Source organism: Citrobacter sp. A316 (assembly GCF_002042945.1).
GTDB lineage: Bacteria > Pseudomonadota > Gammaproteobacteria > Enterobacterales > Enterobacteriaceae > Citrobacter > Citrobacter portucalensis.
The window spans coordinates 115,344-160,626 of sequence record NZ_MVFZ01000014.1; the positions used below are offsets into that span (position 1 = coordinate 115,344).

At 52.9% G+C, this 45,283-nt stretch carries 42 protein-coding genes and 1 rRNA gene (1 of these 43 running past the window's edge); 11 read left to right on the plus strand and 32 right to left on the minus strand.

Going from position 1 to position 45,283, the window contains the following annotated elements:
• A protein-coding gene (locus BZK41_RS17500) for a ribose ABC transporter permease (RefSeq protein WP_079938991.1) crosses the window boundary here: on the minus strand, window positions 1-445 show its beginning. 551 nt of this gene lie to the left of the window's left edge; the window shows 445 of its 996 coding nt (coding positions 1-445); its start codon is at window positions 443-445; its stop codon lies beyond the left edge, outside the window.
• Window positions 438-1,961 carry a sugar ABC transporter ATP-binding protein gene (locus tag BZK41_RS17505; RefSeq protein WP_003844755.1) on the minus strand — a complete coding sequence of 508 codons (1,524 nt, stop codon included), beginning with the start codon at window positions 1,959-1,961 and terminating at the stop codon, window positions 438-440. The genes BZK41_RS17500 and BZK41_RS17505 overlap by 8 nt, the downstream gene beginning before the upstream one ends.
• 114 nt (window positions 1,962-2,075) lie before the next feature.
• Between BZK41_RS17505 and BZK41_RS17515 the strand changes: the two genes are divergently transcribed.
• From BZK41_RS17515 to yjdP, 3 genes are all read left to right on the plus strand, one after another.
• Window positions 2,076-4,349, plus strand: a complete 2,274-nt coding sequence (locus BZK41_RS17515) for a hybrid sensor histidine kinase/response regulator (RefSeq protein WP_079938992.1) — start codon at window positions 2,076-2,078, stop codon at window positions 4,347-4,349.
• A 175-nt stretch (window positions 4,350-4,524) separates the two neighbouring features.
• On the plus strand, window positions 4,525-5,157 hold the full coding sequence (locus BZK41_RS17520) for a GNAT family N-acetyltransferase (RefSeq protein ID WP_079938993.1): 633 nt from the start codon (window positions 4,525-4,527) through the stop codon (window positions 5,155-5,157).
• 68 nt (window positions 5,158-5,225) lie between these two features.
• Window positions 5,226-5,555 carry a DDRRRQL repeat protein YjdP gene (gene yjdP / locus BZK41_RS17525; protein ID WP_003826698.1) on the plus strand — a complete coding sequence of 110 codons (330 nt, stop codon included), beginning with the start codon at window positions 5,226-5,228 and terminating at the stop codon, window positions 5,553-5,555.
• A gap of 3 nt (window positions 5,556-5,558) precedes the next feature.
• On the opposite strand, the gene phnP is transcribed toward yjdP, so the two are convergent.
• The 16 genes from phnP to BZK41_RS17605 all read right to left on the minus strand — a co-directional run bounded on the left by phnP (window position 5,559) and on the right by BZK41_RS17605 (window position 17,495).
• Window positions 5,559-6,317, minus strand: coding sequence for a phosphonate metabolism protein PhnP (gene phnP / locus BZK41_RS17530; protein WP_079938994.1), 759 nt, complete (start codon window positions 6,315-6,317; stop codon window positions 5,559-5,561).
• A gap of 8 nt (window positions 6,318-6,325) precedes the next feature.
• The gene (gene phnO / locus BZK41_RS17535; RefSeq protein WP_079938995.1) at window positions 6,326-6,760 is read right to left on the minus strand and encodes an aminoalkylphosphonate N-acetyltransferase; all 435 of its coding nucleotides are present in this window, start codon (window positions 6,758-6,760) and stop codon (window positions 6,326-6,328) included.
• Entirely contained in the window at window positions 6,747-7,301 is a 555-nt protein-coding gene (phnN, locus tag BZK41_RS17540; RefSeq protein ID WP_079938996.1) for a ribose 1,5-bisphosphokinase, read from the minus strand. Before phnN ends, phnO begins: the two co-directional genes overlap by 14 nt.
• Before the next feature lie 2 nt (window positions 7,302-7,303).
• Complete coding sequence (phnM, locus tag BZK41_RS17545; RefSeq protein WP_079938997.1) at window positions 7,304-8,440, minus strand: alpha-D-ribose 1-methylphosphonate 5-triphosphate diphosphatase; 1,137 nt, start codon at window positions 8,438-8,440, stop codon at window positions 7,304-7,306.
• Window positions 8,437-9,123, minus strand: a complete 687-nt coding sequence (gene phnL / locus BZK41_RS17550) for a phosphonate C-P lyase system protein PhnL (RefSeq protein ID WP_003826708.1) — start codon at window positions 9,121-9,123, stop codon at window positions 8,437-8,439. Before phnL ends, phnM begins: the two co-directional genes overlap by 4 nt.
• Window positions 9,124-9,244: 121 nt before the next feature.
• The gene (phnK, locus tag BZK41_RS17555; protein WP_079938998.1) at window positions 9,245-10,003 is read right to left on the minus strand and encodes a phosphonate C-P lyase system protein PhnK; all 759 of its coding nucleotides are present in this window, start codon (window positions 10,001-10,003) and stop codon (window positions 9,245-9,247) included.
• A complete protein-coding gene (phnJ, locus tag BZK41_RS17560) occupies window positions 10,000-10,791 on the minus strand; it encodes an alpha-D-ribose 1-methylphosphonate 5-phosphate C-P-lyase PhnJ (protein ID WP_049259807.1) in 792 nt (263 codons plus the stop codon). Before phnJ ends, phnK begins: the two co-directional genes overlap by 4 nt.
• A gap of 46 nt (window positions 10,792-10,837) precedes the next feature.
• The gene (locus tag BZK41_RS17565; RefSeq protein WP_079938999.1) at window positions 10,838-11,905 is read right to left on the minus strand and encodes a carbon-phosphorus lyase complex subunit PhnI; all 1,068 of its coding nucleotides are present in this window, start codon (window positions 11,903-11,905) and stop codon (window positions 10,838-10,840) included.
• Window positions 11,905-12,501: a phosphonate C-P lyase system protein PhnH gene (phnH, locus tag BZK41_RS17570; RefSeq protein ID WP_079939000.1), complete on the minus strand. Its 597-nt coding sequence runs from the start codon at window positions 12,499-12,501 to the stop codon at window positions 11,905-11,907. The genes BZK41_RS17565 and phnH overlap by 1 nt, the downstream gene beginning before the upstream one ends.
• Window positions 12,498-12,950: a phosphonate C-P lyase system protein PhnG gene (phnG, locus tag BZK41_RS17575; protein ID WP_079939001.1), complete on the minus strand. Its 453-nt coding sequence runs from the start codon at window positions 12,948-12,950 to the stop codon at window positions 12,498-12,500. Before phnG ends, phnH begins: the two co-directional genes overlap by 4 nt.
• Window positions 12,951-13,676: a phosphonate metabolism transcriptional regulator PhnF gene (phnF, locus tag BZK41_RS17580; protein WP_003826721.1), complete on the minus strand. Its 726-nt coding sequence runs from the start codon at window positions 13,674-13,676 to the stop codon at window positions 12,951-12,953.
• 20 nt (window positions 13,677-13,696) lie between these two features.
• Window positions 13,697-14,476 carry a phosphonate ABC transporter, permease protein PhnE gene (gene phnE, locus BZK41_RS17585; RefSeq protein WP_016155398.1) on the minus strand — a complete coding sequence of 260 codons (780 nt, stop codon included), beginning with the start codon at window positions 14,474-14,476 and terminating at the stop codon, window positions 13,697-13,699.
• A gap of 133 nt (window positions 14,477-14,609) precedes the next feature.
• Window positions 14,610-15,626 carry a phosphonate ABC transporter substrate-binding protein gene (gene phnD / locus BZK41_RS17590; protein ID WP_079939002.1) on the minus strand — a complete coding sequence of 339 codons (1,017 nt, stop codon included), beginning with the start codon at window positions 15,624-15,626 and terminating at the stop codon, window positions 14,610-14,612.
• Between the two features lie 23 nt (window positions 15,627-15,649).
• Window positions 15,650-16,438, minus strand: coding sequence for a phosphonate ABC transporter ATP-binding protein (phnC, locus tag BZK41_RS17595; protein WP_079939003.1), 789 nt, complete (start codon window positions 16,436-16,438; stop codon window positions 15,650-15,652).
• A 132-nt stretch (window positions 16,439-16,570) separates the two neighbouring features.
• Window positions 16,571-17,020, minus strand: a complete 450-nt coding sequence (gene yjdN, locus BZK41_RS17600) for a VOC family metalloprotein YjdN (RefSeq protein ID WP_079939004.1) — start codon at window positions 17,018-17,020, stop codon at window positions 16,571-16,573.
• Window positions 17,021-17,159: 139 nt separating this feature from the next.
• A complete protein-coding gene (locus BZK41_RS17605; RefSeq protein ID WP_003031835.1) occupies window positions 17,160-17,495 on the minus strand; it encodes a zinc ribbon domain-containing protein YjdM in 336 nt (111 codons plus the stop codon).
• A 542-nt stretch (window positions 17,496-18,037) separates the two neighbouring features.
• Here BZK41_RS17605 and crfC point away from each other — a divergent pair.
• Together crfC and BZK41_RS17615 are read left to right on the plus strand one after the other, a co-directional pair.
• Entirely contained in the window at window positions 18,038-20,395 is a 2,358-nt protein-coding gene (crfC, locus tag BZK41_RS17610) for a clamp-binding protein CrfC (RefSeq protein WP_079939005.1), read from the plus strand.
• Window positions 20,392-21,285, plus strand: a complete 894-nt coding sequence (locus tag BZK41_RS17615; protein ID WP_079939006.1) for a diguanylate cyclase regulator RdcB family protein — start codon at window positions 20,392-20,394, stop codon at window positions 21,283-21,285. The genes crfC and BZK41_RS17615 overlap by 4 nt, the downstream gene beginning before the upstream one ends.
• A 30-nt stretch (window positions 21,286-21,315) precedes the next feature.
• Here BZK41_RS17615 and kdgT read toward each other — a convergent pair whose 3' ends face one another.
• A complete protein-coding gene (gene kdgT / locus BZK41_RS17620; RefSeq protein WP_079939007.1) occupies window positions 21,316-22,314 on the minus strand; it encodes a 2-keto-3-deoxygluconate transporter in 999 nt (332 codons plus the stop codon).
• Window positions 22,315-23,014: 700 nt separating this feature from the next.
• On the opposite strand from kdgT, the gene proP reads away from it, so the two are divergent.
• Both proP and pmrR read left to right on the plus strand, forming a co-directional pair.
• Window positions 23,015-24,517 (plus strand): glycine betaine/L-proline transporter ProP, encoded by a 1,503-nt coding sequence (gene proP, locus BZK41_RS17625; RefSeq protein ID WP_079939008.1) that lies wholly within the window; start codon window positions 23,015-23,017, stop codon window positions 24,515-24,517.
• 149 nt (window positions 24,518-24,666) lie between these two features.
• Entirely contained in the window at window positions 24,667-24,756 is a 90-nt protein-coding gene (gene pmrR / locus BZK41_RS17630; protein ID WP_003826741.1) for an LpxT activity modulator PmrR, read from the plus strand.
• On the opposite strand, the gene pmrB is transcribed toward pmrR, so the two are convergent.
• The 7 genes from pmrB to melR form a co-directional block, all read right to left on the minus strand.
• Window positions 24,750-25,823 carry a two-component system sensor histidine kinase PmrB gene (gene pmrB, locus BZK41_RS17635; protein WP_139762622.1) on the minus strand — a complete coding sequence of 358 codons (1,074 nt, stop codon included), beginning with the start codon at window positions 25,821-25,823 and terminating at the stop codon, window positions 24,750-24,752. The two genes, pmrR and pmrB, sit on opposite strands and share 7 nt — an antisense overlap.
• A gap of 9 nt (window positions 25,824-25,832) precedes the next feature.
• Window positions 25,833-26,501, minus strand: a complete 669-nt coding sequence (gene pmrA / locus BZK41_RS17640) for a two-component system response regulator PmrA (RefSeq protein WP_079939010.1) — start codon at window positions 26,499-26,501, stop codon at window positions 25,833-25,835.
• A gap of 4 nt (window positions 26,502-26,505) precedes the next feature.
• Window positions 26,506-28,143, minus strand: coding sequence for a phosphoethanolamine transferase EptA (gene eptA / locus BZK41_RS17645; RefSeq protein ID WP_079939011.1), 1,638 nt, complete (start codon window positions 28,141-28,143; stop codon window positions 26,506-26,508).
• 146 nt (window positions 28,144-28,289) lie between these two features.
• Complete coding sequence (gene adiC, locus BZK41_RS17650; RefSeq protein ID WP_003031853.1) at window positions 28,290-29,627, minus strand: arginine/agmatine antiporter; 1,338 nt, start codon at window positions 29,625-29,627, stop codon at window positions 28,290-28,292.
• Between the two features lie 127 nt (window positions 29,628-29,754).
• Window positions 29,755-30,516, minus strand: coding sequence for an AraC family transcriptional regulator (locus tag BZK41_RS17655; protein WP_079939012.1), 762 nt, complete (start codon window positions 30,514-30,516; stop codon window positions 29,755-29,757).
• Window positions 30,517-30,829: 313 nt separating this feature from the next.
• The gene (gene adiA, locus BZK41_RS17660) at window positions 30,830-33,097 is read right to left on the minus strand and encodes an arginine decarboxylase (RefSeq protein ID WP_123269153.1); all 2,268 of its coding nucleotides are present in this window, start codon (window positions 33,095-33,097) and stop codon (window positions 30,830-30,832) included.
• Between the two features lie 237 nt (window positions 33,098-33,334).
• Window positions 33,335-34,267, minus strand: a complete 933-nt coding sequence (gene melR / locus BZK41_RS17665) for a transcriptional regulator MelR (RefSeq protein WP_003826756.1) — start codon at window positions 34,265-34,267, stop codon at window positions 33,335-33,337.
• Between the two features lie 269 nt (window positions 34,268-34,536).
• Here melR and melA point away from each other — a divergent pair, with 269 nt between their 5' ends.
• From melA to BZK41_RS17680, 3 genes are all read left to right on the plus strand, one after another.
• Window positions 34,537-35,892, plus strand: a complete 1,356-nt coding sequence (gene melA / locus BZK41_RS17670; RefSeq protein ID WP_139762620.1) for an alpha-galactosidase — start codon at window positions 34,537-34,539, stop codon at window positions 35,890-35,892.
• Between the two features lie 92 nt (window positions 35,893-35,984).
• The gene (gene melB, locus BZK41_RS17675; protein ID WP_079939015.1) at window positions 35,985-37,415 is read left to right on the plus strand and encodes a melibiose:sodium transporter MelB; all 1,431 of its coding nucleotides are present in this window, start codon (window positions 35,985-35,987) and stop codon (window positions 37,413-37,415) included.
• 2 nt (window positions 37,416-37,417) lie between these two features.
• On the plus strand, window positions 37,418-37,672 hold the full coding sequence (locus tag BZK41_RS17680) for a SemiSWEET transporter (RefSeq protein ID WP_079939016.1): 255 nt from the start codon (window positions 37,418-37,420) through the stop codon (window positions 37,670-37,672).
• A gap of 20 nt (window positions 37,673-37,692) precedes the next feature.
• On the opposite strand, the gene BZK41_RS17685 is transcribed toward BZK41_RS17680, so the two are convergent.
• The 6 genes from BZK41_RS17685 to BZK41_RS17705 form a co-directional block, all read right to left on the minus strand.
• Window positions 37,693-38,316, minus strand: coding sequence for a DUF2238 domain-containing protein (locus BZK41_RS17685; protein ID WP_079939017.1), 624 nt, complete (start codon window positions 38,314-38,316; stop codon window positions 37,693-37,695).
• Window positions 38,317-38,463: 147 nt separating this feature from the next.
• The gene (fumA, locus tag BZK41_RS17690; RefSeq protein WP_008786974.1) at window positions 38,464-40,110 is read right to left on the minus strand and encodes a class I fumarate hydratase FumA; all 1,647 of its coding nucleotides are present in this window, start codon (window positions 40,108-40,110) and stop codon (window positions 38,464-38,466) included.
• 96 nt (window positions 40,111-40,206) lie between these two features.
• A complete protein-coding gene (dcuB, locus tag BZK41_RS17695; protein ID WP_003031873.1) occupies window positions 40,207-41,547 on the minus strand; it encodes an anaerobic C4-dicarboxylate transporter DcuB in 1,341 nt (446 codons plus the stop codon).
• A 90-nt stretch (window positions 41,548-41,637) separates the two neighbouring features.
• The gene (locus BZK41_RS26990) at window positions 41,638-41,955 is read right to left on the minus strand and encodes a hypothetical protein (RefSeq protein ID WP_139762621.1); all 318 of its coding nucleotides are present in this window, start codon (window positions 41,953-41,955) and stop codon (window positions 41,638-41,640) included.
• Between the two features lie 308 nt (window positions 41,956-42,263).
• Complete coding sequence (dcuR, locus tag BZK41_RS17700) at window positions 42,264-42,983, minus strand: two-component system response regulator DcuR (protein WP_079939018.1); 720 nt, start codon at window positions 42,981-42,983, stop codon at window positions 42,264-42,266.
• Entirely contained in the window at window positions 42,980-44,611 is a 1,632-nt protein-coding gene (locus tag BZK41_RS17705) for a sensor histidine kinase (RefSeq protein WP_079939019.1), read from the minus strand. The genes dcuR and BZK41_RS17705 overlap by 4 nt, the downstream gene beginning before the upstream one ends.
• A gap of 597 nt (window positions 44,612-45,208) precedes the next feature.
• On the opposite strand from BZK41_RS17705, the gene BZK41_RS17715 reads away from it, so the two are divergent.
• Window positions 45,209-45,283 (plus strand): 16S ribosomal RNA (locus tag BZK41_RS17715); the annotation flags it as partial.

Consider the following 45,283-nt stretch of genomic DNA (forward strand, 5'->3'; position numbering starts at 1 on the left):
CCGCGCCGCGCAGCGCCGTATAGGTTCCAAGCGTGACGATAAACGGCGGTAGTCCGGCAAAAGCGACCAGCGCGCCGTTAAACAATCCCAGCACCAGGCCAAGCATCAGCGCCGCCGGAATCGACAGCATGGCAAACTCAGGAATAAGAGAAACGACCATGGCTGCGACGGCAGTGGTACCGAGAATAGAACCCACTGAGAGGTCGATCCCGCCAGTCAGAATGATGAAGGTCATGCCAGCCGCCAGCACGATGTTGATCGAGGCCTGACGGGTAATATTCAGCAGGTTGCTTTCGGTAAAAAAGTTAGGCGCGATAAAGCCAAATACCGCCACAATCAGGATGAGAATCGGTAAGATGCCGACCGTTTGCATCAGATCGCTCATCAGCATTCTTTTCGCGGAGGCGGATTTCGCCACCTGCTGGGGAGTGGTTGGATTATTCATGGGGCACCGCCTGATGGTGGGAGTCGTTCACGCCGGTTGCCAGCGTCATAATATTTTCCTGGGTAATACTTTGTCCGTTCAGCTCGCCGGCAATACTGCCTTCCCGCATGACGTAAACGCGATCGCTCATACCAACGACTTCCGGCAGTTCGCTGGAGATCATCAGGATCGCCACGCCTTTGCGCGCCATATCGTTCATGATCCGGTAGATCTCGCTTTTGGCACCAACGTCTACGCCGCGCGTGGGTTCATCGAGGATCAAAATACGTGGACCGATCGCGACCCAGCGTGAAATCAGCAGTTTTTGCTGATTTCCGCCGGACAACCCGCCCGCGCGTACCTGTGCGTGCGGAACGCGGATGTTGAGCAGCTTGATGGCGTCATCGGAAATAGCCTGCGCCTTTTTGCGATCGAGCATGCCCCAGTTGGCGTCACGTTCCAGCGTCGCCATGGTGATGTTTTCTGCCGCTGCCAGCTCTAAAAATAATCCCTGCTCTTTGCGGTTTTCCGTCAGAAAGCCAATGCCGTGGTCAATCGCCTCGCGCGGGGAGTGGATCACTACCGGTTCACCGTCTACTTCAATCATGCCGCCGATGGCTTTACGCACGCCAAAAATCAGCTGAGCCAGTTCAGAACGCCCGGCGCCGACTAACCCGGCCAGGCCGACGATCTCCCCGGAGCGTACCAGCAAGCTGCACGGCTGGACTTTATGGCCGTCGGTCAGGTGATGAACATTGAGGCGTGCTTTACCTAAGGGAATGTCGCGCTCTTTGTTGAACAGATCGCTTAACGGACGGCCCACCATCATGCGCACCAGCTCCGAGGCGTTGAGCTTGTCGCGGGTCAGGCTGCCAACATATTGTCCGTCGCGCAGGACGCTGACGCGGTCCGAGAGTTCGTACACTTCCGCCATGCGGTGGCTGATGTAGATAATCGCCATTCCCTCATCGCGCAGGCGCATGATCAGTTCAAACAGGCGATGGGTTTCACGTGAGGAGAGGGCGGCGGTGGGTTCATCCATCACCAGAATGCGGCTGTTACGGTGCAGGGCGCGGGCAATTTCCACCTGCTGCTGTTCGGCGATGGTCAACGTCATCACACGATCGCTGGCCTTAAACTGGGCACCGAGTCGGTCGATGACTTTCTGTGACTGCATGACCATCTCTTTACGCTGGACCAGACCGCCGCGCGACAGCTCGCTGCCAAGAAAGATATTTTCCGCTACCGTCAGGTTCGGCGCGAGCTGCATCTCCTGATAAATCAGCGTGATGCCTGCACTAAGCGCATCTTTAGGACCGCGAATGTGGAACGGCTGACCGTCAATCAGGATCTCACCGCTGGTGGCGGTATAGGCCCCCGCGAGGATCTTCATCAGGGTGCTTTTCCCAGCGCCGTTCTCGCCCATCAGGGCATGAATTTCACCTGGCCAGACCGTTAAATCGACCCCTTTCAGCGCATAAAATTTGCCAAACGCTTTAGCAATGTTGCGCATCTCCAGAACCGGTGTCCTGCTCATGGCGGATCTCCTGTGGGGTGGCCGATATCAGCAGTCCATCACAGGAATGTAAATGCAAAATGTCAGAAGCCGTTCATATTTGTCATATTGCGATTTTTCTTCACGGAGCGTGATATGCCGCAACCGGGACGTCACTTTTTCGCCAGTGCGCGCGGACGATTGCTGTTCTTCAATCTGCTGGTGGTGGCTGTCACGCTGATGGTGAGCGGCGTGGCGGTGCTGGGTTTTCAGCACGCAAGCCAGATTCAGGAGCAGGTACAGCAGCAAACCGTTGACGACATGACCGGCAGCATGAACCTGGCGCGGGATACGGCGAACGTGGCGACGGCGGCGGTGCGGCTGTCGCAGGTGGTCGGGGCGCTGGAATACAAAGGGGAAGCGGAGCGGCTGCAGGAGACGCAACGGGCGCTGAAGCAGTCGCTGGAACAACTGGCTACCGCGCCGCTGGCGCAGCAGGAGCCGGTGCTGGTCGAGCGTATTATCCAGCGCAGTAATGAACTACAAAGCAGTGTAGAAGGGATGTTGCAGCGCGGGCAGCGGCGACATCTGGAGCGTAACGCGTTGCTCAGTTCGCTGTATCAAAATCAAAGCTATTTACGTCATCTGCAAAAGCTCACCGGCGCGCAGGACGATGTGCTGCTGGGGCAGATGGACCGCTTAATTGTTGCCGCCATCGATACGCCCACGCCGCGTTCGGTGGTGAAACAACTGGATGCGGTGATGCCTGCGCTTCCCTTGCGTCATGCCAATCCGCTGATTGGCGGTATCCTCAACGACTTCAATCAGGAGCTGCATAAGCTGGAGCCGCTCTCTTCCGCGCTGGAGCAGAGCGATTTGGCGATCAACTGGTATATGTTTCATATCAAAGCGCTGGTGGCGATCCTCAACAGCGATATCAATCAGTATGCCTCGCAGGTGGCGCTGATCTCAGAGCAGCGGGTAGCGCAAAGCCATCAGGAACTGCAATCTGGCGCGTTGTTTATTTTAGTGTTTGCGTTGCTGGCGGTGGTGATCACCGGTTTTGCCGGGTGGTATATCTACCGTAATCTCGGTTCCAACCTGACGGCCATTTCGCGGGCGATGACCCGGCTGGCGCACGGTGAATCAGATGTCAGCGTCCCGGCCCTGCAGCGGCGTGATGAGTTAGGCGAGCTGGCCCGCGCCTTTAGCGTCTTTGCCCGGAATACGGCGTCGCTGGAGCACACCACCCGACTGCTAAAAGAAAAAACCAGCCAGATGGAAATCGATCGCACCGAGCGTCAGGGACTGGAAGAAGCGCTGTTGCACAGCCAAAAGCTGAAGGCTGTGGGGCAACTGACGGGGGGATTAGCACATGATTTCAATAACCTGCTGGCGGTTATTATTGGCAGTCTGGATCTGGTGAATCCGGAGTCACCCGACGCGCCACGGGTCAATCGGGCGCTAAAAGCCGCCGAGCGCGGGGCGCTGCTTACCCAACGCCTGCTGGCCTTTTCGCGCAAACAGTCGTTGCATCCCCATGCGGTGGAGCTGAAAACGCTGCTGGAAAATCTGGGCGAACTGATGCGCCACTCTCTTCCGGCCACGTTGACGCTGGAGATTGAAGCCCAGTCTCCCGCCTGGCCCGCGTGGATTGACGTCAGCCAACTGGAAAACGCCATTATCAATCTGGTGATGAACGCCCGTGACGCCATGGACGGGCAGGCGGGTACGATTAAAATCCGTACATGGAATCAGCGGGTCACGCGCAGCGATGGGCGCAAGCAGGATATGGTAATGCTGGAGGTTGCCGACCAGGGCAGTGGGATGTCGCAAGAGGTGAAAGCCCAGGTCTTCGAGCCGTTTTTCACCACCAAACAGACCGGTAGCGGCAGCGGACTGGGGCTGTCGATGGTTTACGGTTTTGTGCGCCAGTCCGGTGGCCGGGTGGAAATTGAAAGCGCTCCAGGGCAGGGAACGACGGTCAGGTTGCAACTGCCTCGCGCCGTTGTTCCGGTACAGGCTCAAGTGGAAGCGGTAGCGCAACACACAACGACCAACGATGAAAAACTGGTGTTGGTGCTTGAGGATGAGGACGATGTACGCCAGACGTTGTGCGAGCAACTGCACCTGCTGGGTTATCTGACGTTAGAAGCCGCCAACGGCGAGCAGGCAATGCATCTGCTCGCCGCGTCTTCAGAGATTGATATTCTGATCAGCGACCTCATGCTGCCCGGTGGATTAAGCGGCGTGGATGTGGTTAACCATGCCCAGGCACATTATCCGCAGTTGTCCATCCTGCTGATAAGCGGTCAGGATTTACGTCCGGCGCATAACCCGGCGCTGCCGGATGTGGCGCTATTGCGTAAGCCTTTTACCCGGGGAGAGCTGGCGCAGGCGCTGCGGAAAAGTGAACAGTCATACCGCTAAGACATTGTCCTCTTTGCATACTATTTTGCGAGCTTCCTTCGGAAAACTAAACCTGCCCAAGAGATTAGGAATTCATCAAGACCAGGGAGCAAACGGGTGATGCTAATCTGAGCAAACACAGCCCGATTAGGATATAAAAGGAATTATGCCAGTACTAACAAGAGGTGATTCGCAGATGATTGTGATGCCGACAACGTATAGCCCGATGGCCGTCGCCCGCTCGTTTAAGGTGGTGGATACGTTTGAGCTTTCCGGGCGTATTCTGCTGGTTATTTATGACAGGCAAACTCCACGCGCAGCAATCATTGAAGCTGATATTGAGATTTTTAATGGTGTGCCTCGCCATCGGGTTCTTGCTGCACTAGATTTGCAGCGTAAACCCTACCTGGACAACGATATTCTAACGGTGGAACGATGTTGGGAAGAGGCGTCTGTGTTTCAGATAGAAGGGATATGTGTTAATCCGTCCGAACGAGATAAAGGGTTGGCGACGCGCCTGTATGAAGCACTGATTTTGCGCTGTGGTGTAACGCTGATTAGCGATTTTGAGCAATATGATGGCGGGAAAATGCTCTGGCAGAAAATTGCGCGTGAGTCTGAATACATCTCAGTTTTTATCCTGGACACGGAGCAAAACGCATTCTGGCCGTATGATGGTTCGAAAGTTATATATGATGGGGGATGTATCCCAGAAGAGCGGATATGGAGCATGTCACCAGATACAAAATGGCACGGTGTTGTTTTGGTGGCAGAGGAAAAACAACGCGCTTACCAGTTGATGGAGCCAGGGGCGTCCTATCGAGTTTGAGATTCCTCCGCTACACCTTCTTTTCTGCGTTGACTAACGTAAAGCCAGTTCAACTTCGGGTCTGGCTTATGAAATGTTATCCCATGCTTTTATTGTTTAGCTTGCTGTCACTGACCACCATGTCAGCGCAGGCGGATATTATTGATGACGCCATTGGTAATATTCAGCAGGCGATTAACGACGCATACAAACCGGACAACGGGCGGGATTATGACGACTCCCGTGATGAAAGCTGGCAGCGCCAGATGAGTGACGACCGGCGCAGGCAATATGACAATCGCCGCCGCCAGTTTGAAGATCGACGTCGCCAACTGGATGATCGTCAGCGCCAGCTCGATCAGGAACGGCGTCAGTTAGAAGACGACGAACGCAGAATGGAAGAAGATTACGATCGCTAGCTGTTACTCCAGCACAATCTCCATTCCGTCATATCCTGCCTCAAACCCTGCGGGAAGCTGATTTTCCATCATCCACAGGTCGAACTGATGGCTGATATGCGTCAGGATCACCCGTGGACAGCGGATAACCTCGTTCAAGGCGATAACGGTGTTTAAATCACAATGATTGCGCGGTGGCTCGGCGCGCGGGGCATGGCTGCAGTCGATGATAATCACCTGAGGCTGGTTATTATGGAGAAACTTCAGTGTCTTGTCGGGAAGTCCGGCGGTATCGGAGAGCCACGCCACGCGGCTATGTGTGGTCTCCAGCAGATAACCAAACGTCAGCTTTGAATGGTTGAGCGGTAGCGGCGTTACCTGCAATCCTTGCAGATTAAACACCACAAACGGTGCCACGGTATGGCTAAAATCGAGGATGCCTGGATGCTTAAACAGATCGTCGCAACCCTGTTCATCCGGCGGACCGTACACCGGGATGGTCGTCCCCACGCCCCAGCGTAGCGGAAACAATCCCTGTACATGATCCATATGATAATGGGTCAGCAGAAACTGCTGGAAGCTGCCCGCCGGCCAGTCGTCCATCAGATGCGGGATCCCCGCGTCCAGCAGCGTCACCGCATTATTGAATTTGACCACCCCGCTACATGGGCGTCGACGGTATTGTGCCTGTAAGCGTGCTCGTTGGCAGGCCGCGCAGTCGCAGCCAAATGTCGGCACCAGCTGTGCGCCGCCCGTTCCCGTCAGCGTAATGGTCAGACTCATGGCTCCCCCTACAACGGTTTGGTGAAGCGAAAATGGCTCATGGTATAGCCTTCACGCTGGTAAAAACGGTGTGCGTCAAGGCGTTGGGTGCTGGTGGAAAGCTCGGTGACTTCTGCGCCCGCTTCGCGCGCGGTGGCTTCGGCCCAGGCCAGTAACTGACTGCCGACCCTTAACCCTCGTGCCTGTGGCATCACCACCAGTTCCTGAATCTCGCCAATCCAGTTAGCGTGATGCAGATGAAACTGCAGGTGCAGACCGATCAAACCGACGACCTGTCCGTCGAGCAGCGCCAGCTGATAGTGCATATTAGGATCTTGCAGATTTGCGGCGTAGCCTGCGCTAAAGGCCTGTAGGTCGAATTGACCCTGTTTCAACTCACAGATGAGCGCATAAACCGCATCGGTATCGTATAGCGTTGCGCGGCGTAATTCACAGACAGACATGTTTCTTCTCCTTGTGTCCCATCAGTGTGAGTAGTGTATCGACAGACTGTAGCAAACTTCCATCGTTGTTCAGGACGTGGCAGTCATACGGGGCGTAGCGAGCTGCGCGTTCAAGACGGGCGGCGATTTCCGTTTCGCTCTCCCGTCCACGAGCCTGCAAGCGCTGGCGTAAAATCGCCGGGGAAACCTGTAAGTAAATGGGGAGTAAAGATGTGCCGTAACGGGCCTGCGCCTGGGGCAGATGCGCACGCGAGCCGTTGACCACCACATCAAAACCGGCGTGTAGCCAGAGGTCAATCTCCACGCCAACGCCGTAGTAGAAGCCATTGGCGTGCCAGCTCAGCGCCAGCAGGTTCTGCCCGGCGCGGGTAAAAAACTCTTGTTCACTCAGCGCAATATGATTTTCATTCCCGGCGTTGGCGGCTCGGGTGATGTAACGGTGCGCCACCAGCAGTTGCGCCGGTTCCTGCTGGCGGAGTTCTGCCAGCAGGCTGTCCTTACCGGAGCCGGATGGCCCCATCAGCCAGATCAGTTTACCCATAGTCAGAATACCCTTTTGCCCTGACGCCAGACGTGGTCGATATGGATGTTGCCGCCTTTGCGGTGTGCCAGCACCAGATCCGCGCGTTTGCCTTCGGCAACAACGCCACGATCGTCGAGATTTAATGCCCGCGCCGGATTGCGGGTCACCAGACGAATGGCCTGCGGTAGCGTAAAGCGGTTGGCGTCGTCGTCCGCCACGCGAAACGCCGCATCGAGCAGGCTGGCGGGGTAGTAGTCGGAGGAGAGAATATCCAGCAGTCCCAGCTCAGCCAGCTTATGCGCCGCCACGTTGCCGGAGTGAGAACCGCCGCGCACGATGTTGGGCGCGCCCATCAGCACGTTCATACCATGCTGGCGCGAGGCTTCAGCCGCTTCGAAGGTGGTGGGGAATTCGGCGATCACGCTGCCAAGCTGGTGCGATTCCAGCACATGATCGTGGGTGGCGTCATCATGGCTCGCCAGCGCAATCTGGCGCTCACGGCACATCTGGGCAATCGCCGTGCGATTGGGCTGTGACCAACGTGCCGCCAGCGCTAACTGTTCTTCTTCGTAGCGGGCCATCTGCTCGTCGGTAAGCGAATACTTGCCCTGATAATACTCGCGGTACTTCTCGCGATTGGCGAACTGACGCTGGCCTGGCGAGTGATCCATTAGCGATACCAGCGTCACCGGCTCGCGGCTGACCAGTTTTTCAAACAGCGGCAGGGTAGTGTGATGCGGCAGTTCGCAGCGCAAATGCAGGCGGTGCTCGGCGCGATTGACCCCGCGCTTCTGCGTCTCTTCGATCGCATTGATCATCTTCTCCAGATTTTCCAGACGGTCGCCGCCGTCGCGCACATCGCCAATCGCCACCGCGTCCAGCACAGTGGTAATGCCGCTGGCCACCATTAGCGCGTCGTGGCTGCTCATCGCCGAATGCGCAGGCCAGTCTACCTTCGGGCGCGGGGTGAAGAATTTGTCGAGATTGTCAGTATGCAGCTCAATGAGTCCTGGCAGCAGCCAGCCGCCTTCGCCGTCCAGCGCCTCTGGTAGGCTGCTCGGACTTTCAGCAAAGGCGCGAATGATCCCGCCCTCAATTTCCAGCGATCCTTGCACCACTTCATCTTCCAGTACCAGCTTTACATTATTGATAATCATGCTGTTGTTCCCATCAGATGCAGACGATCCGCTACGCGGTCGCGCACGGTTTGATCGTGAAAAATACCGACAATTGCCGCGCCGCGGGCTTTCGCTTCTTCAATCAATGCGACGACGGCGGCGCTGTTTTTGGCGTCCAGTGAGGCGGTGGGCTCATCGAGCAGCAGAATCGGGTAATCGACGATAAACCCGCGGGCGATGTTGACGCGCTGCTGTTCGCCACCGGAAAAGGTAGACGGCGCCAGATGCCACAGCCGCTCTGGCACGTTCAGGCGGGTAAGCAGGTTAGCCGCTTTGGCTGCACACTCCTCGCGAGATACACCGAGATCCAGCAGCGGTTGCATTACCACATCCAGCGCGGAAATCCTGGGGATCACGCGCAGGAACTGGCTCACCCAGCCGATGGTTGAACGGCGAACCTCCAGTACTTTGCGCGCCGGGGCCTGCACCAGATCGACCCATTCATCGCTGTGGCGGATGTGGATGTGTCCTTCATCCGGCAGGTAGTTGGCGTACAGCGAACGCAGCAACGTGGATTTGCCGCTGCCCGAGTGACCGTGCAGCACCACGCATTCGCCGCTTTTAACGTCCAGAGTGGCGTTTTGCAGCACCGGCAGACGCACGCCGTTTTGCTGATGCAGGACAAAGGTTTTACTGACATTTTCAACGCGGATCGCGTTCATTTTTAGCCTCTTTAGACATTTTTGCGTTCGATTGCCTGATGGCGCTTCGCTTATCAGGCCTACAACCAATGCCGCTCCGTAGGCCGGATAAGGCGCGGCCGCCATCCGGCACAACAAAACATCAGTTCTGCAACACCGACGACACCAGCAGCTGGGTATACGGATGATGCGGATCGTCGAGTACGCGGTCGGTTAACCCACTTTCCACCACCTGACCCTGCTTCATCACCAGCAAACGGTCGGCCAGCAGGCGCGCGACGCCCAAATCGTGGGTGACAATCACTACCGCCAGATCCAGTTCCACCACCAGGCTGCGCAGCAGGTCCAGCAGTTTGGCCTGTACCGAAACGTCCAGCCCGCCGGTAGGTTCGTCCATAAACACCAGCTTGGGATGGGTGACGAGATTGCGGGCGATCTGCAGGCGCTGCTGCATGCCGCCGGAAAAGGTGGTTGGCAGATCGTCGATACGCGAGGCAGGGATCTCTACCTCCTCCAGCCAGCGCTGCGCGGTGGCGCGGATATCGCCGTAGTGACGCGCGCCGGTGGCCATCAGACGTTCGCCAATATTGCCGCCTGCGGAGACCTGACGGCGCAGGCCATCCAGCGGATGCTGATGTACCACGCCCCATTCGGTGCGCAGCAGACGGCGACGGTCGGCCTCGTTCATGCCGTACAGCGAACGGTTCTGATACAAAATCTCACCGTTCTGCGGCGTTAGCCGTGAAGAGATCGATTTCAGCAGCGTGGTTTTGCCGGAACCGGACTCGCCGACAATACCCAGCACTTCGCCTGGCCACAGGTCAAAAGAGACGTCGCTGAAGCCTTTGCCCGGCGCGTAAAGATGGGTCAGGTTGTTGACTGAAAGCAGCGGTTGCGTCATTTGCTGAGGGCCTCGCTCTGTTGGCGGCAGTAGTCGGTGTCGGAGCAGACAAACATGCGTTTGCCGGTGTCATCGAGCACCACTTCATCGAGATAGCTGTGGGTTGAGCCGCAGATGGCGCAAGGCTCATCCCAGCTCTGCACGGTAAACGGGTGATCGTCGAAATCGAGGCTTTCCACGCGGGTGTAAGGTGGAACAGCATAGATACGCTTTTCACGGCCTGCGCCAAACAGTTGCAGGGCCGGCATCATGTCCATCTTCGGATTGTCGAATTTCGGGATGGGCGACGGGTCCATGACGTAGCGGTCATTGACCTTCACCGGATAGGCGTAAGTGGTGGCGATATGGCCGAAGCGGGCGATATCTTCATACAGTTTCACCTGCATGATGCCGTACTCTTCCAGCGCATGCATGGTGCGAGTTTCCGTTTCGCGCGGTTCGATAAAGCGCAGCGGCTCTGGGATCGGTACCTGGAAGATGATTATCTGATCTTCCACCAGCGGCGTTTCCGGGATGCGGTGGCGGGTCTGGATCAGCGTCGCATCTTCCGTACGCTCAGTGGTATTCACCCCGGTCACACGCTTGAAGAAATTACGAATCGACACGGCGTTAGTGGTGTCGTCCGCGCCCTGGTCAATCACCTTCAGCACGTCCGGCTCGCCAATCACGCTGGCGGTAAGCTGAATACCGCCAGTTCCCCAGCCGTAGGGCATCGGCATTTCACGTCCGCCAAACGGAACCTGGTAACCGGGGATCGCCACTGCTTTCAAAATTGCGCGGCGGATCATGCGTTTGGTCTGCTCATCAAGATAGGCAAAGTTGTAGCCGGAGAGGTTAGTGGTCACGGGTGGCCTCCTGTTGCAGGCGTTTGAGCAGTTCCAGTTCGGCCTGGAAATCGACGTAATGGGGAAGTTTGAGGTGCGAAACAAAACCCGCCGCCTCGACGTTATCTGCATGCGCCAGCACGAACTCTTCGTCCTGCGCCGGTCCCGTGACCGTTTCATCGTATTCGGCTGCCTGTAGGGCGCGGTCCACCAGCGCCATCGCCATCGCTTTACGTTCGCTCATGCCGAACACCAGCCCGTAGCCGCGGGTAAAATGGGGGGATTCATTTTCTGGCGCGACAAAACCGTTAACCATTTCGCATTCGGTCATCAGCAGTTCGCCGACGTTCACCGCAAATCCCAGCTCTTCCGGGACGGTTTCCAGTGCCACATAGCCGCTGCGGATTTCGGCGGCAAACGGGTGATTGCGCCCGTAGCCGCGCTGGGTGGAGTAGGCCAGCGCCAGCAGATAGCCTTCGTCGCCGCGCATCAGCTGCTGCAGACGTGAAGCGCGTGAGCAGGGGTAAACCGGCGGCGTGCGGGTGATGTCGTCGGGCGTGGCGCCATCATCCTCTTCACGCTTTGCCAGCCCCTGGTTGGCCAGCAGGGAAAAGACGTGCGGGGAGGCATCCTGCGCGCCGTCTGCGCTGCGCAGGGGCGGCGTTTCGCCATTAGCCAGCAGAGTAAAATCCAGCAGGCGATGGGTGTAGTCATAGGTTGGACCCAACAGCTGCCCGCCGGGAATATCTTTGTAGACCGCAGAAATTCGGCGCTCAAGGCGCATTTCTGCACTGTTAATCGGTTCACTGACCGCCACTTTTGCCAGCGTAGTGCGGTAGGCGCGGAGCAAAAAGATGGCTTCGACGTTATCGCCGCTGGCCTGCTTCAGCGCCAGCGCCGCCAGCTCGCGGTCGGCGATGCCGCCTTCAGTCATTACCCGGTCAACGGCCAGGTTCATCTGCTGTTCGATTTGCGCCACGCTCAGTTCAGCAATGGTCTCATCGCCCCGGCGTCGGTTTTCCTGCAGGGCGTGGGCGTTGGCTATCGCCTTTTCGCCCCCTTTGACGGCGACGTACATCAGCACACCTCCACATGGGTGGTTCGCGGAATAGCCAGCAGGCGTTCGCCGCAGGTGAGGATCAGATCGACCCCCAGTGGGAACGGGTGCGGGCGTTCGGTGAGTTCGTGAATCAGGCATTCCGGCAGCTGTGGCGCGATCATGCGCTCTTCGGCGATACCCGCGCCGGTCAGACGCAGCATGCGTCCGCCGCTTAAGCCAGAGACCTGCACAATCAGCGTGGCGCTGCTCTCTGGCGCGACGGCGGAACCGGCGGAGAGGGCGTTAAGCTGTTCGCTGCTGATGCGCTCGTCGGCGACGGCAAAGGCTGCCAGCTGCGGCTGATCCACCAGCGGCGCGTTGGTGTGAAAACGCAGGTTCTGGCGGGCGATATCGTTATCCATCGACGGAGCCAGCCAGACCGGCGTGTCGCCATCGACCAGGGTCAGCAGCACGCTGGTGGTTGCCAGGCCCAGCGGCTGCCAGCCGTGTTTCAGTTGATGCAGGGCGACGATTACGCCCGGCTCGCTCATGGCTTTCAGCAGGCGACGAAAGCTCTGCTGAGCATCCTGAACGGGTAAATTAAAAGCGGTCAGAAGTGCTGTAGATCGTGTCATGCGTTATCTCCGCGTACCAGCGTGAAGAAGTCGACCCGGCTGGCGTTGACTTTGGCACGGCGTGCGTTAATCAGCGCATCGCGTTCCGCTTCCAGCGGGGCAATTAAGGTTTCCATTAGGTTCTGGAAATGCGTTTGTTCCTGCAGCAGTGCGTCAATCACTGCACACTGCTCGGCATGTTGTTTGTTGCGTCCCAGCAGGTAGCTGTAACCCAGCGTGCCGCTCTTCAGGCGTACCACAGCCCGGGTAAGCGTGGTGTCACCGGCAAAGAAGCGGTTACCGGTACCGCCCATACGGGCCTGGATCTGCATCAGTCCGCTTTCCGGGGCGCGGATAAGTTCATAGTCCGGCGTCAGTTTGAGCGCGTTGATGCGGGCGTTCAGGGCATCGGCATTGCTGTAAGCCAGCGCGCGCATCCAGCGCTGGCGGGTGGCGGTATCGAAATGCATTCAGTGCTCCATAGTGAATTCGATCATGTCGGCGCGGGTCAGGCTGACGGAGTATTCCGCCGCGTGTTCTTCGCCTTCACGGTGGTTCAGGGTGCGCACGCACAACAGCGGCGCCATATTGGGGATTTCCAGCACCTTGCTCTCTTTGGCCTGCGCGCGGCGGGCGCTGATGCGCGTTTGCGTGCGTAGCAGCGTCAGACCGGACTGTTCGCGCAGGTAGTCATGCAACGAACCGCTGTTGAAGCCTTGCAACAGCGGCCACAGCGAGAGGTCGGAAAAATAGTGGTCGATCTGGCACAGTGCGATCCCGTTAACCCGGCGCAGGGTGCGCAGGTGAATCACGTTATCGCCCTCGTTTATGCTGAGCGCATCGGCAATGTGGCTGGAGGCCGGACGCAGCACCGCCAGCAGTTTTTCGCTGGTGGGATGGCTTCCCTGGTCCAGCAGATTCTGACTAAAGCGCGCCTGGGCATTAAGTGGGTAATCGAACGGGCGCATCAGCACCAGCACGCCGACGCCCTGACGACGCTGAACCCAACCGCGTTCAACCAACTGGTCAATGGCGCGGCGCAAGGTGTGGCGGTTTACTTCGAAGCGCGCGGCAAGTTGATGCTCGGCGGGCAGATAGTCACCGCAGCGATAATGTTGACGTAGCTCCTGCTCAAGTCTCGCGGCAATTTCCTGATAACGCGTTGGATAACTGGTCGGATGTGTAGACAAGTGCATAGCAATCAATGCCTCGCTAATCAGATAAAGTGCTTACGCAAACGCTGGGAAAGAAAATCCAGCAGGCTGACGGTGACGATGATTAACACCATCAGGGCGCAGGTTTGCTGGAACTGAAAGCCGCGAATCGCTTCCCATAAGGTCACGCCAATACCGCCTGCGCCCACCATTCCGACCACCGTGGCCGAGCGAACGTTGGATTCAAAGCGATACAGCGAGTAGGAGATAAGCAGCGGCATGACCTGTGGCAGAACGCCGTACAGAATCTCTTCAATTTTGTTGGCCCCGGTGGCGCGAATGCCTTCTACCGGACCCGGCTCAATGGCTTCTACCGCTTCGGAAAGCAGTTTGGAGAGCACCCCGGTAGTGTGGATAAACAGCGCCATCACCCCGGCGAAGGGACCTAACCCGACGGCGACCACGAACAGCATGGCGAACACCATTTCATTGATGGCGCGGCAGGCGTCCATCAGGCGACGCATCGGCTGGTAAATCCACCACGGCACCAGGTTATCGGCGCACATCAGGCCGAAGGGAATCGATAGCACAACGGCGAGGGCAGTCCCCCAGACGGCAATTTGCAGGGTGACGGCCATTTCACCGAGATAGTCCTGCCACTGGCTGAAGTCCGGCGGGAAGAAGTCGGCGGCGAAGGTCGCCATATTGCCGGAATCCTGGATCAGCGTGAGCGGTGCCATTTCGGCACCTTTCCACGAGACCACCAGTACGGCGAGCAGAATGGCCCAGCTCAGCAGCGAGAACCAGCTACGTTTGGGCGGGGCGACGGTGATGGTTTGCATGTTTAGCTCCTGGGTGTCGATGTTTCGGGTCTGTTGTAGGCCGGATAAGGTGCTGGCACCGCCATCCGGCATGGAATCCCTTGCATTGCCTGATGGCGCTGCGCTTATCAGGCCTACAATTTGGGCACCAGGTTTACTGCACTGCTTTGGTGACGCTGGTCATAGCGCCCAGTGCGGCGGTCAGACGATCAAGGTCATCGAGTTGTGCTTTCAGCGCCGAGGTTTTGCTGGTTTTCTCTTCCTCGTTCAGCCCTTTGTTGTCCTTCACACCCTGCATCTCTTTAAACAGTGCCAGCTGGCGAATCGGCACCAGTTGCAGATCGCTTGAGGCGCGGAACGGTGCCCATCCCAGGCGTTCCAGTACGGTTTTCTGTTCCGGCGTTTTGCCGTAATTCATAAAGAAGTCGTACACCTTGTCCTTGGTGGTTTCGGAGAGGTTTTTACGCCAGACGATCGGATCGCCCGGGATCAGCGGTGACTTCCAGATCACCTTCAGCTCTTTCAGTTTTTCCGGCGCGGAAGTTTTCAGCTTGTCGAGGTTTTCGGTGTTGTTGGTGGCGACATCGACCTGCTTGTTGGCGACGGCCAGCGCGTTGGTTTCATGTCCGGCGTTAACGGTGCGTTTGAAGTCGCTGGCGGAGATGTTGTTTTTGGCGAAGACGTAGTAGCCGGGGACGAGGAATCCTGATGTAGAGTTGGGATCTCCGTTGCCGAAGGTCAGATCCTTACGTTTGGCGATCAGATCGTTCAGGTTATTGATCGGACTGTCTTTGTTAACGATCAACACGCTCCAGTAACCCGGGGATCCGTCGGCGGCGACGGTCTGGGCAAACACTTGCCCGTTAGCACGATCCACCGCTTCCATTGCCGAGAGGTTGCCGTACCAGGCGATATCAACTTTGTTAAAGCGCATTCCCTGGATGATCCCGGCGTAGTCCGGGGCGAAGAAGGCGTTTACTTTCACGCCCAGTGATTTTTCCATGTCCTTCAGGAACGGTTCCCACTGCGGTTTCAGGTTTTGCTGTGATTCGGTCGAAATAATGCCAAAGTTCAGCGCTTTTTCCTGCTCTTCGGCATGGGCCGGGGTGAGCAGTGTGCTGAGACTAAACATGCTGGTGAAAGCCAGCGCGGCAACTGTTCTATAACTCATTTCCATTCCTCATTGTGGGGATGTCAGGCAGCCTGCGCGCTCTGTTCGACGCGGTTCATGCTGCGGTAGAGATGGTCAAAACGATCGTTATCAAAATGCTGGCTGCTGCCATCAAAGAAGACGTTGCCCTGGCGCAGCGCGACGATGCGTTCGCAGTAGCGCAGGGCGTAATCCACCTGATGCAGCGTGACGACCACGGTGATGCCGTCGGTCTGGTTTATGTCGCGTAGGGTGTCCATCACGATGCGTGCGGATTCCGGGTCCAGCGAGGCTATCGGCTCGTCGGCGAGGATCACTTTGGCCTGCTGCATCAGCGCGCGGGCAATTGCAACGCGTTGCTGCTGACCGCCCGAAAGCGTGGAAACGCGCTGGTATGCAAAATGCGCCATGCCCACGCGGGTCAGCGCCTGTAATGCACGCTGTTTTTGTTCCTGGCTAAACCAGCTAAAACAGGTACGCCAGAACGGCGTGCTGCCGAGCGCGCCAATCAGGACGTTCTCCAGCACCGTCAGGCGGTTCACCAGATTGAATTGCTGGAAGATGTAGCCGGTGTGGGCGCGGCTTTTACGGATATCGCGCGCCAGGCGGCCTTCATGTTGAACGGTGCGGCCCAGCAGCTCGACGCGGCTACCGGGTGATTTATCACCGGTGATCAAACCGCTTAAATGACGTAAAAGGGTGGATTTGCCGGAGCCAGATGGCCCAAGCAGAGCCACCATCTCACCGGAACAGATGTTCAGATCAACCGCATTGAGCGCCTGATGTTGATTGAAGGACTTGGAGAGTTTTTCGACGCGAATAATCGTTTGCATGATGCGGCCTCCCTAAAAAAGTGGCCCCATCGTGGCGGATTAATGTGACGTTTTCGTTAAGGGATGGTTACTCGATGATGAAGAGTTGAGCGCTATTTGATGACAGCACGGGAGGGCTGGCCTCCCGTTGGATTACTCTGTAGGGGGTTGCTGTTGTTTGACGACGTTGATCATCCACGGCACGCCATACTGGTCGCTCACTTTACCGAAACCGTGCGCCCAGAAGGTTTCCTGCCAGTCCATTTCGATTTTTCCGTTTGCCGCCAGGTTATCAAACCAGCGTTTGCCTTCGTCGACGTTTTGCGTGTCGAGTACCAGCGTAAAGCCAGAGTAGCGGGCATTTCCGTCGGGGGAGCTATCGCTCATCATGATGTCGCTGCCCGCAACGCGCAGGTTGGCGTGGGCGATGGCGGTGTCGGGGAATTTCATGCCTGAAGGGCAACCATCTTCGCTGTCCTGTGCCGATTTTGGCATTTCACCGAAGTTGATTTTGTAGAGTAGCTCAGCGCCTAACGTTTTTTGATAGTAGGCGATAGCGTCAGCGCAGTTGCCTGCAAAGGAGATATAGGGACTTAACGGCATAATCTTTACCTCAGGTAAAAGAAGCCAATTAAGTGTAGTTAGCGTCTGCAAAAATAAACCAGGCGGGAAGTATGAGCTTCCCGCCTGGTAGATGAGCTGGTGTTGACCTGATTAGCGTCGCGCTTTCAGGCAATTGGCATCAGTTCTTTTTCACAAACTCAGATTTCAGCTTCATTGGGCCAAAGCCATCGATTTTGCAATCGATGTTGTGGTCGCCTTCAACCAGACGAATGTTTTTCACTTTGGTACCAATCTTCAGCATGGAAGAGCTACCTTTTACCTTCAGGTCTTTCACGACGGTAACGCTGTCGCCGTCGGCCAGCAGGTTGCCGTTGGCATCTTTAACGATCAGTTCGTCGCTGTCCTGTGCCGGTTCAGCATCGTTCCATTCGTGTGCGCATTCCGGGCAGATGAACATGCCGTTATCTTCGTAAGTGTATTCGGAGTTGCATTGTGGGCAGTGTGGTAATGACATGTGGATTTCCTCAAAAGTCAGCAGGGGCAAATGCGCCCAAAAAATGGCAGATTGCCGAAAAAGGCCGCAATTATACATAAAATCCCTGCTTTTGTCGGGACTACTGCGTGATTACGCAAAATGATCTGCTGTAAAGGTCCCTTGCTTTAACCTCAATGAAAGTATGGCGGAATATTTTTTTAAGGGAAATTGCTACGCTTAGATATTTAAGATAAGGTGAGGCGAAATATCTGATATTCATAGGTAACATTGCTTAGGGAAGCCTAAGTCATTGTGATTGAATATCATTGAACCCCTTAAATTTAGTAGGGGAATTCCGCTGGCATTTTTTAAAACTGAACTACGCTGTTTATCTTTCTTACTTATTTTCATAAGTGAGAGGCATCAGGCCAGCGGTTATACACCAAATTTATTTTAATAATATCAATTGGTTGTTTTGATTTTAATTATTTCTATACGTAATTATAAAAGCCAAAAAATCTATAAATAAAACGATTGGGCTAAATAAAAGTAATGCCATTTGCGTTAAGGAAAAATTTTCCATGCACACACAGACAATATATGAATTAAGTCAGGAAGCGGAACGCTTGCTGATGCTCTCGCTTGAACATCTCAGGCAATTGCAAAAATTGCCTATGACGTCGTTGGATGATGTCGCGCTAAAACAAGGAGAGCATAGCAGTCAGGTTGTTCAGCCCCTGCATTTCAGTGCGCGTGGCATGGATGTCCAGCAAGCAACGCTCAATAATGAGCTACGCAAGATTACGCGTCTGGAAATGGTGCTGGCGATTGTTGGCACGATGAAAGCGGGAAAATCGACGACGATTAACGCCATTGTAGGGACAGAAGTTTTACCTAATCGTAATCGCCCCATGACGGCGTTACCAACGCTAATACGCCATACGCCGGGGCAGAAAGAGCCGGTCCTGCATTTTTCACATGTCGCGCCGATTGATGCCTTAATGAAGGTTTTACAGCAGCGCGTGCGCGAGTGCGATCGCCTGCGTCTTACGCAGACGCTGGAAATTGACAAGGATATGAATGTCCTGCTGCAGCATATTGAAAACGGCGTGGCATTTGAACGGTATTATCTTGGCGCGCAGCCTATTTTCCATTGCCTTAAAAGCCTGAACGACCTGGTGCGCCTGTCAAAAGCATTGGACGTTGATTTTCCTTTTGCTGCCTATGCCGCGATTGAGCATATTCCGGTTATTGAGGTTGAGTTTGTCCATTTGGCCGGACAGGCAAGCTACCCAGGGCAATTAACGCTGCTGGATACGCCGGGGCCAAACGAGGCGGGACAACCGCACTTACAAAAAATGCTCAATGAACAGCTGGTACGGGCCTCTGCGGTGCTGGCGGTGTTGGATTACACCCAACTGAAATCGATTTCCGATGAGGAAGTGCGTCAGGCGATCATGGCGGTCGGCAAGTCAGTACCGCTGTATGCGCTAGTGAACAAGTTCGATCAGAAAGACCGCAACAGTGACGATGAAGAGCAGGTGCGGGCGTTGATTTCCGGCACGTTGATGCAAGGCGGAATCGCCCCTGAGAGAATTTATCCGGTTTCCTCAATGTGGGGCTATCTGGCAAACAGGGCGCGTCATGAGCTGACGACGCACGGGCGACTGCCGGATCATCAGGAGCAACGTTGGGTGCAGGATTTTGCCGAAGCGGCGCTTGGCAGGCGCTGGCGCACCACCGATCTTGACGATACGGAACACATCCGTCATGCCGCCGACCTGTTGTGGGAAGACTCGCTGTTTGAACAGCCGATCCAGAAAGTGATTCACGCCGCTTATGCCAATGCTTCGCTGTATGCGCTTCGCTCAGCGTCACATAAGTTATTGAACTATGCACAAAGCGTGCACGAATATCTGGAATTTCGTGCCCACGGGTTAACGGTCGCCTATGACAAACTGCGGCTGAACATCACGCATATTGAAGAGGATATGCAGCAGTTAGAAGTGAGCCAGGGGCGGGTGAGCGATGAAGTCAGCCATGAAGTAGAACTGGCGCTGGAGGCTGCTGCAACCTATCTCAGTGAGCAACAAACCGAGATTCTTTGCGGCATCAATACGTTCTTTGTCAAAGAAAACGTCCTGATGATGTCTCAACACGGTCTGGGGACTGCTGTGAATACGGCAGAAATGGCCGGAGAGATGTTAGTGCTGCATGATGAAGGGCAGGCGAAAATTGTATTAGATAAAATTCGCTCGTCCTGTGAGGGGGTATTGCTGGCGGCGCAGGAAAGTATCAGCCGGGACTTAGCCCTGCGTTTTGAACAGCTTGAGTCGACGCTCTCCCGGGCGCTAAATGATGCGATGCGGCCAATTGAGCAAAGGGTGAAAGAGGAGCTAAACCACGCTGGTTTTCGTGCGCGGATCCGTTTTCCCGCGTTCCATACGGCGATGTTTAATTTCAATACCCGCCAATTGTTTAACGAGGCCATTGAGCAGGATATTCCGGCAGAAAATGCGTCGTCTACTGGCGGTGTGGTGCGTGACACTTTCTCTCGTTGGCTAAATCAACCCAACTGGGGATGGAATGATTACGTCGAAACAAAAACGCGTTATCTCATTGATATGGGCGCATTGCATAAGAACCTTGTGCAATACGTCTCCCAGTTTTGCCAACAAATTCGTAAAGCTTTAGCTGCCCAGGTCGATATTTCCGTTACGGCTGGCATGGCCACATTTTTTGCTGATTTCTCTCTGTGCCTGGCGCAACTGCAGGCGAGTCTGAGTGAGAGTCTGACGCTACGCCAACAAAATGAATCCGCGGTGAATGCAATGAATGAGCAATTGCAGCAGCGCATTACGATTGCGGCATGGCTTTATGAAGATTCCCGTTTGCTGCGTGATGATATCAATACCCTTTTTGCAACCGAGCACACATGACTAACGTTTTACTGGAAGGCCCCGGGAGGACGCTGGAGTGTGTCTACCCGAAGTTTATGGTCGATCTGGTTCAGGGAGATGAAACCAAACGTTCCGGCGGTTTTCTGCAACAGCAGCAGCGGCTGCGCGCGCGTCTGACGCAGGAAGTGTTATCCCAAACGCAACTGCGTGCGTGGGTGATGGCGGGAGTGTCCAGCGAACATCTGGTGATGCGCCTTAAGCTGGTGGAGAAGCTGGCAGGCATGATTGATCCGGGTCATCTGGCGCTGGTACGGATCGTTGAAGGGCTGAAGTTTTTGCAACAAACCGAACACCCGCGTGGACTTTCAACTCCCGGTCTTTTACAGCAAATAAATTCACTAACTGACTGGTTTACCCAACGCGCTGCGTATAAAGAGAAGGCGCTGACCCAGCGCGGCCTGACGGTTCAGGCGGGCGAGCATAGCGAACAAATTTTTACCCGCTGGCGGGCTGGTGCGTATGACGGCTGGTCGTTACCGGGACGCTGTTTTGTCGCGCTGGAAGAGCTACGTTGGGGAGCTTTTGGTGATGCCTGCCGGTTAGCGAATGCCGATGTGGTGTTAATGCTAAAAGACAACCTGCGAACCATGGCTGCTCAGATGTTGGCGGACAGCGTGAATGCGGCGCCTGCTACGCGTCATTACTATCATCATTGGCTCAGCACGCCAGCTGTCGGTGGATCGGGCGAGTATAACGATATGCTGAGCTGGCTGGGGAGCTGGTGCGATGCGCAGCGTCATCCGGTGAGCTGGTCGGTGGCACAGCGTTGGCAAAATGTGGCGCTGGGAATGCCGCGATTGTGTTCGGCGAAACGGCTGGTCGATGCGATGGTTGAGGAGATTTTTGCACCGACCCTGCTCGTCAATTGAGCAGGGTCGGTGAGTAGGATAAAGACAGGTTTAGTGGTGCAGAGAGTCTGCCGGGATGGCCACCGCTTCGTTGGCGACCCGGTTTTTATTAAAACGTTTGGCGTACAGCGCGGTGATAATCGGCACCAGGATGGCGGTGACAATTACGCTGGCGGCAACCAGCGCCGTAGCGGATGCGGCAACCGGTTCGAACGCCGGGTTAATCTGGGCGATAATCACCGGGTTTGCTACCGCAGCGCCTGCTGCTGAAGAGGCTGCGACGCCTGCCGTACCGTTCCCGCCACCAATAACACGGTCAGCAATAATCAGCGGGATACCGGTGATGACGATCACCGCGACACCCAGCAGGATACCCAGCAGACCGGTATCAACGATCACGCTCAGGTTAATGGTGTTACCCAACGCGAAGCCGAAGAACGGGATCAGTACCGGTGTGGCTTTGCTGAAGAAAGAACGCAGGTCGTGATCCAGGTTGCCTAATGTAAAACCAATCAGGAACGGTAATACCGCACCGATGAAATGGTGTGGCTCGAAAGAGGCCAGACCCGCGGAGCCGAGGATCACCATGGTCATTAACGGACCGGATTCCAGAGACATCAACACAAATGCGCCGGACTCTTCTTTCGTGCCGTACTGGTTCATCAGGCTGGCGTACAAACCGCCGTTGGTCATGTCCATTGCGGAGACAATTGCCAAAACAGAGAGGCCTGCAAAGAACCCGGTTTGAATACCGGTATCAGGAATAAATGAAGCAGCAATCATTGCCACTACCCACGCCACGGCTATTTTGGTTATTACCAGCGTACCGGACTTGCGTAATACCGTACCAGTAGCCCGTAAATCAATAGATGCGCCGATACAAAAAAACCACACTGCCAGAATCGGTACCGTTCCGCTGATCATTCCTTTTGTAAACGAACCGAAATACGCACCGGTATCCGGAGCTAACGTATTTAACACTGCGCCTAATAACAGAGGAATCAACATCATTCCGCCGGGGATGCGTTCAATCGTGGCTTTAATTTTCATAAACGTCCTCATGTCTTGTCGCTGCTAAAACTCGCGCAAGAGGGTAAAAATTAATAAATTCAAATAGTTACTTTTGTTTCTTAACAAAGAAAATCGCTATCTCTTTGTTTTATAAAATCTAACGCGGCATACGTTGAGCGTGTTGCTGCTCCCAGGGATATTGCGTCTGGAATTAGTTTGCATTCATGGGAACATTGATTCAATCAAAATAAAACGATGTTTTAGTTATCTTCATCACATATTCCGAGCAAAAGTTCCCGGTCGCTCTGATTATTAAAAAAGCTGTGATCTTTTTGTGAAGGGATTAGGTGTTTTTTTTTGCTAGCAGAATAATAGTGACCGCTGTGATTGTTGGTGTAATAAAGCGATTTATTCTTGTATTTAATTGTCAGTAAATCGCAAGTATTACATGTAAAAAAGCTGACTAAGAATGACCTAATTTACGCATGTTGACGAAATGAAAAGTTATATGTGAAGTTGATCACAAATTTAAACACTGTTAGGGTAAAGAGGTCATTAACCGCCCAATCAGGCGTCAACAGGTTCGGTTGTACTGCGTGTTTCTCGTCAGTGTAAGTAAACCTGCTACGCTTGTTACAGGGAATGCGCCTGTGCGTTCCCCGCTCGGTGATGACCTTGACGCATGGGCGTTGGGGGACTCGAACTGGAGCGTGACAGGGCTAAGTCTAAGAGGACGAGTATGCTAAAAAGGAAAAAAATAAAACCAATAACGCTGCGCGACGTTACCATCATTGATGACGGTAAATTGCGAAAAGCCATTACCGCAGCGTCGTTAGGTAATGCGATGGAGTGGTTTGATTTTGGTGTTTATGGGTTTGTTGCTTACGCATTAGGTAAAGTGTTCTTCCCGGGGGCTGACCCCAGCGTGCAGATGGTTGCTGCACTCGCCACCTTCTCTGTTCCCTTTCTGATTCGACCGCTTGGCGGATTGTTCTTCGGTATGCTCGGCGATAAATACGGCCGTCAGAAGATACTCGCTATCACCATTGTGATTATGTCGATCAGTACCTTCTGTATCGGTCTTATTCCCTCGTATGCCTCAATTGGTATCTGGGCGCCGATTCTGCTGTTGCTTTGTAAGATGGCGCAGGGGTTCTCGGTCGGCGGAGAGTATACCGGGGCATCGATTTTTGTCGCAGAGTACTCGCCAGACCGTAAGCGCGGATTTATGGGCAGTTGGCTGGACTTCGGCTCGATTGCCGGGTTTGTGCTGGGTGCGGGCGTGGTGGTCCTGATCTCAACTATCGTCGGCGAGGATAACTTCCTTGAGTGGGGCTGGCGTATTCCGTTCTTCCTGGCGCTGCCGTTAGGGCTGATTGGTCTGTACCTGCGCCATGCGCTGGAAGAGACTCCGGCGTTCCAGCAGCACGTGGATAAACTGGAGCAGGGCGATCGTCAGGGTCTGCAGGAAGGTCCTAAGGTCTCGTTTAAAGAGATTGCGACTAAGCACTGGCGCAGCCTGTTGGCATGTGTTGGTCTGGTGATTGCCACCAACGTCACCTACTACATGCTGCTCACCTATATGCCGAGCTATCTGTCGCATAACCTGCATTACTCTGAAGACCACGGCGTGTTGATTATTATCGCCATCATGATTGGTATGCTGTTTGTGCAGCCGATTATGGGTTTGCTCAGCGACCGTTTCGGGCGTCGTCCGTTTGTGATCATGGGCAGTATTGCGCTGTTTGTGCTGGCAATTCCGGCATTTATTCTGATTAACAGTAACGTTATCGGCCTGATTTTCGCCGGGTTGCTGATGTTGGCGGTGATCCTCAACTGCTTTACCGGGGTGATGGCGTCAACGTTACCGGCGATGTTCCCGACGCATATTCGCTACAGTGCGCTGGCCGCCGCGTTTAATATCTCGGTATTAATCGCCGGTCTGACTCCGACATTGGCCGCATGGCTGGTGGAAAGCTCGCAGAATCTGATGATGCCTGCTTATTATCTGATGGTGATTGCGGTAGTAGGTTTGATTACCGGTGTGACCATGAAAGAGACGGCTAATCAGCCGCTGAAAGGCGCGACACCTGCCGCTTCGGATATTCAGGAAGCGAAAGAGATCCTCGGCGAACACTACGATAACATTGAACAGAAAATCGAAGATATCGATCAGGAAATTGCTGAGCTACAGGTTAAGCGTACGCGTCTGGTGCAGCAGCATCCGCGTATTGATGAGTAACTGTGTTATTGCCTGATGGCACTACGTTTATCAGGCCTACGGGCAGCTCAGTGCTCTGTAGGCCGGATAAGGCGTCTTATGATATCGACTTAAGGTTGGCTTAATCTGTGTCAGGCAAACTCTCCTCCATAGTTTCGGAGGAGAGTGTCATGAAAACCCGTATTTATGAAAGTTTGACCACCGTGTGCAGTGTGCTGATCGTCAGCAGCTTTTTGTATGTGTGGGTGAGCTCTTACTGATCTTTCGCCAATTCCACCCATGCGCGAGTGCCGCTGGCTCCCTGGCGATTTTGCAGATAGAAATGCCCTTGATGTAACTGGGTGATACGACTGACAATGCTCAGCCCCAGTCCAATTCCGCCAAAGCGGCTGTCCATACGCACAAACGCTTTGCTCAACTCCCCGCATTTACTTTCATCAATTCCCGGCCCTTCATCTTCGACGGCCAGGACGGCATCATGCTCGGTATTCAGGCTAATCGTAATATGGGTGTCTTCCGGGCTGTAACGATGTGCGTTTTCCACCAGATTTCGTAGCAGCATCCGCAACAGCGTAGCATCGCCACGCACGACAACGTCCGCCGTGCTTTGTGGCAGGAGCAGCGTCTGTTTACGTTGGTCCAGCATGGTGCTGAGTTCATCGTAGGAGGGCAGAATAACGTCCTCCAGCAGTTTGACGCGCTGGTAACTCCCGGCCGAAAACGACTGTCCGACGCGGGCGAGTTGCAGCAACTGCGATACGCTGTCCATCATTTGATCAAGGCGGGCAATTAGCGGCGAAACGTCGACCTTATGGGTTTTGGATAATAATTCCAGATGCAGGCGAACGCCTGACAGCGGTGTACGGAGTTCGTGGGCGACATCGGCGGTAAATAATCGTTCGTTTTCAATAGTACTGGTCAGCCGCGTCACCAGCTCGTTGAGCGCTGAGACAACGGCCTGGATCTCAACGGTTGAGCTGTGAATTTCAATTGGGGCCAGGTTATCGGCTGCTCGCGCTTCTAACTCTTTTTGCAGATCTGCCAACGGGCGGGTTATTCGTCGCACCGCCTGATAGCAAATTAGCAGCGCCAGACTGACCATAAAGATGCCGGGGACGATCAGACTGGCGATGGCCTCGCGGATCTCATGCATGATGTGGCGATCGTTATTACGATTTTCGCGTAGCGCCTGTTCGAATAACTGTATTTGTTCGGTACTTTCGTGCCACAACCAGAAGGTGCTAATCAACTGAAAGACCAGCAGAATAAGACCAATCGTCAACATCAGGCGATGACGAAGCGGAAGCGGTTGTTTTAGATATTGCAGCAGCTTCACTTAGCTTTCCTCAGTGGCAACCAGCATATAGCCAAATCCCCTGACCGTGCGGATGCGTGATTTCCCGACTTTATCGCGCAGATTATGTATGTGCACTTCCAGCGTATTGGTCGACGGTTCGTTATCCCAACTGTAGATGTCGTTATACAAAATTTCCCGGTGTACCGGGCTGCCTGCTTTGAGCATCAGGCGTGACAGGAGCGCGTATTCTTTCGGCGTTAAGATAATCTCTTGTCCGTCCATCCACACCTGGCGACGACCGATGTTCAGCGTCAGATTGCTGACAATTAATTCACTTTCACCCTGATTGTTGTGACGACGCAGCAGTGCCCGGATGCGGGCGTGCAGTTCTTCCAGGGCGAACGGTTTGACCAGATAGTCATCGGCGCCCACGTCCAGTCCGCTGACCCGGTCTTTGAGCGTGTCACGGGCGGTGAGAATAAGCACCGGTACGGTGTATTTTTTCTGCCTGATCCGCTTCAAAAAATGCAGGCCGTCTTCATCCGGTAAACCCAGGTCCAGAACCACCAGACTGTAATGTCCGGTCTCCAGACACTGCTCCGCTGCACGGGCCGTTGATACGCCGTCGCAGGCATAGCCTTCTGTTTGCGCGGCGAGTATCAGTCCCTGTAATAACAACGTATCGTCTTCAACAATCAGGATTTTCATTCGTTTAGCCTCCCCGGCAGGGTTGCAGAATATCATCCGCCGCCTGATATTTCTGTGTTTGCACGCCCGTTAATCCCAGCAGGGTCGAGAAGAGATTATCCTGCGAGAAGTCTTCTGAGCTTGCCCGTTTTTGCAAACATGTCTGAGAGACCTGATAGCGTTGCTGATAATCCTCGGAGAGCCACAGCAGCATCGGCACATGTTTTTGCGTATCTGGTGCAATCGAATACGGCAGGCCGTGCAAATAGACGCCATTTTCCCCTAAGGATTCGCCGTGATCGGAAAGATAGACCAGGCTGGTGGTGAAATTATCCTGGTGCTCTTTCAGTATATTAATTGCTTGATCAACAATATAGTCAACGTAAAGAATGGTGTTGTCGTAAGTATTAACCAGCTGTTGCTGCGAACAGGTCTGGATTTCGTTGGTATCGCAGGTTGGCGTAAATTTCTTAAACTGCGCAGGATAGCGGTTGTAATAGGTCGGACCGTGGCTGCCGATGGTATGCAATACAATCACGCCGTCGCCTTTCAGATTATTAATGTATTCTTCCAGTCCGTGGAACAAGACTTCATCGTAGCATTCACCGTCAATACACTGCCCTGGCAGGTTCAGCTTAGTCATATTCTGGTGCGGAACCCGATCACAAGCCCCTTTGCAGCCGCCGTCGTTATCGTTCCAGAGAACGTTAATTCCCGCCCGTTGAATAATGTCGAGCACGCCTTCCTGATGCTGCGCCAGTTCCTCGTCGTAGTGCGCGCGCGGCATATCCGAGAACATACAAGGCACCGATACTGCCGTTGCCGTTCCGCAGGATGTCGTGCGGGGGAAATAGACTACATCATCTTTTTCCAGCAGTGGGTTGGTCTGGCGCGAATAGCCGGACAGCGAGAAGTTATCGCCGCGTGAGGTCTCGCCGAGAACCACAATCGTCAGGTTCTTACGCTTTTCTTTCACCATCAACGGATTGCGATGTGCATCTTCGCCAATGCGTACCAGCGGCAGGTGGGCCAGTCGCTGGTGTGAATACCAGGATGAGGTCGCCACAATGCTGTTGGATGGGCTGAGGGATTTCACCAGTTCTTTGTTGTTGCGAAACAGTGAGGCGTAATCTTTATAGAAGAACGCAGCGACCAGCACGATCAGCAGCGCGGAGATCAGAATGTTCGTGCCACGAAACAGTATGCTGCGCATGACTGGCGCGATCGGTTTGATTTTTACCCAGCAGGCAATAAGCGCGGCCAGAATACCGCTCACCCCGAGCGTGATGAGCAGCTGTGGTGTCAGCAAAGCAAAGGTTTCGGCGGGGGTGGTGTCCATCATATTGGCGATCATCGAGCGGTCGATGATGATGCCGTAGGTCATGATGAAATATTGGGCCGATGCGCCAACCAGAATGAAAATGCACGCCACCAGGCGATTAAGCCACAGGAATGAGGCCAGCGTCAGCACGATGTTCATGACGCTGAACGCGACCACCGGCATTGATAAAAATACCAGCACGTTACGCACAGAGTCCAGAGGCAGGTCTTGCAGCACTTGTTTATAGAACGCAATGTTCAGGAAGGTCGCAAGATAAAATGAGATCAGCAGAAGCCAGCTGATTAGCCCGAGAGTGGGCCTTTTAAACAAGAGCTTTAACATTAAGGGAGTTCCATCGACTATGTGGCGCAAATCCTCTCAAAGTAAAATTAAGCCAACCTTAAGTTCTTAATGTTGATTTTTCGAAGAGCGGTGGGAGAACGTTGACCCGATGAACTTACTCCATCGGGCCACGACGATTGTTGGCGTTAGTTATTGTTTACCGGAGCATCCAGTGGATACGGATTTTTATGGATCCGGTTGTAGTTCAGTGCGTACAGCGCGGTGATGATCATCAGCGTGACGAACGACCACATCACTTCTTTGGCACCGGAACCGACAACCGCCCAGATACAGTAGACAAAGGCGATAAAGGTCACCAGTAAGTACATCGGACGCGCTTTGCCGAAGTGTCCGTGACCGAGCAGCAGCAGCGCGGCGCAGGTGTACAGATACGGCACCAGGGTGAAGATAACGGAGACCGAAGAGACCAGACCAAACTCTTTCGCTGCGTTCGGCGACATGCTGCTGAACTGGAAGATAGTCATCAGGATGCCGACGATAATTAACCCGGCTACTGGCGTACCGGCTTTGTTCACGCGGGCAAAAATAGGTGGGAACAGACCGTCATCGGCTGCGGCTTTGGCGGTTTGCCCGGCAAGCAGCGTCCAGCCGCCCAGAGAACCAAGACACCCGGCCGCAGCGCAGAAGGAGACAATTGCCCCGGCGGTGTCACCCAGCGCCATACGTGCGGCATCACCGAACGGAGAGGCTGAAACACGCAGTGCCGCGTTAGGGATCATACCCATAATTGCCGTGGTGGAGAGCACATAGCACACGGCGGCAATCAGCACACCGCCCATGGTGGCGATAGGCACGTTACGTTTGGGATTTTTAACCACGCCAGCCGCGACGGAGGCGCTTTCTACCCCGATAAATGACCATAAGGTAACATTCAGAGTGCTTTGAATCGCGCCGAAGGTGTTCATCCCGCTGACGTTCCAGGCCGCCATATAGGTTTCACCGCGGAACCAGAACCAGCCGAAGACGGCAATCCCGACAATTGGCACCAGTGCCAGTACCGTTGCGACGGCCTGCACGCGGGTGATCATTTTCGGTCCGACAATGTTCAGTAATACGAAGATCCACAGCACTACGACGCAGGTCAGCGTCAGGACCAGCGGATCTTTTAAGATGGGGAAGAAGTAGCTCAAGTAACCGACGCCAATGACCACCATGGCGATGTTACCAATCCAGCAGGCCAGCCAGTACAGCACGTTGGTCTGGTAGCCCAAAAAAGGACCGAAGCAGCGGCGGGCATAAGCATAAGAACCACCGGGACTGGAGTCTAAGGACGACATTTTGGCGTACACCATCGACAGTGCCAGAGCACCGATAATCGTGACCAACCATCCGTAGATTGCAATCCCGCCAGTTGACGCAAGGTTTGCGGGTAGCAGGAATACACCGGAACCCATAATATTCCCCGACACCATAAGGGTGACGGGGATTAAGCCCACTTTGTGAGCATCAGCATCCGTCGACATATTTTTTAACTCCTGATAAGGATAAATGACGCCTTATCATACCTCGTCAAAAGTCTGTTTAATGATGACGGAGCTGGGGTATCGCTAATGCTGATATTATTATGGCTTATCGCTGACTGATTAAAAATCAGGCGGCAGATGGCTCCCTATGTTGACTAACATAATGCAGAGGCGTCATCCCATAGAACTCTTTGAATACGGAGATAAAGTATGAGGTACTGTTATATCCACACAGTTGAGAGACCTGAGAAATGTTTTTGCCGTCCATCAGTAATTGATTGACGGCATATCGCATGCGACATGTGGTAATTATTTGGCTGTAACTTGTATTTTCACTTTTGAGCTTTTTCTTTAACAAACTGGGACTCAGGCATAAGCAACTGGCAACCATGCTTAAATTCCAGTCTTTATGTATATCGCTCTCAATAATGTGATAAACGCTGTCGCTGACACAGTTGCGCAGCATATACATGAGCAAAGAAATAAACTTTTTGCTGTCGAGAAAGCGGGATAACACCGTGAACAGTAGCGAGCGCGTACGCTCTCTTTCAGCTTCGTTCACTGTGTCCATTACGCTATGTTGGGCTGCCACCCTGAAGACATCCGGCGTCAGACACGCTGCGGTCATCACTGGGCTGGCACTGCGTTGCCAGAGTGGGATCTGTGAAAGGTCTTTATTTAAAAATCGCAGATAATCTTTAATGATATCGCGGTTGATATGTACGACCAATGCGTTATTAAGTGATGAGAAATCGATAATATTATTATCGCATGCCACCAGTGCCATATGATTAGCTTTTAAACTGATGGCTTCTTTACCGTTAATCCTTAACCAAACATCCTTCTCCGTTAATACAACAACACAAGCTTCTTTGCTGCAAAGCCTCATACCCAACTCCAGGAATATGAACATAAAACACCGTAGCTCAACATCAGATGAGCCAATCGGCTAAATTGAAATTGTATGATGAAACCAGGACTGCAATAAAATAACGTGTCTGAAATTAATTACAATGTTTGGTGGGGTTTTTCTTATGTACACATTTTTGTACGCAAGTGGAAAGATGCTATTTGCGTATAAAAAAAGCGCGGGGTGGTCCCGCGCAAAAAGGTATGACAATGTTATTGTTTTGCAGCAATACTCAGGAATTACTCAAGCATGACATGTCTACCTTAAACATCGGACTATCTATAAAACGACATTATGCTTTCACGCACATAACGTGGTACACACCGTCAATAATTTCCGTTCCTTCGGTTTCATGTTCAAATCCAGGGAAGTGGTGGTCCCAGGACTGCAACGAACGTAGATAACTAATCTGCGGGCTATTGGCGTCGCCAAAGTTTTCCCCGGACAGCAGCATCGGAATTCCTGGTGGGTAAGGAATAACGGAATTCGCAGCTATACGACCCGGCAGATTTTCAATGGCCACCATCTCAACGTTATCGCTGACTATCGCGTTATAGGCTTCACGCGGGGTGATTTCAGCAGCAGGCAGGCCGGAGTAGGCCGCGTTAAGACGTGCGCCAGGGTTGTTCTCTTTCAGCCAGGCAAACATGGTGTCGCCCAGATCGTGAATGCCCATGTTGGCGTAAGTGTCTGGATGTTCCTCAACCAGTTCTGGCATCACCTGTGCCAGCGGGGTATTGGCATCGTAATGGTGTTTGAAAGAGCACAGCGTGTTGATCAGTGTGCCCCATTTCCCGCGGGTAATCCCCATGGAGAACAGGAACATAATCTGGAAATCGGTGGTACGGGTCGGCACGATGCCGTGGCGGCCAAGCCAGGCGGTGACCAGTGCGGCCGGTACGCCGTTCTCTTCCAGTTCACCATCGTCGCCCATCCCCGGTGCCAGAATGCTGACTTTGATCGGGTCCAGCATGCTCCAGTTATCCGGCAGGTCTTTAAATCCGTGCCAGGATTCACCCGGGCGCATTACCCAGCAGTTCTGGTCGGTGGTCAGAAGTTGGGTTGGCGCATCGGCAAAGTCATAGGTTTTGCCGGTCTGCGGATCGGTTACCACTTCTTTGTTCCACGGTTTGAAGAACCAGTCGCCTTCGGCGGTGAATTCTTTGTACAACCGTGCCATGGCCTGACGGAAATCGACTGCTTCGTCGATCACTTCCTGGGTGAGTGACAGGCCGCTGTTGCCGTCCATCATGGAGACCGCCACATCGTTTGAGGCGCAGATAGCATACAGCGGAGAGGTAGTGGCGTGCATCATGTACGCCTGGTTAAAGCGGGAGAAGTTCACGGCCCCGCGACCTTCACGAACGTGAATGTAAGATGCCTGAGAAAGCGCATTCAGCAGTTTGTGGGTCGAGTGGGTGGCAAAAACGGTAGGACCGTTATGATCGCCCGGTGCGCCACGCATGGCGTAGTGATCCGCATAAATTGGGTTGAAGCGGGCATAGCCGTACCAGGCCTCATCGAAGTGGATGCGATCGCTGGTTTGCGCGAGCAGGTCCTGGGCCTCTTTGGCGTTGTAGCAAACACCGTCGTAGGTACAGTTGGTCACAACGCTGTAAGACGGTTTTTGCCCGGCTTTGCCTTTGGTCAGCGGGCTTTCGCTGATCTTTTTCTGCAATGTTTCAGGCTGCATTTCCTGCGGGTAGATAGGCCCGATAATGCCGTACCGGTTGCGGCTTGGCACCATGTACACCGGTTTTGCCCCAGTGAGGATCAGCCCCTGTTCGATGGATTTATGGCAGTTACGATCCAGCACTACGACGTCGTTGTCGGTCATACAGGCCTGCATGATGGTGCGGTTAGAGCCGGAAGTCCCGACCACTACGGACCAGGAACGGTCAGCGCCAAACACGCGGGCGGCATATTTTTCGCTCTCACCAAACGCGCCGGTATGATCCAGCAGCGAGCCAAGGGATGCGCGTTCAATACCCATGTCGCTACGGAATAAGTTTTCACCGTAGTAATCATGGTAGAAACGACCGGCTGGCGTTTTGGTGAATCCAACGCCGCCCTGGTGACCCGGAGCTGCCCAGGAATATTCATGGATGTCGCCGTACTTCATCAGCGCACTGAACAGTGGCGGCAGAAGTTGTTGGCGGTAGCGGGTCATCGCCGCAACGGCGCGACCGGCGATAAAGTCTGCGGTGTCTTCCAGAATCCAGGCGAATTCATCGACAAGCTCCAGCAGGTCGCGATCCAACGATGCGGTGGCTTTTTCGCGATCGCCCAGCAGGAAAACAGGAACGTTTTGCTGGCGCTCATGGAGCTTGCCGATCAATTGTCTGACGTTCAGGTGTTCGTCTTGTTGTTCCATTTGATAGCTGAACATCAGGCAATCAATGGCTTCATTGGCGGCGAGGATTGCGTAACCATCGTCGAATGAGGTGGACTTAATGACAGTAACATTTTGGCGGCTTAATGCGTCAGCCAGACGTTCGACAGCGCTACCGACCCAGGTGTCCTGATGCAGAAACTCACTTTCAACAATTAATACTTTCATCATCTTTTACCCGGTTGTGGAAAGGTTGCAATCTATGAATTGCAGACACACCGTATGAATGTGACGCAGGCAAGTATTATCCTGTCAAAATGGACTGTAAAGCGGGTAAAAAATAGTCTGATTTTTGTTTTATTTGTTTTTAAACAGATAGTTATGTTTGCTTGTTGGCGGTTTTTCACCGCCGTTTATCGACAGGGGGAATATTTTTTTGGCTGATACTGATATTGCCGAAAGATATCAACCAGCGATTGTTTGCCGATGCTGCTGGCTTAGTTTGCGGTACTGCTGTGGCGACATGCCGACAAACTTGCTGAAGGTGTCATAAAAACGGCTGCTGGATCGGAATCCGGCGGTCAACGCAACGTCGAGAATGGTTTTATCGGTATCGCTAAGCAATGCGCGGACGTGATTGATCCGCATTGCCGTGATGTACTGCTTCAGGGTGAGTTGCATTACGCGTTGGAAAATCCCCATCGCGTAGTTGGCGTTGAGCTTCACGTGCTCCGCGACGTCGTTGATGGTGAGCGCCTGATCGTAGTTATCGGCAATAAAGCTCAGCATTTGGCTGACGTAAAACTGGGCGTGCCGCGACACGCTGTTTTTGTGGGTTCGCGAGGTTTTATTGACGAGTATAGGCTGCCAGCCGGAAAGGCTAAACCGCTTGAGCATCAGACCAATTTCATCAATGGCGAGCTGGCGAATTTGTTCGTTCGGGTTGCTCAGTTCCTGTTGCCAGCGCTGAACCTCAAAGGTGCTCAACTGCTGCGATGCCAGCGATTTGATGACCATTCCATGGGTAACATGGTTGATCAGCTCGCGATCCAGCGGCCAGGAGAGGAAAAGGTGCATCGGTAAATTGAAGATAGCCATACTTTGGCAACTGCCCGGACGCGTGAGTTGATGCGGTGTACAGGCCCAGAATAGCGTGATGTGTCCCTGTTTTATCTGCACCACTTCATTGTTGATAAGATACTCGACGTCGCCATCAAACGGGACATTGATCTCCACCTGCCCATGCCAGTGGCTGGCAGGCATAGCATGCGGTGAGCGCAACTCAATGTCCATCCGTTGATATTCAGAGTACAGCGATAGCGGGCTGCGGGTTTGTTCTTCATCGCTACTACACATGTGCGGATCGGGAGGAAGAGGCGATGTCGGTAATGTACTCATGGTTGCTCCATTTCCTGAATTATCAGAATCATGTCATTTAACACGTATTAAGGCTGAGAATCAGGACACAAATTGGACCGTTACCATTGAGCATAGCGACATTTTGCGGCCGCATACTCTGCTTTTTGGGTAATTTTGTCCCATAAACTCAGATCCAATAGGGCGCAGAGTGATGATCTGAGTTTATGGGAATGCTCAGCAGGGAAGTCGGAGGTTTTCATCTATGCGCTGTGCCACCATGACTGTGTTCACTAATGTTCTGGAGAGTCATGATGTCAGCACCCAAAATTACCTTTATCGGCGCCGGTTCCACGATTTTCGTCAAAAATATTCTTGGGGACGTCTTTCACCGCGATGCGCTTAAATCTGCGCATGTCGCCCTGATGGATCTCGATCCTACGCGTCTGGAAGAGTCGCACGTTGTTGTACGCAAGTTGATGGATTCTGCGGGCGCGTCCGGGCGTATCACCTGCTATACCGATCAAAAAGCGGCATTACAGGATGCTGATTTTGTGGTGGTCGCTTTCCAGATCGGCGGCTATGAACCCTGTACCGTCACCGATTTTACGGTGTGTAAACGCCATGGTCTGGAGCAGACGATTGCCGACACGCTGGGGCCGGGCGGCATCATGCGCGCGCTGCGCACCATCCCGCATTTATGGCAGATTTGTGAGGATATGACCGAAGTTTGTCCGCAGGCCACAATGCTTAACTACGTTAACCCGATGGCAATGAACACCTGGGCAATGTATGCGCGCTATCCGCATATTAAGCAGGTTGGGTTGTGTCATTCGGTGCAGGGGACGGCGGAGGAGTTGGCCCGCGATCTGAACATCGACCCTGCTTCTTTGCGCTATCGCAGTGCCGGGATCAATCATATGGCGTTTTATCTGGAGCTGGAGCGCAAAACGACGGATGGTGCCTATGTGAATCTCTACCCGGAGCTGCTGGCGGCCTATGAATCCGGTCAGGCGCCGAAACCAAATATTCACGGAAATACCCGTTGCCAGAACATTGTGCGCTATGAAATGTTCAAAAAATTGGGGTATTTCGTCACCGAATCGTCGGAGCACTTCGCTGAATATACGCCGTGGTTTATCAAGCCGGGGCGTGAAGATCTGATTGAGCGCTATAAGGTGCCATTGGATGAATATCCGAAACGTTGTGTGGAGCAGTTGGCGAACTGGAAAAAGGAACTGGAAGAGTACAAAACGGCTGAGCGGATCGACATTAAACCGTCGCGTGAATATGCCAGCACTATCATGAACGCCATCTGGACCGGTGAACCGAGCGTCGTGTATGGCAACGTTCGCAATGACAATCTGATCGATAACCTGCCGCAAGGCTGCTGCGTCGAAGTCGCTTGTCTGGTCGATGCGAATGGTATTCAGCCAACGAAAGTCGGGACTCTCCCGTCACATTTGGCGGCCATGATGCAAACCAATATCAATGTTCAGACCCTGCTAACGGAAGCCATTCTGACGGAGAATCGCGATCGCGTTTATCACGCGGCGATGATGGATCCGCATACCGCCGCGGTACTGGGGATTGAAGAGATTTATGCGCTGGTGGACGACCTGATCGCGTCTCACGGCGACTGGCTGCCGGCCTGGCTGCACCGTTAATACACAATCACGCCGGGCAGTGCATCCGGCGTTTAACCTCTGACGTTTCCTCTTACAGAAGGCGGGCGCTGGTAACAGCGACCCGATACCCTATGAGCATCTCTCTGACAACAAAACTCAGTTATGGATTTGGAGCGTTTGGTAAGGATTTCGCCATCGGTATTGTGTACATGTACCTGATGTATTACTACACCGACGTGGTGGGATTATCGGTGGGGCTGGTCGGAACGTTGTTTCTGGCGGCAAGGATCTGGGATGCGGTAAACGATCCCATTATGGGCTGGATTGTGAACGCCACCCGATCGCGCTGGGGAAAATTTAAACCCTGGATCTTACTTGGTACGCTGGCGAACTCATTGGTGCTGTTTTTGCTTTTTAGCGCACATCTTTTTGAGGGTACTGCGCAGGTCGTATTTGTTTGCGTGACGTATATATTATGGGGAATGACCTACACCATTATGGATATTCCATTCTGGTCACTGGTGCCAACCATTACACTGGATAAACGCGAGCGTGAACAACTGGTGCCGTATCCGCGTTTCTTCGCCAGCCTTGCCGGGTTTGTTACCGCAGGCGTGACGCTACCTTTTGTGAGCTATGTTGGCGGAGCCGATCGTGGTTTTGGTTTTCAGATGTTTACGCTGATTCTCATCGCGTTCTTTATCGTTTCCACCGTTGTGACGCTACGGAATGTGCATGAGGTTTTTTCGTCAGATAGTGAGGCCACGGCAGACAGCAGTCGTCTTGGGTTGAAAGCGATCGTTGGGCTCATTTATAAAAATGACCAGCTAACCTGCCTGTTAGGTATGGCACTGGCTTACAATATTGCATCCAATATCATTGCTGGCTTTGCCATTTACTATTTTACCTACGTGATTGGCGATGCAAGTCTCTTCCCGTACTACATGTCTTACGCAGGTGCGGCAAACCTGCTGACGCTGATTTTCTTTCCTCGGTTGGTAAGCGCGTTGTCACGACGGATCTTGTGGGCTGGGGCATCGGTGCTGCCGGTGCTTAGCTGTAGCGTACTACTGGTGATGGCGCTGGCAGATTTCCATAATATCTTACTGATTGTTATTGCTGGTGTTTTACTAAATATTGGATCTGCGCTTTTCTGGGTGTTGCAGGTCATTATGGTGGCGGATACCGTTGATTACGGCGAATATAAACTTAATGTTCGTTGTGAAAGTATCGCTTATTCGGTGCAGACAATGGTGGTAAAAGGCGGGTCAGCATTTGCCGCTTTCTTTATCGCGTTGATACTCGGGGTGATTAATTACGCGCCGAATGTCGCGCAGTCTGCCGAAACCATCGTTGGCATGCAGTTTATTATGATAGCGCTACCCGCACTCTTTTTCGTGGTGACCTTAGTCCTGTATTTCCGCTTTTATCGACTGAATGGCGACACCCTGCGCAGGATCCAGATCCATTTACTGGATAAGTATCGCAAGGTGCCGCAGCACCATGAGCAACTGGATATCCCGGCTATTGCGGTAGCCACTCCAGGCGATGTGAAGGCGTAGCGATGGAATGGCATTCGTGGATTGGGTATATGGCGGCTAGCCTGACGACGCTCTCTTTCTTACCGCAAGCCATTAAGGTTATTACCACCCGCAACACGCAAGGCATCTCCGGTTTGATGTATGTGATGTTTGTGTGCGGGCTGGTTTTGTGGCTGATTTACGGATTATTGATTGAAGATACTGCCGTCAGCATGGCGAACTTTCTGACACTGTTGTTCGCCTTGCCGATTCTGGTTATCAAGTATCGCAGTAGGTAGCGTTGATTGCCGGAAAAGCGTTAGCGCTCTCCGGCCGTTTTCAACTGCCGATTGTGCCAGCCCGCCAGTGCGAGGACCGTTGTTAATGCGCCGAGCAGGGCGCAGAACATGTCCGACTGGGTATCCCACGGGTCACCTTGCGTGCCAAGGAAATCATCCGCACCTTGTCCCATTGCCAGCGCCGCCCACCATTCTATTAGTTCATACATTGCGCTAATCGCCAGTGCTACGCAGCAGACCAAAAATGCCAGCATCTTACGACCACGGACAATATTGCCGCGCACTAAAATCTCTCTTGCCGTCAGGGCTGGTACCAGTCCCTGGAAGAAGTGGCCCAGCTTGTCATAGGGGTTACGACTGAGATCCAACCATTCCTGCACCTGAAAACCAATGGGAACTTTGGCGTAGGTATACATCCCGCCAACCATCAGAATAATGGCGTGCAAGAAAATCAACGTGTAAAGCAGCGGCGTCAATGGGTACCGCTTCATGGTTGCCAACAACAGCGGGACGACAATAATGACCGGCGTGACTTCCATCAGCCAGGTGATTTTCTCAGTAGCACAGATACCGGTGTAGATAAGGATTAGCACCAGGATCAGTGCGCCAAAGTACAAGATTGTGGGGTTCAGTGTGCGAAGCATTGTGAATTCACAAGTAATGGAAAAGATTACTATTCCCTGTGAACGGCAAAAATTCAACGCCAGTAAATGGGGGGATAAAGTTGGCCCGGGGGGATCACTGGACTGACGCCAAAAATCTGATGTCAGTCCAGTGCCGGGCCGAATGGGTTACTTCGCGCAGTTAGCGCATTGTTTGCTGACGATTTGCTGGAAGAAATCGTTGCCTTTGTCATCGACCAGGATGAAAGCCGGGAAATCTTCTACTTCGATTTTCCAGATAGCTTCCATACCCAGTTCCGGGTATTCCACGCATTCCAGATGTTTAATGCTCTGCTGCGCCAGTACCGCTGCCGGACCACCGATGCTGCCTAAGTAGAAGCCACCGTGTTTGTGGCAGGCATCAGTCACCTGCTGGCTACGGTTGCCTTTTGCCAGCATGATCATGCTGCCGCCGTGAGACTGCAACAGGTCAACGTAGGAGTCCATACGACCTGCGGTGGTTGGGCCTAAAGAACCGGACGGATAGCCTGCAGGTGTTTTGGCCGGACCCGCGTAGTAGATCGGATGATCTTTCACGTACTGCGGCAGACCTTCGCCGGACTCAATACGTTCTTTTAACTTCGCGTGGGCAATGTCACGACCAACAATGATAGTACCGCTCAGTGACAGACGAGTAGAAACCGGGTACTGAGAGAGCTGGGCGAGGATCTCTTTCATCGGGCGGTTGAGGTCAACTTTAACCACTTCACCTTCGCCCGCCTGGCGCAGAGATTCCGGAATGTACTGACCTGGGTTATGTTCCAGTTTTTCGATCCAGATCCCTTCGCGGTTAATCTTGGCTTTAATATTACGGTCTGCTGAGCAAGAAACGCCCATCCCAACCGGGCAGGACGCGCCGTGGCGAGGCAGGCGGATCACGCGGATATCATGTGCGAAGTATTTCCCGCCAAACTGAGCGCCAAGGCCGAGTTTTTGCGCTTCTTCCAGCAGTTCCTGTTCCAGTTGCAGATCGCGAAACGCCTGGCCGTGAGCATTGCCTTCAGTCGGCAGCGCGTCATAGTAGTGCGTGCTGGCCAGCTTCACTGTTTTAAGGGTACTTTCCGCTGACGTGCCGCCAATGACGAATGCGATGTGGTACGGCGGGCAAGCTGCGGTACCCAGCGTGCGCATTTTCTCAACCAGGAAGTTTTTCAGTTTGCCGGGAGTCAGCAGCGCTTTGGTTTCCTGATACAGATAGGTTTTGTTGGCTGAACCGCCGCCTTTGGCCACGCACAGGAATTTGTATTCGTCACCGTCCACGCTGTACAGATCGATCTGTGCGGGCAGGTTGGTGCCGGTATTCACTTCTTTGTACATATCCAGCGCCGCGTTTTGCGAGTAGCGCAGGTTATCTTCGATATAGGTATTAAATACGCCTTTGGAGAGCGCAGCTTCATCGCCGCCACCCGTCCATACGCGCTGACCTTTTTTACCCATGATGATTGCCGTACCGGTGTCCTGGCAGGTTGGCAACACGCCTTTGGCGGCGATTTCGGAGTTTCTCAGGAACTGCAGCGCCACGTACTTATCGTTTTCGCTGGCTTCGGGATCATGGAGAATTGAGGCGACTTGCTGTTGGTGTTCTGGGCGGAGCATGAAGGAGGCATCGTGGAAGGCTTGCTGGGCCAGTAGCGTAAGTGCTTCAGGGGCTACTTTCAGGATTGTTTCGCCTTCAAACTCGCCGACGCTGACGTGATCGGATGTCAGCAGGTAGTACTCAGTTTTGTCTTCCCCCAGTGGGAAAGCCGCCTGGTAAGTGAATTCAACTTTTGACATTTGCTTCCAGCCTTTTCATTTTTCTCAGGAATTTTAAAATTCTCTGTGTCTTCATGGTGGCGTGCCGTACCAACGTGGACGGCACGCGAACTGTGATTACAGGAAACCGTACATTGCGGCGAAGATCCAACCAAAGACACAGGATACGCTTACGCCGATCAAGCCAGGCAGAATGAAGCTGTGGTTGATAACGAAGCGGCCGATGTGGGTGGTGCCGGAACGGTCAAACTGGATAGCAGCCAGATCGCTCGGGTAGGTCGGCAGAATGTAGTAACCGTAACATGCCGGAGCAGAAGCCACGATGTACGCTGGATCAACCCCGATTGCCAGCGCGACCGGAACAATCGCTGCCAGCGCCGCTGCCTGGGAGTTTACAAATTTGGATACCAGCAGCAGAACAATTGCATAGGCCCACGGATACTCTTTCACCATATTGCCCAGCACACCTTCGATTTCTGTCATGTGCGCGCCGAACATTGTTTCGGCCATCCAGGCAATACCGTACACCGCCACAATCGCGATCATACCGGAACGGAAGACTTCGTTTTTAGATATTGAAGCGGGATTGGTCTTCGTCAGGATAATAATCAGCGCACCGGTCAGCAGCATGAACATCTGGATAACCAGCACCATTGACAGCGGTTTGCCACTAAAGGTTGGACGCAGCTCAGAGAACGCGCCAAGCACGGCAACAACGGCGATAGCGGCCAGGAAGATCCACATGGCCAGCCAGTTGCTTTTTGGCAGCTTTTTGTCTAACAGCGTGGCGGTATCGCCATACACATAGTTGTGGTTTTCAGGTACGGAAATGAACTTCTGGAACTCTTCATCTTTATCCAGATCCTTACCACGGAACCAGCTGAAGATACCGATCGCCAGGATACCCAGCAGGGTAGATGGGATGGTGATGCTGAGCAGGTCGAGGAATTCGAGATGCTTGCCTTCAAACGTTACGTTACCCAGCATTGCCACCAGTGACACAACGGCTACAGAAACCGGGCTGGCGATAATCCCCATCTGTGCACCGATAGAACTCGCCGCCATCGGACGTTCCGGGCGAATATTGTTCTTAATGGCAACGTCATAAATGATTGGCAGGATGGTGTATACCACGTGGCCTGTACCGCAGAGAATCGTCAGGGTGCAGGTAACGAACGGGGCGACGATGGAAACGTATTTTGGGTTGCGGCGCAGCAGCTTTTCAGCGATTTGCAGCATAACGTCAAGGCCGCCGGAGGCTTGTAAGGTTGCCGATGCGGCCACCACGGCAATAATAACCAGCATTACATCTACAGGTGGTTTACCCGGCTGGAGATGGAAAACGAAAACCAGAATGACCAGGCCGATACCGCCTAATAAACCCAGTGCGATACCGCCCTTTCTGGCACCATAAAACAAACATATTAATATTATGAGAAGTTGTATACTAAATAACATTTTATTTACCCTCGCGAAAAACCCAGTCAATTTTTTGAAAAATGGATCTGTGCCACATTCTTTTTTGCCAGAATAAGCATCAAAAAATGGTCAGTATTCGATATGTCCGTATTTGCGATTAATGTTCAAATGTCTTGCTAGAATGTTTTTTAAAGTTACGGCGATATTTTGTTTTTTTCTGTGGCTTTGATCAGAGGAGAGAATCCTCAGGCGATGGGAAGCAGAGCTGAACATGGAGAGCCGCGGTTGACGCTGTAATTTATCTGTTTTGCGTTTTCCGCTATTACGTGCATCACCGACAGAATGAGTGAGTGGGTTATTAATGTGATCGCGCTCACGCCATGTCATGATGTGATGAGGTTGGCGTGCGGATGCTTTTATTTGCTCACAAAAATGTACGGTGTCCATGGTATGTAGCATGGTCTCCATTGCTACCAGTCTAGATTTTGTATGTCTGCTTAATTTCAGACTAATCCTTTATGGGTAAAAATACACACTCTGTGAGTCAGATAATACTTAATTAACTTTTGTTAGCGATTTTGAAATTAAAAACAGTGTGACGTTAATCAATATTAAAATAATACATTTAACATGCTGGATACAAATATATTTGATCTAACGCAAATTTATAATTTTGCAGTGCTAGCTGGTTAAATAGGGATTTTTCATTATTTTAATAATTGTTACTTTCAAATAACAAATAATCCCAAGTGTATTTATTGGCAATATTGTTTAAGCAATGAGTAGTGTTCAGCCTGCACGCGATAACGATAAACAGGTCTGCCGGTCACGCCATAATGGATGCTGGTAAATAAGATGTGACAATTGACGAGCCAGATAAGGTATTTACGGCAAGAGACGCGCGAGATATTGACCTCGTTGGCCAGTTCATCCGTGGAGAACTCCTGATCCTGGTGCTCATCAATCCACTGGCACAGCGTGCGTAACGTTTGCGGCGTTAACCCTTTGGGTAAGCGCCGCGTTTCCTGTTCATTGGAGGAGCTGCCGTGAATCAACTGGTCAAGCTCAGACTGTTCATAGTACTGATGCTTTTCCATCTCGTTTTTCTTGTGCAGCCAGCCGGTGAGCGCCTCTTCAAAACGGGATGCCTGAAAGGGTTTGATCAGGTAATCAACCACACCATAGTGGAGGGAGTCTTTGATGGTGGTCGCGTCAGCGGCGGAAGAGATAACAATGACATCACACTTGCAACCTTCACTGTGTAGAACCGGTAGCAGGTCCAGACCGTTTTCTTTTTGCATATAAATATCAAGCAAAATCAGATCGATATGATGACCACTATGAAATATTATCTCTTTTGCTTTCTCCAGCGTGGAGGCTGTGCCGCAGCAGTGAAAACCGGAGAGTTGCGCAACATAACGGCGGTTTAATTCCGCTACCATTGCATCGTCATCGACAATTAAGACATTGATCATCTGCTGGCCCTCTCACCATTCCACGGTAACTGTACAAAAAATTGGGTGAAGATCCCTGGTTCAGACTCGACGGAAATATTGCCGCCAACGTTTTCAACCTGTTGTTTAACAAGCGCTAAACCAACGCCCCGTTCGGTTCCTTTTGACGAAACGCCCTTCTCAAAGATGTGCTCAATGTGTTCGGGGGCGATCCCCGGACCATCGTCATTCACTTCGCAATGCAACCAGCCGTGTCGATAATGCAAGGATACGCTGATCTCACCACCAGGTTCTTGACCTAGCGCCTCCAGGGCGTTTTCAATCAGATTTCCCAGAACGGTAATCAGCACCGCCACCTGATCTTCGTTGCTATTTTCCGGCAACTGGCTTTCATTGCTGATCACCAGACTATGGCCTAAATCAGATGTGCGATTAATCTTACTGAGTAAAAATCCTGCGATCACCGGTGATTTTATTTTTCCTAACAGTGAGCCAATCTCTTCCTGATAATTGTTCGCGGTCTTCAGGATATAATTTTCAAGCTGCTTATAACTTTTCAGATGCAATAATCCCAGAATCACGTGCAATTTATTCATGAATTCGTGGGATCGTTCACGAAGTGCATCGGCATAGTTGACCATACCGTCCAGGCGTTGCATTAGCTTTCGGACTTCAGTCTTATCTCTGAAGGTTGAAATGGCGCCGATGATTTTACCGTTGCTGAGTACCGGGACCGTGTTAATTAAGAGTAGCCGATCCTTCACCATGATTTCTTCATCGCGGCGCGGCGTTCCGTCATGTAGGACCTGTGAAAAATCGACCACCTGTGACCACGCATGGCTGAGTGTGGAGAGCTGGGCATCATCTTGCGATTTGTGATAATCAAGCAGCTCCTGCGCCGCTTGGTTAATCAGCGTCACCTCACCGCACTCGTCAACGGCAATGACTCCTTCCTTTATAGAGTGCAGCATTGCCTGGCGTTGTTCGAACAGATTGGAGATTTCATAAGGTTCCAGGCCAAACAGAATGCGCTTGAGGATTTTGACAAATACCCATGTACCGAGCAATCCAACCAGCACGCCAAATAAGATGGACCAGATGATACTGCCGCGGCTGTTATTGATCTGCTCAGTCACCCGGCTTAGCTCAAGGCCGATCGACACCACACCAATCTGCCGATGATGTTCGTCATAGATAGGAGTAAATACACGTAGAGCTTTAGCCAGAAATCCACGATTAATGGCGACATTCTCTTTACCTTGCAGGGCCAGCAATATGTCATCGCCTTTAAATGGCTGGCCGATTCGCTGCGCTTCGGGATGGGAGTAACGAATGCTTTGCATATCAGTGACGACGATGAACAAAAAGTCGTTGCTCTTATTCACCGCCTGGGCAATCGCCTGAATGCCGCTTTCCTCCGGTTTTTTCATGAGCCCCAGGCGGATCTCCGGAGAGTTGGCCAGCGTTCGCGCGACCGCAAGCGCTTTACTCGCTAATGCATCGCGCGTCATGTTGCTGATCTGCGAGAAATAAATCAGATGAACGACAAGCAGCACGGAGAAGAGTACGGCACTGACCATGAGGATCACGGTGGTGCCAAGCTTCATCGGGCGTTTGCGTATAGCTGTACGTTGCAGGGAGTATCTCATCACTGTCCTGAAATCACGGTTTGTGCGGGTATTATTGCCTGATGGAGGCCGTAATTCAAAGGTGGTAGGGATTATGGCGCTTAAGTTGTCGGTCCTTCTTCTTTATATAGCGTAGAGTGAATTTCTTTCTATATAGGGATCTTCATACCTGTTCTCTCCCTTTTCAGGGGCGCTGACAGATAATTTCCTTATGATTGTGGATAACTCTGTGCGTAAATGGGTATAAGGCGGGGTTTTGCTGTGGAATGCAGCAGTCAGTCATTTTTCTGTCATTTAAGGGTTGCGGGCCACAGGAAACTCCCTATAATGCGCCTCCATCGACACGGCGGATGTGAATCACTTCACACAAACAGCCGGTTCGGTTGAAGAGAAAAACCTGAAAATGAGGGTTGACTCTGAAAGAGGAAAGCGTAATATACGCCACCTCGCGACAGAGCGCTAAAGCGCGTCGCAACTGCTCTTTAACAATTTATCAGACAATCTGTGTGGGCACTCGAAGATACGGATTCTTAACGTCGCAAGACGAAAAATGAATACCAAGTCTCTGAGTGAACATACGTAATTCATTACGAAGTTTAATTCACGAGCATCAAACTTAAATTGAAGAGTTTGATCATGGCTCAGATTGAACGCTGGCGGCAGGCCTAACACATGCAAGTCGAACGGTAGCAC

Excerpts from the sequence above, each read along its gene's own strand:
- BZK41_RS17505 (WP_003844755.1), bottom strand. The coding sequence starts at position 1,961 with ATGAGCAGGACACCGGTTCTGGAGATGCGCAACATTGCTAAAGCGTTT.
- BZK41_RS17515 (WP_079938992.1), top strand. The coding sequence starts at position 2,076 with ATGCCGCAACCGGGACGTCACTTTTTCGCCAGTGCGCGCGGACGATTG.
- BZK41_RS17520 (WP_079938993.1), top strand. The coding sequence starts at position 4,525 with ATGATTGTGATGCCGACAACGTATAGCCCGATGGCCGTCGCCCGCTCG.
- yjdP (WP_003826698.1), top strand. The coding sequence starts at position 5,226 with ATGAAATGTTATCCCATGCTTTTATTGTTTAGCTTGCTGTCACTGACC.
- phnP (WP_079938994.1), bottom strand. The coding sequence starts at position 6,317 with ATGAGTCTGACCATTACGCTGACGGGAACGGGCGGCGCACAGCTGGTG.
- phnO (WP_079938995.1), bottom strand. The coding sequence starts at position 6,760 with ATGTCTGTCTGTGAATTACGCCGCGCAACGCTATACGATACCGATGCG.
- phnN (WP_079938996.1), bottom strand. The coding sequence starts at position 7,301 with ATGGGTAAACTGATCTGGCTGATGGGGCCATCCGGCTCCGGTAAGGAC.
- phnM (WP_079938997.1), bottom strand. The coding sequence starts at position 8,440 with ATGATTATCAATAATGTAAAGCTGGTACTGGAAGATGAAGTGGTGCAA.
- phnL (WP_003826708.1), bottom strand. The coding sequence starts at position 9,123 with ATGAACGCGATCCGCGTTGAAAATGTCAGTAAAACCTTTGTCCTGCAT.
- phnK (WP_079938998.1), bottom strand. The coding sequence starts at position 10,003 with ATGACGCAACCGCTGCTTTCAGTCAACAACCTGACCCATCTTTACGCG.
- phnJ (WP_049259807.1), bottom strand. The coding sequence starts at position 10,791 with ATGATCCGCCGCGCAATTTTGAAAGCAGTGGCGATCCCCGGTTACCAG.
- BZK41_RS17565 (WP_079938999.1), bottom strand. The coding sequence starts at position 11,905 with ATGTACGTCGCCGTCAAAGGGGGCGAAAAGGCGATAGCCAACGCCCAC.
- phnH (WP_079939000.1), bottom strand. The coding sequence starts at position 12,501 with ATGACACGATCTACAGCACTTCTGACCGCTTTTAATTTACCCGTTCAG.
- phnG (WP_079939001.1), bottom strand. The coding sequence starts at position 12,950 with ATGCATTTCGATACCGCCACCCGCCAGCGCTGGATGCGCGCGCTGGCT.
- phnF (WP_003826721.1), bottom strand. The coding sequence starts at position 13,676 with ATGCACTTGTCTACACATCCGACCAGTTATCCAACGCGTTATCAGGAA.
- phnE (WP_016155398.1), bottom strand. The coding sequence starts at position 14,476 with ATGCAAACCATCACCGTCGCCCCGCCCAAACGTAGCTGGTTCTCGCTG.
- phnD (WP_079939002.1), bottom strand. The coding sequence starts at position 15,626 with ATGAGTTATAGAACAGTTGCCGCGCTGGCTTTCACCAGCATGTTTAGT.
- phnC (WP_079939003.1), bottom strand. The coding sequence starts at position 16,438 with ATGCAAACGATTATTCGCGTCGAAAAACTCTCCAAGTCCTTCAATCAA.
- yjdN (WP_079939004.1), bottom strand. The coding sequence starts at position 17,020 with ATGCCGTTAAGTCCCTATATCTCCTTTGCAGGCAACTGCGCTGACGCT.
- BZK41_RS17605 (WP_003031835.1), bottom strand. The coding sequence starts at position 17,495 with ATGTCATTACCACACTGCCCACAATGCAACTCCGAATACACTTACGAA.
- crfC (WP_079939005.1), top strand. The coding sequence starts at position 18,038 with ATGCACACACAGACAATATATGAATTAAGTCAGGAAGCGGAACGCTTG.
- BZK41_RS17615 (WP_079939006.1), top strand. The coding sequence starts at position 20,392 with ATGACTAACGTTTTACTGGAAGGCCCCGGGAGGACGCTGGAGTGTGTC.
- kdgT (WP_079939007.1), bottom strand. The coding sequence starts at position 22,314 with ATGAAAATTAAAGCCACGATTGAACGCATCCCCGGCGGAATGATGTTG.
- proP (WP_079939008.1), top strand. The coding sequence starts at position 23,015 with ATGCTAAAAAGGAAAAAAATAAAACCAATAACGCTGCGCGACGTTACC.
- pmrR (WP_003826741.1), top strand. The coding sequence starts at position 24,667 with ATGAAAACCCGTATTTATGAAAGTTTGACCACCGTGTGCAGTGTGCTG.
- pmrA (WP_079939010.1), bottom strand. The coding sequence starts at position 26,501 with ATGAAAATCCTGATTGTTGAAGACGATACGTTGTTATTACAGGGACTG.
- eptA (WP_079939011.1), bottom strand. The coding sequence starts at position 28,143 with ATGTTAAAGCTCTTGTTTAAAAGGCCCACTCTCGGGCTAATCAGCTGG.
- adiC (WP_003031853.1), bottom strand. The coding sequence starts at position 29,627 with ATGTCGACGGATGCTGATGCTCACAAAGTGGGCTTAATCCCCGTCACC.
- BZK41_RS17655 (WP_079939012.1), bottom strand. The coding sequence starts at position 30,516 with ATGAGGCTTTGCAGCAAAGAAGCTTGTGTTGTTGTATTAACGGAGAAG.
- adiA (WP_123269153.1), bottom strand. The coding sequence starts at position 33,097 with ATGAAAGTATTAATTGTTGAAAGTGAGTTTCTGCATCAGGACACCTGG.
- melR (WP_003826756.1), bottom strand. The coding sequence starts at position 34,267 with ATGAGTACATTACCGACATCGCCTCTTCCTCCCGATCCGCACATGTGT.
- melA (WP_139762620.1), top strand. The coding sequence starts at position 34,537 with ATGATGTCAGCACCCAAAATTACCTTTATCGGCGCCGGTTCCACGATT.
- melB (WP_079939015.1), top strand. The coding sequence starts at position 35,985 with ATGAGCATCTCTCTGACAACAAAACTCAGTTATGGATTTGGAGCGTTT.
- BZK41_RS17680 (WP_079939016.1), top strand. The coding sequence starts at position 37,418 with ATGGAATGGCATTCGTGGATTGGGTATATGGCGGCTAGCCTGACGACG.
- BZK41_RS17685 (WP_079939017.1), bottom strand. The coding sequence starts at position 38,316 with ATGCTTCGCACACTGAACCCCACAATCTTGTACTTTGGCGCACTGATC.
- fumA (WP_008786974.1), bottom strand. The coding sequence starts at position 40,110 with ATGTCAAAAGTTGAATTCACTTACCAGGCGGCTTTCCCACTGGGGGAA.
- dcuB (WP_003031873.1), bottom strand. The coding sequence starts at position 41,547 with ATGTTATTTAGTATACAACTTCTCATAATATTAATATGTTTGTTTTAT.
- BZK41_RS26990 (WP_139762621.1), bottom strand. The coding sequence starts at position 41,955 with ATGGACACCGTACATTTTTGTGAGCAAATAAAAGCATCCGCACGCCAA.
- dcuR (WP_079939018.1), bottom strand. The coding sequence starts at position 42,983 with ATGATCAATGTCTTAATTGTCGATGACGATGCAATGGTAGCGGAATTA.
- BZK41_RS17705 (WP_079939019.1), bottom strand. The coding sequence starts at position 44,611 with ATGAGATACTCCCTGCAACGTACAGCTATACGCAAACGCCCGATGAAG.